The 56528-nt window shown below is 72.8% G+C and carries 53 protein-coding genes (1 of these 53 running past the window's edge); 33 read left to right on the top strand and 20 right to left on the bottom strand.

The window, feature by feature from the left end; translation table 11 throughout:
* Positions 1 to 686, top strand: the 3' portion of a protein-coding gene (locus ACFV0T_RS00265; RefSeq protein WP_385772740.1) for an ROK family protein. It extends 562 nt beyond the left edge of the window; the window shows 686 of its 1248 coding nt (coding positions 563-1248); its start codon lies beyond the left edge, outside the window; it ends in the stop codon at positions 684 to 686.
* Between the two features lie 97 nt (positions 687 to 783).
* Here the strand turns inward: ACFV0T_RS00265 and ACFV0T_RS00260 are convergent, their stop codons facing one another.
* Positions 784 to 1551, bottom strand: coding sequence for an SDR family NAD(P)-dependent oxidoreductase (locus tag ACFV0T_RS00260; protein WP_385772738.1), 768 nt, complete (start codon positions 1549 to 1551; stop codon positions 784 to 786).
* A gap of 47 nt (positions 1552 to 1598) precedes the next feature.
* A complete protein-coding gene (locus tag ACFV0T_RS00255; protein WP_385772736.1) occupies positions 1599 to 2183 on the bottom strand; it encodes a TetR/AcrR family transcriptional regulator in 585 nt (194 codons plus the stop codon).
* A gap of 193 nt (positions 2184 to 2376) precedes the next feature.
* On the opposite strand from ACFV0T_RS00255, the gene ACFV0T_RS00250 reads away from it, so the two are divergent.
* Positions 2377 to 3090: a tetratricopeptide repeat protein gene (locus ACFV0T_RS00250; RefSeq protein WP_385772734.1), complete on the top strand. Its 714-nt coding sequence runs from the start codon at positions 2377 to 2379 to the stop codon at positions 3088 to 3090.
* A 101-nt stretch (positions 3091 to 3191) separates the two neighbouring features.
* On the opposite strand, the gene ACFV0T_RS00245 is transcribed toward ACFV0T_RS00250, so the two are convergent.
* Positions 3192 to 4181 carry a hypothetical protein gene (locus ACFV0T_RS00245; RefSeq protein WP_385772732.1) on the bottom strand — a complete coding sequence of 330 codons (990 nt, stop codon included), beginning with the start codon at positions 4179 to 4181 and terminating at the stop codon, positions 3192 to 3194.
* A 435-nt stretch (positions 4182 to 4616) separates the two neighbouring features.
* Entirely contained in the window at positions 4617 to 5174 is a 558-nt protein-coding gene (locus tag ACFV0T_RS00240) for a TetR/AcrR family transcriptional regulator (RefSeq protein ID WP_385772730.1), read from the bottom strand.
* 305 nt (positions 5175 to 5479) lie between these two features.
* Here ACFV0T_RS00240 and ACFV0T_RS00235 point away from each other — a divergent pair, with 305 nt between their 5' ends.
* Genes ACFV0T_RS00235 through ACFV0T_RS00225 form a run of 3 tightly spaced genes read left to right on the top strand, consistent with a single transcriptional unit; the run spans position 5480 to position 9116 of the window.
* Positions 5480 to 5770, top strand: a complete 291-nt coding sequence (locus ACFV0T_RS00235; protein ID WP_385772728.1) for an SHOCT domain-containing protein — start codon at positions 5480 to 5482, stop codon at positions 5768 to 5770.
* A complete protein-coding gene (locus ACFV0T_RS00230; RefSeq protein ID WP_385772726.1) occupies positions 5767 to 6558 on the top strand; it encodes an ABC transporter ATP-binding protein in 792 nt (263 codons plus the stop codon). Before ACFV0T_RS00235 ends, ACFV0T_RS00230 begins: the two co-directional genes overlap by 4 nt.
* Positions 6555 to 9116, top strand: coding sequence for an ABC transporter permease (locus tag ACFV0T_RS00225; RefSeq protein ID WP_385772724.1), 2562 nt, complete (start codon positions 6555 to 6557; stop codon positions 9114 to 9116). The genes ACFV0T_RS00230 and ACFV0T_RS00225 overlap by 4 nt, the downstream gene beginning before the upstream one ends.
* 336 nt (positions 9117 to 9452) lie before the next feature.
* Here the strand turns inward: ACFV0T_RS00225 and ACFV0T_RS00220 are convergent, their stop codons facing one another.
* The gene (locus tag ACFV0T_RS00220) at positions 9453 to 9974 is read right to left on the bottom strand and encodes an ATP-binding protein (RefSeq protein ID WP_385772722.1); all 522 of its coding nucleotides are present in this window, start codon (positions 9972 to 9974) and stop codon (positions 9453 to 9455) included.
* A 178-nt stretch (positions 9975 to 10152) separates the two neighbouring features.
* Positions 10153 to 10476, bottom strand: coding sequence for a hypothetical protein (locus ACFV0T_RS00215; protein WP_385772720.1), 324 nt, complete (start codon positions 10474 to 10476; stop codon positions 10153 to 10155).
* A gap of 374 nt (positions 10477 to 10850) precedes the next feature.
* Between ACFV0T_RS00215 and ACFV0T_RS00210 the strand changes: the two genes are divergently transcribed.
* The gene (locus tag ACFV0T_RS00210; RefSeq protein ID WP_385772718.1) at positions 10851 to 11975 is read left to right on the top strand and encodes a PLP-dependent cysteine synthase family protein; all 1125 of its coding nucleotides are present in this window, start codon (positions 10851 to 10853) and stop codon (positions 11973 to 11975) included.
* Positions 11976 to 12089: 114 nt separating this feature from the next.
* On the opposite strand, the gene ACFV0T_RS00205 is transcribed toward ACFV0T_RS00210, so the two are convergent.
* Both ACFV0T_RS00205 and ACFV0T_RS00200 read right to left on the bottom strand, forming a co-directional pair.
* Positions 12090 to 12560 carry an SRPBCC family protein gene (locus ACFV0T_RS00205; protein WP_385772716.1) on the bottom strand — a complete coding sequence of 157 codons (471 nt, stop codon included), beginning with the start codon at positions 12558 to 12560 and terminating at the stop codon, positions 12090 to 12092.
* Positions 12561 to 12632: 72 nt separating this feature from the next.
* Positions 12633 to 13463 (bottom strand): DeoR/GlpR family DNA-binding transcription regulator, encoded by an 831-nt coding sequence (locus ACFV0T_RS00200; RefSeq protein WP_385772714.1) that lies wholly within the window; start codon positions 13461 to 13463, stop codon positions 12633 to 12635.
* 287 nt (positions 13464 to 13750) lie between these two features.
* Between ACFV0T_RS00200 and ACFV0T_RS00195 the strand changes: the two genes are divergently transcribed.
* The gene (locus tag ACFV0T_RS00195; protein ID WP_385772713.1) at positions 13751 to 16114 is read left to right on the top strand and encodes a hypothetical protein; all 2364 of its coding nucleotides are present in this window, start codon (positions 13751 to 13753) and stop codon (positions 16112 to 16114) included.
* Here the strand turns inward: ACFV0T_RS00195 and ACFV0T_RS00190 are convergent.
* Both ACFV0T_RS00190 and ACFV0T_RS00185 read right to left on the bottom strand, forming a co-directional pair.
* Positions 16084 to 18525 (bottom strand): right-handed parallel beta-helix repeat-containing protein, encoded by a 2442-nt coding sequence (locus ACFV0T_RS00190; RefSeq protein WP_385772711.1) that lies wholly within the window; start codon positions 18523 to 18525, stop codon positions 16084 to 16086. The genes ACFV0T_RS00195 and ACFV0T_RS00190 overlap by 31 nt on opposite strands.
* A 125-nt stretch (positions 18526 to 18650) precedes the next feature.
* Positions 18651 to 19256, bottom strand: coding sequence for a hypothetical protein (locus ACFV0T_RS00185; protein ID WP_385772709.1), 606 nt, complete (start codon positions 19254 to 19256; stop codon positions 18651 to 18653).
* 194 nt (positions 19257 to 19450) lie between these two features.
* Here ACFV0T_RS00185 and ACFV0T_RS00180 point away from each other — a divergent pair, with 194 nt between their 5' ends.
* The gene (locus ACFV0T_RS00180) at positions 19451 to 20206 is read left to right on the top strand and encodes a nucleotidyltransferase (protein WP_385772707.1); all 756 of its coding nucleotides are present in this window, start codon (positions 19451 to 19453) and stop codon (positions 20204 to 20206) included.
* Between the two features lie 23 nt (positions 20207 to 20229).
* Here the strand turns inward: ACFV0T_RS00180 and ACFV0T_RS00175 are convergent, their stop codons facing one another.
* Complete coding sequence (locus tag ACFV0T_RS00175) at positions 20230 to 21051, bottom strand: MOSC domain-containing protein (protein ID WP_385772705.1); 822 nt, start codon at positions 21049 to 21051, stop codon at positions 20230 to 20232.
* A gap of 41 nt (positions 21052 to 21092) precedes the next feature.
* Positions 21093 to 21545: a DUF6643 family protein gene (locus tag ACFV0T_RS00170; RefSeq protein ID WP_385772703.1), complete on the bottom strand. Its 453-nt coding sequence runs from the start codon at positions 21543 to 21545 to the stop codon at positions 21093 to 21095.
* A gap of 293 nt (positions 21546 to 21838) precedes the next feature.
* Here ACFV0T_RS00170 and ACFV0T_RS00165 point away from each other — a divergent pair, with 293 nt between their 5' ends.
* Positions 21839 to 23164: a TerD family protein gene (locus ACFV0T_RS00165; RefSeq protein WP_385773405.1), complete on the top strand. Its 1326-nt coding sequence runs from the start codon at positions 21839 to 21841 to the stop codon at positions 23162 to 23164.
* 15 nt (positions 23165 to 23179) lie between these two features.
* On the opposite strand, the gene ACFV0T_RS00160 is transcribed toward ACFV0T_RS00165, so the two are convergent.
* Entirely contained in the window at positions 23180 to 24418 is a 1239-nt protein-coding gene (locus tag ACFV0T_RS00160) for a glycosyltransferase (protein ID WP_385772701.1), read from the bottom strand.
* 39 nt (positions 24419 to 24457) lie between these two features.
* Between ACFV0T_RS00160 and ACFV0T_RS00155 the strand changes: the two genes are divergently transcribed.
* Positions 24458 to 25243: a glutamate racemase gene (locus ACFV0T_RS00155; RefSeq protein ID WP_385773403.1), complete on the top strand. Its 786-nt coding sequence runs from the start codon at positions 24458 to 24460 to the stop codon at positions 25241 to 25243.
* 105 nt (positions 25244 to 25348) lie between these two features.
* Positions 25349 to 25894 (top strand): hypothetical protein, encoded by a 546-nt coding sequence (locus ACFV0T_RS00150; protein ID WP_385772699.1) that lies wholly within the window; start codon positions 25349 to 25351, stop codon positions 25892 to 25894.
* A gap of 17 nt (positions 25895 to 25911) precedes the next feature.
* Here the strand turns inward: ACFV0T_RS00150 and ACFV0T_RS00145 are convergent, their stop codons facing one another.
* Entirely contained in the window at positions 25912 to 26916 is a 1005-nt protein-coding gene (locus ACFV0T_RS00145) for an O-antigen ligase family protein (protein ID WP_385772697.1), read from the bottom strand.
* 349 nt (positions 26917 to 27265) lie between these two features.
* On the opposite strand from ACFV0T_RS00145, the gene lnt reads away from it, so the two are divergent.
* The 4 genes from lnt (at position 27266) to ACFV0T_RS00125 (ending at position 32343) form a co-directional block, all read left to right on the top strand.
* On the top strand, positions 27266 to 28876 hold the full coding sequence (gene lnt, locus ACFV0T_RS00140) for an apolipoprotein N-acyltransferase (RefSeq protein WP_385772695.1): 1611 nt from the start codon (positions 27266 to 27268) through the stop codon (positions 28874 to 28876).
* Between the two features lie 67 nt (positions 28877 to 28943).
* Positions 28944 to 29423 (top strand): NUDIX domain-containing protein, encoded by a 480-nt coding sequence (locus tag ACFV0T_RS00135; protein ID WP_385772693.1) that lies wholly within the window; start codon positions 28944 to 28946, stop codon positions 29421 to 29423.
* A 98-nt stretch (positions 29424 to 29521) separates the two neighbouring features.
* Positions 29522 to 30322: a 3-hydroxybutyrate dehydrogenase gene (locus ACFV0T_RS00130; RefSeq protein WP_385772691.1), complete on the top strand. Its 801-nt coding sequence runs from the start codon at positions 29522 to 29524 to the stop codon at positions 30320 to 30322.
* 77 nt (positions 30323 to 30399) lie between these two features.
* On the top strand, positions 30400 to 32343 hold the full coding sequence (locus ACFV0T_RS00125; protein ID WP_385772689.1) for a helix-turn-helix domain-containing protein: 1944 nt from the start codon (positions 30400 to 30402) through the stop codon (positions 32341 to 32343).
* A gap of 36 nt (positions 32344 to 32379) precedes the next feature.
* Here the strand turns inward: ACFV0T_RS00125 and ACFV0T_RS00120 are convergent, their stop codons facing one another.
* From ACFV0T_RS00120 to ACFV0T_RS00110, 3 genes are all read right to left on the bottom strand, one after another.
* Complete coding sequence (locus ACFV0T_RS00120; RefSeq protein WP_385772687.1) at positions 32380 to 33762, bottom strand: MFS transporter; 1383 nt, start codon at positions 33760 to 33762, stop codon at positions 32380 to 32382.
* A gap of 311 nt (positions 33763 to 34073) precedes the next feature.
* Complete coding sequence (locus ACFV0T_RS00115) at positions 34074 to 35003, bottom strand: NAD(P)H-binding protein (protein WP_385772685.1); 930 nt, start codon at positions 35001 to 35003, stop codon at positions 34074 to 34076.
* Positions 35004 to 35099: 96 nt separating this feature from the next.
* Positions 35100 to 36140, bottom strand: a complete 1041-nt coding sequence (locus ACFV0T_RS00110) for a hypothetical protein (RefSeq protein WP_385772683.1) — start codon at positions 36138 to 36140, stop codon at positions 35100 to 35102.
* Between the two features lie 177 nt (positions 36141 to 36317).
* On the opposite strand from ACFV0T_RS00110, the gene ACFV0T_RS00105 reads away from it, so the two are divergent.
* The gene (locus tag ACFV0T_RS00105) at positions 36318 to 36785 is read left to right on the top strand and encodes a MarR family winged helix-turn-helix transcriptional regulator (RefSeq protein WP_385772681.1); all 468 of its coding nucleotides are present in this window, start codon (positions 36318 to 36320) and stop codon (positions 36783 to 36785) included.
* A gap of 36 nt (positions 36786 to 36821) precedes the next feature.
* Here ACFV0T_RS00105 and ACFV0T_RS00100 read toward each other — a convergent pair whose 3' ends face one another.
* Positions 36822 to 38642 carry a glycoside hydrolase family 15 protein gene (locus ACFV0T_RS00100; protein ID WP_385772679.1) on the bottom strand — a complete coding sequence of 607 codons (1821 nt, stop codon included), beginning with the start codon at positions 38640 to 38642 and terminating at the stop codon, positions 36822 to 36824.
* Positions 38643 to 39226: 584 nt separating this feature from the next.
* Between ACFV0T_RS00100 and ACFV0T_RS00095 the strand changes: the two genes are divergently transcribed.
* Both ACFV0T_RS00095 and ACFV0T_RS00090 read left to right on the top strand, forming a co-directional pair.
* Complete coding sequence (locus ACFV0T_RS00095; RefSeq protein ID WP_385773401.1) at positions 39227 to 39652, top strand: DUF6325 family protein; 426 nt, start codon at positions 39227 to 39229, stop codon at positions 39650 to 39652.
* Between the two features lie 133 nt (positions 39653 to 39785).
* Positions 39786 to 40085 carry an SHOCT domain-containing protein gene (locus ACFV0T_RS00090; protein WP_385772677.1) on the top strand — a complete coding sequence of 100 codons (300 nt, stop codon included), beginning with the start codon at positions 39786 to 39788 and terminating at the stop codon, positions 40083 to 40085.
* A 101-nt stretch (positions 40086 to 40186) separates the two neighbouring features.
* Here the strand turns inward: ACFV0T_RS00090 and ACFV0T_RS00085 are convergent, their stop codons facing one another.
* Positions 40187 to 41089 carry a CAP domain-containing protein gene (locus ACFV0T_RS00085; protein WP_385772675.1) on the bottom strand — a complete coding sequence of 301 codons (903 nt, stop codon included), beginning with the start codon at positions 41087 to 41089 and terminating at the stop codon, positions 40187 to 40189.
* An 855-nt stretch (positions 41090 to 41944) separates the two neighbouring features.
* On the opposite strand from ACFV0T_RS00085, the gene ACFV0T_RS00080 reads away from it, so the two are divergent.
* The 14 genes from ACFV0T_RS00080 to hypE all read left to right on the top strand — a co-directional run bounded on the left by ACFV0T_RS00080 (position 41945) and on the right by hypE (position 55263).
* Complete coding sequence (locus tag ACFV0T_RS00080; protein WP_385772673.1) at positions 41945 to 43033, top strand: hydrogenase expression protein HypE; 1089 nt, start codon at positions 41945 to 41947, stop codon at positions 43031 to 43033.
* A gap of 73 nt (positions 43034 to 43106) precedes the next feature.
* Positions 43107 to 44891: a nickel-dependent hydrogenase large subunit gene (locus ACFV0T_RS00075; RefSeq protein ID WP_385772671.1), complete on the top strand. Its 1785-nt coding sequence runs from the start codon at positions 43107 to 43109 to the stop codon at positions 44889 to 44891.
* 26 nt (positions 44892 to 44917) lie between these two features.
* Positions 44918 to 45478 carry a hypothetical protein gene (locus ACFV0T_RS00070; RefSeq protein WP_385773399.1) on the top strand — a complete coding sequence of 187 codons (561 nt, stop codon included), beginning with the start codon at positions 44918 to 44920 and terminating at the stop codon, positions 45476 to 45478.
* Positions 45475 to 46149, top strand: a complete 675-nt coding sequence (locus tag ACFV0T_RS00065) for a DUF5947 family protein (protein WP_385772669.1) — start codon at positions 45475 to 45477, stop codon at positions 46147 to 46149. Before ACFV0T_RS00070 ends, ACFV0T_RS00065 begins: the two co-directional genes overlap by 4 nt.
* Complete coding sequence (locus ACFV0T_RS00060) at positions 46146 to 46865, top strand: DUF6084 family protein (protein WP_385772667.1); 720 nt, start codon at positions 46146 to 46148, stop codon at positions 46863 to 46865. Before ACFV0T_RS00065 ends, ACFV0T_RS00060 begins: the two co-directional genes overlap by 4 nt.
* Complete coding sequence (locus ACFV0T_RS00055; protein ID WP_385772665.1) at positions 46862 to 48301, top strand: hypothetical protein; 1440 nt, start codon at positions 46862 to 46864, stop codon at positions 48299 to 48301. Before ACFV0T_RS00060 ends, ACFV0T_RS00055 begins: the two co-directional genes overlap by 4 nt.
* Positions 48298 to 48861, top strand: a complete 564-nt coding sequence (locus ACFV0T_RS00050) for a hydrogenase maturation protease (RefSeq protein ID WP_385772663.1) — start codon at positions 48298 to 48300, stop codon at positions 48859 to 48861. The genes ACFV0T_RS00055 and ACFV0T_RS00050 overlap by 4 nt, the downstream gene beginning before the upstream one ends.
* A 14-nt stretch (positions 48862 to 48875) precedes the next feature.
* Positions 48876 to 48980 carry a DUF6893 family small protein gene (locus tag ACFV0T_RS00045; protein ID WP_385772661.1) on the top strand — a complete coding sequence of 35 codons (105 nt, stop codon included), beginning with the start codon at positions 48876 to 48878 and terminating at the stop codon, positions 48978 to 48980.
* Positions 48981 to 49152: 172 nt separating this feature from the next.
* Complete coding sequence (locus ACFV0T_RS00040; protein WP_385772659.1) at positions 49153 to 49548, top strand: hydrogenase maturation nickel metallochaperone HypA; 396 nt, start codon at positions 49153 to 49155, stop codon at positions 49546 to 49548.
* 4 nt (positions 49549 to 49552) lie between these two features.
* A complete protein-coding gene (hypB, locus tag ACFV0T_RS00035) occupies positions 49553 to 50311 on the top strand; it encodes a hydrogenase nickel incorporation protein HypB (protein ID WP_385772657.1) in 759 nt (252 codons plus the stop codon).
* Positions 50308 to 52734 (top strand): carbamoyltransferase HypF, encoded by a 2427-nt coding sequence (hypF, locus tag ACFV0T_RS00030; protein ID WP_385772655.1) that lies wholly within the window; start codon positions 50308 to 50310, stop codon positions 52732 to 52734. Before hypB ends, hypF begins: the two co-directional genes overlap by 4 nt.
* A gap of 39 nt (positions 52735 to 52773) precedes the next feature.
* Positions 52774 to 53088, top strand: a complete 315-nt coding sequence (locus tag ACFV0T_RS00025; RefSeq protein WP_385772653.1) for a HypC/HybG/HupF family hydrogenase formation chaperone — start codon at positions 52774 to 52776, stop codon at positions 53086 to 53088.
* Positions 53085 to 54209, top strand: coding sequence for a hydrogenase formation protein HypD (gene hypD, locus ACFV0T_RS00020; RefSeq protein WP_385772651.1), 1125 nt, complete (start codon positions 53085 to 53087; stop codon positions 54207 to 54209). Before ACFV0T_RS00025 ends, hypD begins: the two co-directional genes overlap by 4 nt.
* Complete coding sequence (gene hypE, locus ACFV0T_RS00015) at positions 54202 to 55263, top strand: hydrogenase expression/formation protein HypE (RefSeq protein ID WP_385772649.1); 1062 nt, start codon at positions 54202 to 54204, stop codon at positions 55261 to 55263. Before hypD ends, hypE begins: the two co-directional genes overlap by 8 nt.
* Before the next feature lie 91 nt (positions 55264 to 55354).
* Here hypE and ACFV0T_RS00010 read toward each other — a convergent pair whose 3' ends face one another.
* Positions 55355 to 56002 (bottom strand): DUF6629 family protein, encoded by a 648-nt coding sequence (locus tag ACFV0T_RS00010; RefSeq protein WP_385772646.1) that lies wholly within the window; start codon positions 56000 to 56002, stop codon positions 55355 to 55357.
* A 106-nt stretch (positions 56003 to 56108) separates the two neighbouring features.
* On the opposite strand from ACFV0T_RS00010, the gene ACFV0T_RS00005 reads away from it, so the two are divergent.
* Positions 56109 to 56435, top strand: coding sequence for a DUF4177 domain-containing protein (locus ACFV0T_RS00005; protein ID WP_385772644.1), 327 nt, complete (start codon positions 56109 to 56111; stop codon positions 56433 to 56435).
* Positions 56436 to 56528: the final 93 nt, after the last annotated feature.

The raw sequence follows: 56528 nt of genomic DNA, 5'->3' as shown, positions 1-56528 counted from the left end.
GGGAGATCTTCGCCGGGTGCGTGCGTGCCTCGGGCATCACCGGACCGGCCTTCGCGGGCAACGACATCAACCTCGCCGCGCTCGCCGAGCACCGGCACGGCGCCGGACGCGGGGCCCGCGACCTGCTGTGCGTGGCCACCGGGCATCGGGGCGTCGGCGGTGCGCTGGTGCTCGACGGGCGTCTGCACACCGGCAGTTCGGGCCTGGCGCTCGAAGTCGGCCACCTCACCGTCAACCCCGACGGCGGACACCCCTGCTACTGCGGCAGCCGCGGCTGCCTCGACGTCGAGACCGACCCGCTGGCCCTCCTCACCGCGGCGGGCCGGGCGCCGGGCCCCGAGGTGTCGCTGCTGAAGCAGGCCGACGACCTGATCCGCGACGAGTACGACGACCCGACGGTCCGCAGAGCCGTCGAAGCCCTGATCGACCGCCTCGGTCTGGGACTCGCCGGCCTGGTCAACATCCTCAACCCGGACCGGATCATCCTCGGCGGCCTGCACCGCACCCTCATCGACGCGGACCCGGACCGGCTGCGCGCGGTGGTCGCCGACCGCAGCCTGTGGGGGCGCAGCGGGGGCGTGCCCATCCTGGCCTGCTCGCTGGACCACAACAGCCTGGTCGGAGCGGCGGAGTTGGCGTGGCAGCCGGTGCTCGACGATCCGCTGGGAGCGCTGGCGGCACCGTGATCCGGTGTGCCGGTGGCTCTTCGTGAGGCGGGGTGCGGCCGGCTCTTCGTGAGGCGGGGTGCGGCCGGTGCTTCGTCGGGTGGTGTGCCGCCGGGGCCTACAGCGTCGCGCCGCCGTCGATCACCAGATCCGTGCCGACGACGGACGCGGCGGCGTCCGAGGCGAGGTACAGCACGGCCTGCGCCACCTCATCGGTCGACGAGATCCGGCCGAGTGGCGACACCTCCTTCATCCGCGTGGCACGGTCCGCCGACGACTCGCCGGGCCGCAACGACATGGCCGTGTCGGACGGGCCCGGGCTCACGGCGTTGATCCGCACGCCGTCCGCGATGTGGTCGAGGGCGGCCCCGCGGGTGAGGGCGGAGACGGCGGCCTTGGACGCGCCGTAGGCGGCGACCCCCCGCGCCTGCCGGTGGGGGCCCAGGTTCGACGAGACATTGACGATCGCGCCACCGCCCTGCTGGGCGCGCATCTGCCGGACCTCGGCGCGCAGGGCGAGGAAGACGCCCGTGACGTTGACGTCGAGCAGTGCCCGCCAGTCCTCCTCGGCCACGTCCGCGAGCGGCCCGCCACCACGGAAGACGCCGGCGTTGTTCACGGCGATGTCGAGCGAGCCGAACCGGTCCACCACCGTGCGGACCAGCGCGTCGACTTCCGCTGCGCTGCTCACGTCGGCGCCGACGGCGAGCGCGTCACCGCCGGTTTCCGTCACGAGGGCGACGGTCTCGTCGAGTGCCGCCCGCCCGCGCCCGGCCACGACGACCCGGGCCCCCTCGGCGGCGAACGCCAGGGCGACGGCCCGTCCGATGCCTGATCCGCCTCCGGTGACGAGGGCGGTGCGGCCGGTGAAGCGGGTACGGGGCATGGCGTGACGTTCCTTCCGGGAGGGAGTCGTGCGCTTGTCTATACCGATCATTCAAGAATGGCGAGCGCCTGTTCCGCCGCGTCCCGAACCCGTGTCGGGTCCGTCGAGACCTTGCCGACCACCCGCAGCCCCTGCATCAGCACCAGCAGCATGCGGGCCAGCGCCCGGGGTTCCCGGTCCGCGGGCAACTCGCCCTGCGCCTGCGCGCGTACGAGCGCCGAGTGCAGCAGGGTCTCCAGGTGTTCCCAACTGAGCTCCACCCGGCGGGCGGCCGCGTCGTCGTGCGGGGCCAGTTCGGCCGCCGTGTTGGTGACGAAGCAGCCGCGGGCGCGACCGTCGTCGTCGGCGGCCTCCGCGGCGAACCGCCGCACCACCGCGCGCACGGCCGGCAGCGCCGGACCGGGCTGGGACAACTCGCGCAGCAGACGGGGATCCCGCGACTCGCCGTATCGTTCCAGCGCCTTGAGGTAGAGGTCCCGCTTGTTGCCGTACGTGGCGTAGAGGCTCGCGCGGCCGATGCCGAGACGCTCCACCAGGTCGGCCATCGAGGTCGCCTCGTACCCGCGCCGCCAGAACAGTTCGAGGGCCGACTCCAGCGCCGCGTCCGGATCGAATTCCTTGCTCCTGGCCATGGCGTGACGCTAGAGCAATCAAGAATGATCGGTCAAGTATGGGTCCGGGTGCGCGCTTGCCGGGCCGCGAGGCAGCCGCAGGACCGCTCGCGCTGCGTTCGCCCGCTCCGTCCCCTCACCTGTGGCGCGGACTGCGGCACAATGACTCACGAACGTCCGCCGCGGTGGGCCGGACGAGGAAGGTGGCTGCGTAGTGCAGTGGCAGGGGACCAACTTCACTGTCGACGGACGCGAGCCGGCCGGCGCCGAGGACCACTACCGGATCGGCCTGCACTGCTGGAACAGCTCGCAGCACCGCGCCGCTGCCTCCTTCTTCCTGGAAGCCGCCGCGGCCACCGGCCACAGCGCCGCCGTAGAGCTCCTGGGGCACGTCGAGTACGTGCAGGGCCACTACGCGCGAGCGGTACCGCGGCTGCGGCAGAGCAACGGATCACCGCGGGCGGCCTACTATCTCGCCTCGCTGTACCACCAGGGCTGCCCCGAGGCGGGAATCACACAGTCGTACGACGAAGCGGCTCGCTGGTACCGTGCCGCGGCCGAACTGGGCGAGCCCGAGGCGATGCTCGCCCTGGGCGACCTGTACCTGGAGCGTCTGCTGCCCCTGACCCGCGCCCCCGCGGAGCACGCCCTGGAGCATTTTCTGGCGGCCGCCGCGCGCGACCACCCCTACGCCCAGTACCGTGCCGCCGAGCTCTACCGCACCCTGTACCGGGACACCGAGCGCGCCGCCGCGCTGTACCGGTCCTGTGTGGACAACCCGATGACGGGCCGCCACGCCCTGGGCTCGATGATGACCCTGCAGAGTCAGGCGCACCTGCGGGAGATGTCGGCGACTGGGACTGCTCGTCTGGAGCAGCAGCGGCGCGACGCCGTCAACCCCCCGCAGTTCCGCGGCGACTTCTACTGAGCCCCGCGGCCTCCGGGCGGTGGCCCTGGGAGAGGCCCGTCCGGCCGGTCCGGCGGGGCCGGGCCGGGTCCTTCGACCGTCGTCGTGACGTGCTCCCGGCGTCAGCTGCACGCCAGGATCCAGAGGAAGACGGCGGTTGCCCGCACCAGGTCTTCCGTCTCCTCGGTCTGGGCCCGCAGCGCCTCCGGTACGTGGTGCGGTTCCCAGGACGCCGGGTCCGCGGGCGGGCGCGGCTCGGCCGCCCACAGGCGCTCGATCTCGCCGGTGCTCGGCTGTAGCCAGGCGCAGGCGCGGGCCGTCGTGGTGAGGACCTCTGCCAGCGGGCCCGGGTTCCCGAGGCTGTCGCACGGCAGGGTGTCGGCGTCGCCGGACAGGGCCGCGGTCAGGTCGACCAGGTGCGATGCCCGGGCCAGCCAGCTCGGCGCCGGGTTCCCCGGGGTGGTGTGCCGGGCGGTCAGTTCCCGGTCCAGCCCGGTCCGCGTGCCGGTGGACCGTTCCCGCGCGGTGGGCTGCCATGTCCCCTGCTGCCGGAGGTCGTCCGCCCGCCGCGTGGCCTCGCGGACCAGGACGAGGGCCGTCGGCCAGTCGCCGCCCTCCCAGTCTGGCGTCGCCCGCAGTTCCCGGACGCGGTAGCCGAGTGTCGGCCGAACTCCGGCAGGGCGCGGCCGCGGAAGATCGGCCGTGATGTGGGCCTGCAGTACGGGCTTGACGCCGGCCATCGATTCGGCGCTGCCGATCCCGAGCCCGCTGGTGCGGGCGGCGTCGGGCACGGGACCGGACGCGAGCGGGTGGGTGCCGGGATCGTAGTAGCGCATGGTGTCGGCCAGGGGGACCTGGTCGACGAGGATCCCGGCATCGTGGGCGGCCCGCCACAGCAGCAGGCCCACGTTGTGCCGACGGCTTCCCCAGGGCCACTTGGCCCGTGGGGCGGGGTGCGCGGAGAACCGGCGGGGCGGCGGGGCGCCGAGGAGGAGGCCCTGCTCCTCGTGCCAGGCGACCAGAAGGCCTGCCTGGTGACAAGCCCGTTCCCACGCCCCGCAGCCGTACGCCGCCCAGTGCCTCGACTCCCACGCCTCTACGTTCACGTCCACGGGACGCACCGTATCGGGACCCCCACACCACCGCGCCGGGCGCCTGGTTCGGCTGACGCGCCGAGTCCTGACTCCGTCGGCCTCGAAGTCGCAGACGGTCGACGTCAGTTCGGCGACGAAGACGTCCGCGAGCCTGCCGCGCAGCACACGTCCAGCAGTCGTCGTCGTAGTGCATCGCCTGGTGCAGTCCCGTCGCGGCCACCGCCCGGACCCCGGTCTCCGGGCACAGCGGCGGCAGATCGGCGGCCCGGCGGCCCGGACCGTTACGGCGTCCCCTGCATGACGCTGTCCCCGCCCTGCGCCTGGAACACGGCCAGCTCCGCCCGATTCGCCCACGGCGACCGCCATGAACCCGGACAGCACACCTGGTGCCGTGGCAGGCGACGTTTGCCCGTGCCGGGCGTCGCGACGGGGCGAACGTTGCCTGCTGCGGCACTAGCGAGGTGAGAGCAGAGCGAGCAGGCTCCGGGCGGCCGTGTCGAAGGCGGCAGGTGAACCGGCGGCGCGGGCCAGGACGTAGCCGCCCTGGACGGTCGCGAGGATCGTCGCCGCGATCTCCTCGCCGTCGAGCCCGGGCGGGAACTGGCCCTGCTCCTTGCCCTCCTCGACGATCCCGGCGAGCCGCTCACGGATCAGGTCGAGCGTCTCGTCGACGGGGGCGCGCAGTTCGTCGCTGGCGATGATGTCCGGGTCCATCGTCAGCCGCCCGAGGGGACAGCCGCGCAGCACCTCGCGCTCGCGCTCGAGGTAGGCCCGGACGCGCTCGTGCGGGGTGCCCGGGCCGTCGAGGACGGACTCGGTGCTGGCCCGCAGTTCCTCGGCCGTCCGGCGGATCGCGGCCAGGGCGAGGTCCGGCTTGCCCTTGAAGTGGTGGTACATGCTGCCCTGCCCGGCGCCCGCGCGCTCCAGGATCGCCTTGGGGCTGGTGCCCACGTAGCCGCGCTCCCAGAGCAGGTCCCGGGTGGACTCGATGAGGCGCTCCGAGGTGTTCATGATCCAGCTGTACATACCAGTAGTTACAGCCGTCCAGGGATCCGGGGAGCAGTGGCGGGCGGCCCGCGTACTCCCGCTGGTGTACGCGCACTGCCGCTGGCCGTACGACGACCCGGCCCCCGTCCAGGGGCGAATCTCGAGACAACGCGGAAGCCCCGGAGAAGACCCGGCAGAAGACCCGGCAGAAGGCCGCGCAGATGGCCCCACCGCAGACCTTCCGCAGACCTCACCTCATCACCGACCTGACCTCATCAGCGACCTCACTACAGACCTCACTACAGACCTCACCGAGGAGATGCCCCGAGATGAACACCCTGGCCGACTGGGACGCCGGTCCCGGACCGTGGATCCTCTTCTTCCCGCTGATCTGGGCGGTCGTCGTGATCGGCGTCGTCACCGTCCTGCGCCGCACCGCCCCGCGTGGCCGCCGCGGTCCGTGGAGCGCGCTCGGCGAAGCCCGGCCGTCGGGCGACTCACCCGTCGCGGTCCTGGGCCGCCGTTTCGCCTCCGGCGAGATCGACGAGGACGAGTACTGGCGCCGACTCTCCGTCCTCGACGAGCAGTTCGGCCGCCCGGGCAAGGGCGGTGCGGCGTGACCCGGCCGACGCCGACGCCGACGCCGACGTCAACGGAAGCGTCCACCTCCACCGCGTCCCGGGCGGCCGCCCGTGTCGTCGACGCCGTGAAGGTCTACGGCGCCGGCGACACGGCGGTGCGGGCGCTTGACGGCGTGAACGTCACCTTCCCGGCCGGCCGCTTCACCGCGATCATGGGGCCCTCGGGCTCCGGCAAGTCCACGCTGATGCACTGCGCGGCCGGACTCGACACGCTCAGCTCGGGAGCCGCGTACCTCGGCGACACCGAGCTGGGCACGTTGGACGACCGCCGCCTGACCCTGCTGCGCCGCGACCGGATCGGCTTCGTGTTCCAGGCGTTCAACCTGGTCCCCACGCTGACCGTGGCCGAGAACATCACGCTGCCGCTGGACCTCGCGGGCGGCGGCCACGACGCGGAGTGGATCGACGAGCTCGTCGGCATCGTCGGCCTGCGCGACCGGCTGCACCACCGGCCGTCCGAACTCTCCGGCGGTCAGCAGCAACGTGTCGCCGTGGCACGGGCGTTCGCCGGCCGGCCGGACGTCGTCTTCGCCGACGAGCCGACCGGCAACCTCGACTCCCGATCCGGCGGAGAGGTGCTCGGACTCCTCGGTCACGCCGTGCGCCGGATGGACCGCACGGTCGTCATGGTCACCCACGACCCCGTCGCCGCCGCCCACGCGGACGAGGCGGTGTTCCTGGCCGACGGACGCCTGGTCGACCGTATGGACTCCCCGACCGCAGACAAGGTCCTGGACCGCATGAAAGCCTTCGAGGTGCCTTCGTGAACGCCTCCGTACGCCTGAGCCTGTCCTCCCTGCGCGCCCACCGGCGGCGCTTCGCCGGCACCTTCCTCGCGGTCTTCCTCGGTGTCGCCTTCCTCGCCGGGACGCTCGTCATGGGGGACACCCTGCGCGCGAGCTTCGACACGATGTTCGGCGAGGCCACGGCCGGTACGGACGCGGTCGTGCGCGGCGCCGACGCCATCACCACGCCCGGCGAGAGCCAGGGCGTGCGGCGGCCCGTCGCCACCTCCCTGGCCGCGACCGTCGAGCGGATCCCCGGCGTCGCGGCCGCCGCCCCCGAGATCCAGGGCGCGGGCCAACTCGTCGGCAGCGACGGCGAGCCCGTCGGCGGTCAGGGCCCGCCCACCCTCGCCGGCAACTGGATCACCGACGCGCGGCTCAACCCGTACCGTCTCGCCGAGGGCCGTGCCCCGGCCAGGTCCGGAGAGGTCGTGGTCAACCGCGGCGCCGCCGAGAAGGGCGGCCTGAAGATCGGCGACAGGACCGTCCTGCGCACCCCCGACCCGGTCGAGGTGACCGTCGTCGGCCTGGCGACCTTCGGCGGCGCGGACGGCATGGCACAGGTGACCTTCACCGGCATGACCCGCGCCGACGCCGAGAAGTACCTCACCGCCAGGCCCGGCCAGGCGTCGAGCATCCAGGTGCGGGCGGACCCCGGCGTCGACGAGAAGGAACTGGTCGCGCGGCTGACTCCGGTACTCCCCGGCGGAGTCGAGGCCATCACCGGTCAGGCGGCGGCGCAGGAGAACACCGACATGATCTCCAGCCAGTTCCTGACCGTCTTCACCACCCTGCTGCTGGTGTTCTCCGGCATCGCGCTGCTCGTCGCGACCTTCTCCATCCACAACACCTTCGCCATCGTCGTCGCCCAACGCGCCCGCGAGAACGCCCTGTTGCGTGCCCTGGGTGCGGCCCGCCGACAGGTGACCGAGGCGACGCTCGTGGAGGCGGCCGTCGTCGCCGTGACGGCGTCCGCCGCGGGCCTGGCGGGCGGCATCGGTATCGCCGCCGGGCTCCAGGCGCTGTTCCCGGCCATCGGATTCCCCTTCCCCGAGGGCGACCTGGTGATCAGCGGTCTGTCCCTGCTGCTGCCCCTCGTGGTCGGGATCGTGGTGTGTATCGGCTCCGCCGTCCTGCCCGCCGTACGCGCCGGCCGCACCGCGCCCCTGGCCGCACTGCGAGAGACGGCCGTCGACCGGTCCGGCTCCTCGCGCGCGCGGGCCGTCGTCGGCGCGGGGCTCACCGTCCTCGCGGTGGCCCTGACGCTCACCGGCGTCCTGGTCTCCCCGTCCCTGTGGTCGGCGGGACTCGGCGCGGTCCTCGCGCTGGTCGCCTTCGTGGTCCTCGGCCCGGTCGCCGCAGGCACGGCCGTACGTCTGCTCGGCGGCCCCCTGGACCGCCTGCGTGGTGTCACCGGCGCCCTCGCCCGGCGCAACGCCCTGCGCAGCCCGAGGCGTACGGCCGCCACCGCGAGCGCCCTGATGATCGGGGTTGCCGTCGTCGCGCTGTTCACCGTCTTCGGCGCCTCGCTCAAGGCGACCATGGACCGGACCGTGTCGCGGTCCTTCGCGGGTGATGTGGCCGTGAGCACGCCGTCCTTCGGGGCGGGCGGCAGCGGGCTCAGTCCGCGGCTCGCCGCGGCCGTCGGCGCGCTGCCCGAGGTGGACACCGCGGTGGGACTCGGCCGCGGCGTCGCCGAAGTCGACGGCAGCGGACGGGCGTTGACCGTCACCGACCCGAACGCCCTGGCCCGGACCTTCGACCTCGGCTCGGTCCAGGGTTCCCTGCGCGACCTCGGCATCGACGGCATCGCCGTCACCCGCGAGGAAGCCGACGAGCGGGGTCTGGCGACGGGCGACACCACCCGCCTCACCTTCACCGACGGCGAGCGGCGGACGTTCACCGTGCGCGCCGTCTACGGCCGGTCCGAACTGGCCGGCGACTACGTCATCACCCGCGCCGCCTGGGCCCCGCACCGCACCCAGGACTCCGACACCCTCCTGGCCGTCTCCTTCAAGGACGGAGTGGGCACGGACGACGGCAAGGCGGCCGTGCAGCGGGTCGCGGCGCGGTACGGCAACCCGGAGGTGCAGACCCGGGCCGAGTACGCGCGCTCCTCGGCGGGCGGCATCGACATGATGCTCACCCTGGTCTACGCGCTGCTCGCCCTCGCGGTGCTCATCGCGCTGCTCGGCATCGCCAACACGCTGACGCTGGCGGTCCACGAACGCACCCGCGAACTGGGCCTGTTGCGTGCTGTCGGACAGACCCGCTCGCAGTTGCGCGCCATGGTCCGCTGGGAGTCGATCCTGGTCGCCGCTTTCGGTACCGCGGGCGGGCTCGGCCTCGGCGCCTTCCTCGGCTGGGTGCTGGTGAAGGCCTCGGACGGCGCGAGCGACAGCGCCTTCGCCTTCGCGATACCGCCCGTGCGGCTCGCGGTGGTGGCGCTGGTCGGCCTCGCGGCCGGAGCCCTCGCCGGCGTGCGTCCGGCCCGGCGGGCGGCACGACTGGACGTGCTGCGGGCGATCGCCACCGAGTGACGCACCGTGTCCCGTACGACGGGACACGCGTCGGTCAGCGAGGTGGCGCAACGCAGGTCATCGGCCGGGTTCACCGAGGCCGGCGCACGCGGGTCATCGGCCGGGTTCACCGAGGCCGGCGCACGCGGGTCATGGCCCGGTCCACCGAGGTGGGCGCACGCGGGTCGTGGCCCGGTTCACCGAGGTGGGCACACGCGGGTCGTGGCCCGTCCACCGACGTGGGAGCAGGCCGGTCACCGGCGTGAGGGGCCAGCCGGACGTGGCTCGCGCACCGACGCGGGCGGACGCCTACCCCCGCCCGGTCACGGACGGCAGCACGCGCCGGTCACCGCCCGGTCAGCCGGCAACGGCAGACCGGGCGGGAGCGTGGGCCGGCCTGAGGTCGTCGGTCGTGACCTCGACCTCCGTGAACCGGTGCGCGGGCTTGTCCGCGACCGTACGGCGCACCGGGCGCGCGGGAGGAGGAGACGTCGGGAGCGTGAACCAGACGACCTTGCCGGACTCACCGTCCGGCCGGACGCCCCAGCTCTCGCTCACGGCGGCCACCAGGGCGAGCCCGCGTCCGCAGGTGGCCAGGGGTTCCGCCTCGTCGACCACGGGGAGGCGCGGGTCGTGGTCGTACACCGAGACCGTGAGCCGGTCGACCACCAGCTCCATCTCGACGGTGCACGTCTTGTCGGGCTGGGCATGGCGGTGGACGTTCGTCAGCAGCTCGGTCACGCCGAGCGCGGCGCGGTCTATGAGGGGGTCCATATGCCAGTAGCGCAACTGCGCAGATACGATTCTGCGGACCTGGCCGATCCGCGACGGCAGGGCTTGGAGCTCCACCGTGCAGTGCCTGCTTGGGTGACTGATCACGGCTGCGACTCCCCGACGTGAGGTCCGGAAGAACACGGATTCGGATCCAGCAGGTCTGCGCCAAACGGCCGCCTGCTGTCATGTCCGGCGGGCTGGTTCGCAGCGTTATCGCCGGTAAACCCAGAGTGACGTGAGACCAGCGTGGCCCAGGGGGTCCGCCGCCGCAACTCGCGGTGACTCAGCCGCCACGCCCCGCGGCCCTGCGCACGGCCTCGATGAACCGGCGTGCCGCGGGCGGTCCCGGCTCGCCGGGAGCGGGGTCGTGGTCACCCAGGGTCAGCGAGTACCGCGTGCCGTTGACGTCCGCCGAGGCGCGGTCCCCCGGCGCGAACCAGGGTTTCGACGCCCGCACCGCCTGCACCGGCGCGCTGTCGATCTCGCTGCCGTAACTCGTGAGCAACTCCAGCCTGCCGTCGCTGATCCGGACCTGTCCGGCCCGGGTGAGCGAGCGCAGTCTCTTCCCGATCCGCACGCCCGTCGCCGTGAACTCCGGCTCCGCCATGCCGTTCCGCCCCCTTGTGCGCGTGGGTCCGGTGGACCGCGCTCCTGTGTGGGTGATCCAACCCGTGGCGTGATCCAGCCCGATTCCGTGATCCGGTGTGTGCCCCGTCCGGGGCCTTCGTCCCGCCCGCTGAAGTCTGCCCGCGTACCGCGGTGAGCACCAGTACGCACCGCGTCCGAGCGGCGGTCACCCGGAGCACTCGCGCGAATGCGCCCCCCGGTGTCCGCCCCCCACGCCCGTACGCCCGTTCCCCAGGTGTCCTTTGGGTGGCCCAAAGTTGTGTTTATGCAGGTGAGATGCGGTGCGGAAGGTGCTTATGATCGAGAGGTCGGCCGCGCGACGCGCCGTCGGCGTGGAGCGTAAGGAGCACCGCCGTGAGCGCCACCCAGCAGACCCGGACCGGCGAAACCCTCGACGTCGACCGCAGCGACGCCACTTACCGTGACTGGCTGAAAGAGGCCGTCCGCAAGGTCCAGGCGGACGCCAACCGCTCGGCCGACACCCATCTGCTGCGTTTTCCGTTGCCGGAGCGCTGGGGGATCGACCTGTATCTCAAGGACGAGTCGACCCACCCCACCGGAAGCCTCAAGCACCGCCTGGCCCGCTCGCTCTTCCTCTACGGTCTGTGCAATGGCTGGATCAGGCCGGGCCGCCCGGTGATCGAGGCGTCCAGCGGCTCGACGGCCGTCTCCGAGGCCTACTTCGCGAAGCTGATCGGCGTGCCGTTCATCGCCGTGATGCCGCGCACGACGAGCGCGGAGAAGTGCCGCCTGATCGAGTTCCATGGCGGCCAGTGTCATTTCGTCGACGACTCGCGCCGGATGTACGAGGAGTCCGCACGCCTCGCGACGGAGACCGGTGGCCACTACATGGACCAGTTCACCTACGCCGAGCGGGCCACGGACTGGCGCGGCAACAACAACATCGCCGAATCGATCTTCCGGCAGCTGGAGTTGGAACGGTTCCCGGAACCCGCGTGGATCGTCGCCACGGCCGGCACCGGCGGCACCTCGGCGACCCTCGCGCGTTACGTCCACTACATGCAGTACGACACCCGTATCTGCGTCGCCGACCCGGAGAACTCCTGTTTCTTCGAGGGCTGGACCACCGGCGATCCGGACGTCACCTGCGACTGCGGTTCGCGCATCGAGGGCATCGGCCGGCCGCGGATGGAACCGAGCTTCGTGCCCGGCGCCGTCGACCGCATGATGAAGGTCCCCGACGCGGCGAGCGTGGCCGCCGTGCGGGCCCTGGAGCGGGCCATCGGCCGCAAGGCGGGCGGCTCGACGGGCACCGGGCTGTGGAGCGCCCTGAAGATCGTCGCCGAGATGGTGGCGCAGGGGCGCCGGGGGAGCGTGGTGACGCTGCTGTGCGACCACGGGGACCGGTACCTCGACAAGTACTACGCGGACGCGTGGCTGGCCGAACAAGGCCTGGACATCGAGCCGTACACGGCGGCGATCGACTCGCTGCTGGCGACGGGCGTGTGGCCGCACTGACCGGCCACCGCGCCATCGCCGGTCCCGGTGCGACGCCCCACCGGGCCAACCGCGTGACAGGGCTGGCCCGCACCACGCCGAGCCAGGGCGCCATGCCCGGCCGGGGGCCGATCCCTACCGGGCCAACCGCCCGTCCAGCGACGTGACCGCGTCCCGGAAGGCCCGCCCCAGTCCCGGCCGGGCGAGCCGCAGGGCGCACCGGAACGTCGCCGTACCGTCGGCGGCGAAGGTCCACCGCACGCGGGTGCCGGATTCCGTCGGCGTCAGTCGCCACTCCTCGACCAGCGCCCGGGCGCCCGGCGCGTTGGTCGCGTCCACCCGGTAGGCGTAGACCTCGGGGCCCTTCGCCGCGAGGACGGTCTCCTCGAAGCGAGTGCCGCCCCTGAGCCGGATCTCGCGTCCCGCGCCGTCGTCGGTCGGCCGGGCGAGCGTCACCGCGGAGAACCACGCGACCCAGCCGGGCACGTCCTCGGCGAGCGCCCGGAAGACCGGACCGGGAGCGGCGGCGACATCCCGCGCGAAGACCATACGGATCGGCGCGGTCTCGACGAAGTCGAGCCCCACCGGGCGCAGACGGCGAGCCATCGACGAGCCCTTCATGTCAACGGGCAGCGGGCAGCAGCTGGTTGAATCGACAGCACCCTAGCTGACGTCTTGTCAGATGTCTGTACCCTCGTCGGGCTCGCCCGCCACCACCAGGCGCCGTACGTGCTCCGAGATGTCGGTGCGGACCCGGGCCGGCAGTCCGGCGTCGGTCACCCAGGTGTCCACCTGCTCCAGCGCCGCGAACGAACTCAGGCCCACCGTGCCCCACTTGGTGTGGTCGGCGACCACGACGACCCGTCGCGCCGACTGCACCAGACGCCGGTTGGTCTCGGCCTCCGCCAGGTTCGGGGTCGACAGGCCCGCCTCGATCGATATCCCGTGCACACCGAGGAACAGCACGTCGAAGTGGAGCGCCGCGATCGCCTGATCGGCCACCGGCCCCACGAGCGAGTCCGACGGCGTGCGCACCCCGCCGGTCAGCACCACCGTCGCCGCGCCCTGCCGCTGTCCCGAGGTCCGCTGCGCCACGTGGAAGACGTCCGCCACCCGCACCGAGTTGGTGACCACCGTCAGGTCCGGCACGTCCACCAGCTGGTGCGCCAGCGCGTACGTCGTCGTACCACCCGAGAGCGCGATCGCCGAACCGGGCGCCACCAGCTCGGCCGCCGCCCGCGCGATGTCCTCCTTGGCGCTCAGCTCCAGCGCCGACTTGGCCTCGAAGCCCGGCTCGTGCGTGCTCGCCTCGACCACCGGGACCGCGCCGCCGTGCACCTTCTCCACGACGCCCTGCCGGGCGAGCGCGTCCAGGTCGCGGCGCACCGTCATGTCCGACACGCCGAGCTTGCGCGTCAGCTCGTTGACCCGGACTCCGCCACGGCGCCGGACCTCGTCCAGGATCAGGGCGCGCCGCTGCTCCGCGAGGAGGTTCTGATTCTCACTCACGTACGCTCCGGTCCTTTCGCCTCGGCCGTCCTTCAGCCCCGCGCACCTGCTCCGACGAGGACATTCTTTCCGTCCGGGGTGCGCGGGCGTCCCATCCTCGCACGGGGTGACCCCCGTCGCGCCACCGCCCGTCCCGACGCGGGCATGCCATTCCGGTGGGGGGACCGGCGTGTTGTCGCACGTATCGGGGAGATTCCGTGACGGGAGGTGTACGCCACGCCCGGAACGGAGATCCTTGTGCCCGCACGCAGAGCAGCCGACGGTGTGTCACGGGGGAAGTGCGAACAGTGGAACGCGCGCAGGAACGTGCCTCCGCCGGCGGGGCGACCACCCCCGCCCGGCGGCCCGCGGAGACGGGCGCCGCCTTGGAACTCCTGGTCCACGGCGTGGGCGGCGCCACGCCCGAGAAGATGCTGAACGACCCGCGCACGGTGCGCGTCACCGGCGACGACACGGCGGCCGTGTACCGGCGCGCCGACGACGTCGACGCGGAGAGCGGCCCCGGCGATCACCGGGTCGGACCGGTGCCCGAGGCCTACGTCTGGTCCAACCTCACCTCGGGCAACGGCGCCCGCGCGCTGTGGCTGTTGCTGCTGCCGTTCATGGTGGTCAACCTCGCCCACTGGATGCGCCCCGGCGTGCGCGGCCGTACCCGCACGGTGCGTCTGTACGGACTGCTGGTGCGGCTCGCCGGACTGACCCTGACCGTGCTGCTGGTCGCGGCCGCCTGCGAGGTCGCTCTCGACCTCGCGGCCTGGCAGTGCGCGGGCACACCCGCGTGCGCCGCGCGGCACTCCTGGCTGGGCTTCCTGGCGCCCACCGTCTCGGACGGCGGCTGGTGGAGCCGTCCCGGCCGCAGACTCGCCCTCGCCTCCGTGCTGCCCGCCGCCGTCACCGGCCTGCTGTGGTACCTCTCCCACCGCACCTGGAGCGAGTACGAATCCCAGCAGCCCCTCTTCCACCCGGCCGAACCCGAGGAGGAGACCGGCCGCACCGCGCTGGGTCGGCCCGGCTTCTGGTACGGACGCCGACTGGTGGCCCGGCTGCGCGCCGCGCACACCGCCGCCGGACTGCTCACGGTCGCCGCGGCGGTCGGCTCCCCGGCCGTCCGCTTCGACCGCGCGCCGGGCGGACCGGCCGCCCTGGACGTGGCCGGGTGGCTCCTGTCCGGGGCGCTGGTCGCCGGGGCGGGCGCCGTGGTGTGGGTGGTCTGCCGTCGGGGCCGCAGCGAGCACCGCCTCGACCGGGAACTCGACGGGCACCTCGTGCACCGTCTGCCGCTGGCCGCCCTCACCCTGCTCGCCCTCACCCTCGTGTACGCCGGTTGGGAGCGCCCGCACTGGCGCTCGCACGGGCGGCTGCCCGGCGACGCGACCTTCGGCGGCCTCGCCCTGGTCCAGGGCCTGCTCGTGATCGCGCTGGCCGTGGTCGCCCACCTCCTGCACCGCACCCGACCCGAACCGAGGGCCGCGATGCGCGGCCTCGGCGGACCCGCCGTCGCGATGCTGGCCTGCGCCCTCGGCGGCGTGATGTCCGGCGGAGTGTCCCAGCGGGTCGCCGACTGGCTCGACGGCACCAGAGCCTCGATCGCCGGTCCACCGGTCCTGCTGACCTGGCAGGCGTCCGCCATCCCTCCGTTGCTCGTCGTCCTGCTCGTGCTCTGCGGCCGTCTGGGATGGCGCACCGTGCGGCTGCGCCACGCCGGACTGGACGAGGTCGGCCGCGACTACCCCGGTGAGACCAACGACACGGCACGCACCCGCCGCATCGCCGGCGCCCGCGCGATGGCCTCCCTCACCGACCGCGGCCCGCTCGTCCTCGCCGTCACCTCCGCCACGACGCTGCTCCTGGGCACCGCGGCCCTCGTCGGCGCCCTGACCACCGGGAAGACCCCGGCCGGCGCCGCCCAGGGCGCTCCCCCCTTCGTGCACGGCGCCGCCGACGCCGCGCAGGCACTCGGCTCCTGGCTGATCGGCCTCGGCTTCATACTCTTCGTCACCTGGGGCCGGCGCGCCTACAAGGACGCCTCCGCCCGGCGCACCATCGGCATCCTGTGGGACGTCGGCACGTTCTGGCCGCGTGCCGCCCACCCCTTCGCCCCGCCCTGCTACGCCGAGCGCGCCGTGCCCGACTTGACCTGGCGGATGGCCACCTGGACCCGCGACACCGGCGGCCGCCTGGTCATCTCCGGACACTCCCAGGGCAGCGTGCTCGCCGCCGCCGCGGTATGGCAGCTGAAGCCCGCCGAGCGCGGGCGGGTCGCCCTGCTGACCTACGGCTCCCCGCTGGAGCGCCTCTACGGCCGCTGGTTCCCGGCCCACTTCGGACCGGCCGCGCTCGGCTCCCTGCACCGGGAGGTCGCGTGCTGGCGCAATCTCCACCGCCTCACCGACCCCATCGGCGGCCCGGTCCTGCTGTCCGGCGACTGCGGCCCCGCCGTGGACCTCGAACCCCTCAAGGACCCGATGGCGTACGGCCGCACCGACCGGCATCCGCTACCGGCCCCGATCCTCGGGCACTCCGACTACCAGGCGGACCCGGTGTTCGCGGTGGAACGGGAGCGGCTGCTGGCCCGGTTGCGGCCGGACCTGCCGGGCCCGCGCCACACCAACGGGGCGACTCAGGACAGTTCGGGCAGGTCCTCGGCGTAGAGGAGGGTCAGGTCGTCCGTGCTCGGTTCCGTGACCTGGGCGACCCGGCCGGCGTGCCGCTCCACCATCGCCTCGAAGGTCTGGCGGGCGGTACGGCCGTTGCCGAACGCGGGTCCCTTCGGAAGGTCCGTGAAGTACATCAGCAGGGACTCCGCCGTGCCCGACGCCAGCCGGTACTCGTGCTCCTCGGCCTGCTGCTCCACGATCCGCAGCAGTTCCTCGGGGCCGTAGTCGCTGAAGGTGATGGTCCGAGAGAAGCGGGACGCGACGCCCGGGTTGACGGACAGGAACCGCTCCATCTCGGCCGTGTAGCCCGCGACGATCACCACCACCGCGTCCCGGTGGTCCTCCATCAGCTTCACCAGCGTGTCGATGGCCTCCTTGCCGAAGTCACGGCCGGAGTCCTCCGGGGACAGCGCATAGGCCTCGTCGATGAACAGCACGCCACCGCGGGCCCGTTCGAAGGCTTCCTGGGTACGGATCGCCGTGGAACCGATGTGTTCGCCGACCAGGTCGACGCGGGACACCTCGACCAGGTGGCCCTTCTCCAGCACACCGAGGGAGGCGAGGATCTCGCCGTAGAGGCGGGCGACCGTGGTCTTGCCGGTGCCGGGGGAGCCCGTGAAGACCAGGTGGCGCTTGACCGAGGCCGCCTTCAGCCCCGCCTCCCGGCGGCGCCGGCCCACCTCGATCATGTCGGTCAGGGCGCGCACCTCGCGCTTGACGCTGTCCAGGCCCACCAGCGCGTCGAGTTCACCGAGGACGGCCGTCGACGTGCGGGTCTCCTTGTCCGGCTCCGCGACGGAAACCGACGGCTCCTGTTCGGTGACGCGCTGCCCCGGGATCGCGCCGAGCAGCCCCGGGGTCTGGGCCGCCGTCTGGACGACCGGCTCCGGCGCCGCCGTCGGGGTCCGCAGGCTCGCGCTCTCGTCGCTCGTGCAGTCCTCGACCACGGGTCCCGTTCCGGACGCGGAGTCCGGGCCGCCCTCCGCGAACTCGTAACCTCCGCGCGCGCAGCGCTCCGTACGGCACTTCTTCAGCGTCGTACGGCAGCCGTCGAGGACATGGAAGCCATAGCCGGCGCTGCCCGTGACCCGGCAGCCGAGGAAGCTGCCGCGGCCGCCCGCCGAGACGTAGAAGCCGGCCTCCGCCGGGGAGTCGACGGTGCACCGCTCGATGGTGGGGTCGGCGCCCTTGGTGACGATCACGCCGGTCTGCGTGCCGTCCAGCGTGCAGTTGCTGAGGGTGCCGCCGCTGCCGTGGTCACGGAACCAGGCCCCGGTCGCGGCGTCCCGGATGCGGCAGTCGTCGAGCTGCGCGGTGGCCCCGTCGCTCACCGACACGGCCGTGTTGCGGACCTGGGAGAGGTCGCTGTCCACGACGTCCGCCCGTGAGCCCCGGTCGAGGACGAACAGGGCGTCCGGCACGTCGTGCACCCGGCAGGAGTCGAGGACGACGGTGGCGCCGTCACTGACCCACACGGCCGGGTAGTCGCCGGTGCTGTCGAAGATCTCGCACTGGTTGGCGTCCACCCGCGTGCCCGGGTCCCACACCGACAGCCCGTTGCGGCCGAACTGCCGCACCGTCGTCCGGGTCAGCGTCAGCACGGAGCGGGAGCGCAGGTCGACCGCGTTCTCGGGGATGTCGTGGATCCGGCAGTCGGCGAGGGTCAGCACCGCGTCGGTGTCGAGGGTGACGCCGTCGGCGGTGGTGCGGTGCACGTCGCAGTCCGTGAGGTGGGCGGTGGCCCGCGCGGTGATCTGCACGCCGCTGCCCCGCACCTCGTAGATCTCGCACCCCACCGCCTCCAGGGCGGAGTTGTCGCCGGTGGCGGCCAGGCCCGCGCCCGAGGTGTGGTGGATCCGGCAGCGCTCCAGACGGGGATGGCCGCCCCCGCGCACCGCCACGCCCGACTGGCCGGCCGCCACGACCTCGCAGTCCTCGAACACCCCGCCGCCGCCGTCGACCACGGCGATGCCGATGCCGGCCGGGTTGTCGACGGTGCAGCGCCGCACGGTGGGCCGGGCGTCCCCGCGCACCTCGATGCCGGCCGCGGACCGGGTGACGACCCGGACGTCCCTCAGCTCCGGCGTGCCCTCCTCGACCAGCAGGGCCGGCGCCGCCGCGTCCTGGCCCTCCACGTGCAGGTCCTGGATCACCGCGGAGGCGCGCACGGTCAGCGGCACTCCGTCCAGGGGCGCGATCCGCACCGAGCCCGCGGAGCCCTCGGGGCCGCGCAGGGTCACCGCCCGCTGGACGACGAGGTTCTCCCGGTAGGTGCCCGGAGCGATGGTCAGGACGTCCCCCTCGGCCGCGGCCTCCAGAGCGGCGGCGAGCGACGCGTACTCACCCGTGCGGCGCCGCCACCTCGATGTGCCGGTGTGCGTCACCTGGACCGTGCCCTGTGCCATGGCGTTGCTGTGCCCCCACCTCGTCGTACGCGGGTTGTTGCCGAAGACCCGGCCGGTCCACCGTAGCGTGCGCGCGGGCGGTGGGTTGACCAGAGACGGAAGGCGGTCGGCCGGACGAAGCGCCGTCAGCTGCCGGTTCCGGTCCGCCCCCAGTCCGGGCCCGCGCGCTCCCAGGCCCGGTCCCAACGCGCGTACCGGCGGCGGACCATGCGCCAGACGACCAGCCGTCGGCCGGCCTCGACGAGCGCCGCGGTGAGCATGGCCGCGCCGAACCCGGCGAGGACGGCGTGCGTGGTCGCCGTCGCGGAGTCCAGCGGGCGGGCCACGACGCCGCCGTGCGCGTCCGTCCATATCGTGAAGTGGTCGCCGCCGTGCGGGGTGTCGACGCTCGCCAGGACCCGGCCGCGGTGCGCGGTGCCGTCCGGTGCCCGCCAGTCGGCGAGCACGCGACTGCGGGCGTCGCGCGCGGTGGAGGTCTCCGGGTCGGCCTTGAGCGTCGAGCGGTTCAGCCCGCGGACCACGGTGGCCGTCACCTGGTGCCGGGCCGCGCGCTGGTCGCGGACCGCCTGTCGCAGGGCGTCCTGGGCGACGCCGCCGACCAGGGCGCCGGTCACGGGCGCGACGACCAGGATGAACAACAAGGCCACCAGGGCCACCCAGGCCTCGACCAGGTCGGTCGCGCGGCGCAGCGGATTGTGCCGCCACCGCCAGAGTCCGCCGATTGCTCCCACCGGCCCGCACCCCCTTCCCGCTCCGTGATAACCCCGTGCGGAGCCGTTCACGCGTGAGCCCGGACAAAGAGAGAGCGAAATCACCTGCGACCGGGACGTCTCGTCAACTCCGCACGAAATCCCAACGAGCGGGTTCCCGCGGAGGGTTCCCGAAACGTTCTCGGTGCTCCGCCGCGGGGCGGCACACTGGCGGTGTGACAGATGCGTCGACCCGTCAACTGCTCGGCCTGTTCCTCGATGCGGTCGTGCCCGTGCCCTCGCTGGTCTGCGTCTGGGCACACGGCTCCCTGGCCGGGGGCGACTACCAGCCGGGGCGCAGCGACCTGGACCTCGTCGCGGTCGTCGAGCGCCGGTGTCCGCCCGCGCTGGAGGAACGGCTCGTCGCGGCGCACGAGAAGCTGGCGGCGACCCACCCCCTGGCGGCGAAGCTGCACTGCAGTTATGTCGCGGCCGACGAGTGGGGCGACCTCGCCGCCGCACACCTCACCTGGGCGCACGAGGAGTTGATGCACCGTCCCGTGACCCCGGTGACCCGCCGGGAGTTGCACGACTTCGGCGAGGTGCTGCACGGGCCGCCCCCGGCGGACCTCCTGCCGCCGGTCACCGACCGGGAGCTCTCGGACTTCGTCGCCGAGGACCTGGCGCACTTCTGGCGGCCGGCCCTGGACCACCCGGAGCGGTGGCTGCGCGAGGTCTGGGTCGATCTCGGGCTCCTCACGCTCGCCCGGGCCGACGTGACGCTGCGGACCGGCAGGCTGATCAGCAAGGCGCAGGCCCTCGACGTACTCACCGCACTGGGCGCACCCGCGGACGTGGTGCACGACATCCGACGACGCCGCTACGGCGGCCCGCGGTCCGCGTCCGACCAGTGGCCGGCCCGCCGGGCCGAACTGACCCGGGCCTTCCTCGCTCCCGCGATCGAGCGCGTGCTGGCGGCCGCCCGCCCCTGACCGAGCCGGGCACCGCAGTGGCCCTAGCCGAGGATCGTGACCGGATCGCCGACCCGGATCGTGCCCGGGGACTGGGGCACCAGGTTCTGGCCGAAGACCAGTCTGCCGTCGATGCGGCGGTGGCGGCCGAGCGTGTGCAGAGGCTCCTTGCCGCGCCCGGCGGTGGTCTGGTCGGTGGTGGTCACGACACACCGGCCGCACATCTTGGCGACCCGGAAGGTGACCTCGCCGATGGCCACGCGCGACCAGTCGTCCTCGGCCCACGGGGTGGACCCCGACACCACGGCGTTCGGCCGGAAGCGGTTCATGGGCAGCGGACCCTCGGCCGCGTGGCCGTCCCGCGCGATCAGTGCGTTCAGGGCGTCCAACGAGGCGGTCGTGGTGACCAGCAGGGGGAAGCCGTCGGCGAAGGAGACGGTCTCCCCGGGCAGCGCGAAGTCGGGGTCGACCGGGCGGCGTGTGCCGGGATCGTCCATGTGGACGAGGCGTACGTCGGCGCCGAGGAAGGCGCTGCACCAGGCGTGGGCGGTGGCGTCGGCGAGGACGCCCTCCACCTTGCCGCCGAAGATCTCGACGGTCACCGTGCCGATCGGCTCCGGGACCGGGACGGTCAGCGGGCCGAGACCGGGTGCGGACAGCCTGACGCCGCCGGGCACGAGCTCGGCGGCGGCCAGCGCGAGGCGCGGTTGCTGGCGTTGCGTGACGACCTTTCCCCCGTCGTCGATCAGCGCCCAGCGTCGATCACCGGCCAGCCCCCAGGGCTCCACGACGGCCTCCCGGAGTGACAGAGCCCGGAACGCCTTGACCGGATGAACGTGGATCGACTGCAGCTCCGTATTGCCCATGAGTCCATCGTGCCAGGCAATACGGACAGACCCGGGACGGCTCAGTAGCCGCCGCGGTACTGCTGCTGGTTGTTGTACGGGTCCTGGTACGGAGCCGGGGCGGGCCGGGGAGCCGCGGGGCGCATCGCCTCGTAGCCCATGCCGGGCTGGGCCGGCCGAGGCTGCTGTGCCTGGGGACCGGGGTAGCCGCGCGGCGCCGCCGCCTGCTGCGGGATGTACGCCGTGGGCGCCTGCTGCAACGGGGCGGGCTGCTGCGCCTGCGGGTATCCGTAGGAGTGGTGGGACGGCGCGGCCGGGAGGGCGGGCAGCGCCGAGGGGAGCGCGGGCAGATGACTGCCCATGGGGAGATGACTGCCCATGTCGTACGCGGCGGGCACCCGGATCGGGGCGATCTGCGGGGTGCCCCGCTCGGCCACGAGCGAGTCGTAGATCGGGGTGTCCGGGAAGGAGGCGGAGTAGTAGCCGCCGCCATAGGTGGAGCGGGGGGAGGTCATGGCCATAAGTTAAGCCCACGATGTGCTGGTTGGGGAGACCGATAAGAGGGTTGTTTTCCGTGTCCGCAGTGACCCGGTATCCCCAATGCGAGCGAACTTGGGAAAAAGGGGCGCCAAGCAGGGTTCAGATCCCGTAAAGGCCAAGTGCCCGGCGGGTTACCAGCGGTTGACCTCGCCTGTTCCTGCGCTGTTCGTGGGACTTCGCCGCCCCTCGGAATAGGTTGACCCTGTAGGCAGCCAATGGAGTGCCGGGAGGCCCGGCACGGCGACACGTGATGGGGGCGGACATGTCAATGCCGAAAGGATCGAATGCGCCGGTGCCGACCACGGCGCTGCGCGTCGAATTGGGCTGGCGGTCCGGCCCCGGCGTGCCCGACGCGGACGCGTCGGCACTGCTGCTCGTGGGCGGGAAAGTCCGTTCCGACGCGGACTTCGTCTTCTACAACCAGCCCGCGCACTCGTCGGGCGCGGTCCGGCACGAGGGCAAGCGGGACGGTGGCGGCCAGGTGACCGACACGCTGCTCGTGGACCTCGCGCGCGTGGAGCCCGCCGTCGAGACGGTGGTCCTCGCCGCCTCCTCGGACGGTGGCACGTTCGGACGGGTCCAGGACCTGTACATCGAGGTCCGGGAGGCGGCGCAGGGGACGGTCGTGGCCCGCTTCGACAGCACCGGCGCGACCGTCGAGACGGCGTTCGTGCTGGGGGAGTTCTACCGCCGCCAGGGCGCCTGGAAGTTCCGTGCCGTCGGACAGGGCTACGACAGGGGACTGGAGGGCCTGGCGACGGACTTCGGTATCACCGTGGACGAGCCGCAGCACACGGCACCGGCACCGAGCCCGGTCGCCCCTCCGCCACCGGTGGCTCCGCCGGTGACGGTCCCGCCGCCGGTCCCCCACGCGCCGCCGCCGCCCCAGGGTCCGCCGGTCCACCACGCCCCTGCGCCGCTCCCGCCGCAGCACCCGGCGCCGCCCGTCCAGCCGGTCCGGCTGACCAAGGTCACGCTCACGAAGGCCGCCCCGTCGGTCTCGCTGACCAAGCAGGGCGGCACCTCGGGTGCCATGCGCGTGAACCTCAACTGGGACGTGCGCAAGCAGTTCTCGGGGTGGGGCAGCAAGCGCGGCCGGGCCGTCGCGATGCACGCGGACCTCGACCTCGACCTGTGCGCCCTCTTCGAGCTGGCCGACGGCCGCAAGGGTGTCGTCCAGGCCCTCGGCAACGCGTTCGGAGCCCTGCAGCGGCCGCCGTACATCCATCTCGACGGCGACGACCGCACCGGGGCGTCGGCGAGCGGCGAGAACATGACGATCAATCTCGACCACACCCGGGACTTCCGGCGGATCCTCGTCTTCGTGACGATCTACGAGGGGGCTCGCTCCTTCGCGGATCTGCACGCGACGGTCACCCTCACCCCTCAGTTCGGAGCCCCGATCGACTTCTCGCTCGACGAGTGCACCGTCCCCTCCACGGTGTGCGCGCTCGCCCTCATCACCAACAACGGAGGTGACCTCGTCGTCCAGCGCGAGGCCCGCTACCTGGTGCCCCAGCGCGGGGTGAGTCCGCAGCGGACCGTCGACCACGCCTACGGGTGGGGCATGGACTGGACCCCCGGCCGGAAATAGGCGGGGGCGGCGGGCTCAGCCCTCGTCGGGGACGGCGTCCGGACGTGTGTAGGTGCGGCCCTTCCAGGCGGCACCTCGCCCCCGGTAGTGCTGCACCGCGGAATCGACCGTCATCAGGAGGTACAGGAACGCGGTGAACGGCAGCAGGGGAGCGAGCCACAACGGCTGCCGGTAGTAACGGAGCATCGGTACGTACGTTCCCGCCATGACCAGCCAGGCCGCGCCGCCCGCGACGGCGGCCGCCGTGTCGCCCGCGGCCGCACCCGCGAACAGCGCCACGGGCGGCACCAGGTACACCAGCGCCAGCCCGGCGACCGTGCCGGCCAGCAGCAGGGGGTTGTGACGCAGCTGTGCGTACGCGCTGCGCGACACCATCCGCCACAGGTCGTGCAGGCGCGGGTAGGGACGCACGCTGTCCACGCCGTCGGCCAGCCCGAGCCAGACCCGGCCGCCGGTCCGCTTGACGGCCCGCGCGAGCGCCACGTCGTCGATGACGGCGTGGCGGATGGCGTCCGGGACGCGGGCCCGCTCCGCCGCCTCGGCGCGCAGCAGGACGCAACCGCCCGCCGCGGCCGCCGTGCGGGTCCCCTTCTTCTTTTTCGTTGTCCCCCCTTGCTGCCCGGTCTCCTTGGTCTCCTTGCCGATCCGGCGGAACGGATACAGCTGAGCGAAGAAGTAGACGAACGCGGGCACGACGAGCCGCTCCCACAGGCTCTCGACCCGCAGCCGGGCCATCTGCGAGACGACGTCGAAGCCTCCGGTGTCCGCGGCGGCCACCAGCCGCCGCAGACTGTCCGGGGCATGGGCGATGTCGGCGTCCGTCAGGAGCAGGTAGGCGGGGTCACGCGTGCGTGCCAGGCCGATACCGTGACGCACCGCCCAGAGCTTGCCGGTCCAGCCGGCCGGCGGCTCGCCCGGCGAGCCCACGGTGAGCGGCAGGCCGCCGTGCCGCGCCGCCAGCTCGCGCGCCAGCTCACCGGTGCCGTCGGAGCTGCCGTCGTCGACGAGGAAGACCTCGGCCCGGCCCGGATAGTCCTGGGCGAGCAGCGACGGCAGGCTCGCCGGAAGCACCGCGGCCTCGTCGCGCGCCGGTACGACGACACAGACGGACGGCCACACCCGCGGCTCCCGGCGCGGCGGCAGCCTGACGTCCGTGCGCCAGAAGAACCCCTGGAAGAGCAGCAGCCACAGCCAGGCGGCGAGGGAGGCGGCGGCGGTCCACACGATGGCGCTCACCCGCGCAGTCTGCCCCACGCCACCGGCGTGCAGGAGCCCATCGTCTATCGTGGCCGGGTGAAGATCGCGCTCATGGACTCCGGAATCGGCCTGCTGGCGGCCACCGCCGCGGTACGGCGCCTGCGACCCGACGCGGATCTGGTCCTGTCCCTGGACCCCGACGGCATGCCCTGGGGGCCGCGCACTCCGCAGGACCTCACCGCGCGCGCCGTGGCCGTCGCGGACGCCGCCGTCGCCCATCGGCCGGACGCCCTCATCATCGGCTGCAACACCGCCAGCGTGCACGCCCTGGACGCGCTGCGTGCCCGCCTCGAACCGGGTGTCCCGGTCGTCGGAACGGTCCCCGCGATCAAGCCGGCCGCGGCCGGCGGCGGCCCCGTCGCGATCTGGGCCACGCCCGCCACCACCGGCAGCCCGTACCAGCGGGGACTCATCCGGGACTTCGCCGACGGTGTGGCCGTCACCGAGGTGCCGTGCTGGGGACTCGCCGAGGCCGTCGAACACGCGGACGAGGCGGCCATCGACGCCGCCGTCACCGCGGCCGCCGCGCTGACCCCCGCGGACGTGACGACCGTGGTCCTGGGCTGCACCCACTACGAGCTGGTCGCCGACCGCATCCGCGCCGCCGTGCAGCGCCCCGAGCGCCCACCGCTCGTCCTGCACGGCTCCGCCGGTGCCGTGGCCGCGCAGGCGCTGCGCCGCATCGGCGAGCTCCCCGACCCCGAGGCCCCGCCGGTCGGCTCCCTCGCCGTGTTGCTGAGCGGGCGCGCGGGCACCCTGCCGGCGGCCGCGCTGGCGTACGCCGAAGGGCGGCTGCTGCCGGCGGTCAGCCCCGCCTCGTGAGTCCGGTCGCCGACCGGACGCCTTCCCTTCGCGGGACCCCCGAGTGGCGGAGTCACCCCGTGCGACGAGGTACCCGCGCAGCGAAACCTGAGTAACCTCATAGCCATGAGGGACCACCCCCACGACGAGAAGGTCCCGCACCCGGACATCTGGACCGGGCGCGCGACCAACCGCTTCCAGTGGCTACTGGCGCTCGGCGGCGCCGCCTGCCTGGCGCTCGGCATCCAGCTGGCCGTCGACTCCGCATGGGCGTCCGGCTCGGCCGCGCTCGTCATGGCCGTGGTCGGATGCATCGCGGCCGGGCTGCTCGTCCTCTTCGGCACCCTCGCCTTCGTGCACGTCGACCTGAAGCTAGACAAGGAGTCCCTCGAAGTTCGCTGCGGTCACATCGGCGTGCCGCGCCGCCGCATCCCGCTGTCGCATGTGGCGGGCGCCGACTTCGCCCCCCTCGTCACCCCGCGACACTGGGGCGGCTGGGGCTATCGCTGGCTGCCGGAGAAGGGCACCGCGGTCGTCGTGCGCCGTGGTGAGGGCGTGGTGCTGCGCCTGTGGGACGGGCACACGTTCACCATCACCGTGGACGACGCCGAGGCGGCCGTACGGGTCATCCGGGACCGGCTGCGCCCCAACGCGCACGGCCCGCTGCACTGAGGGTCACGCGGCTGCCGTCACCCACCTGACCGCTCACCACGCGCGCGTACGTCCGTCCCGCTCGGCACGGGCTCCCTGAACAGCGGCCGTGCCGTGGCGAGGCCCGCCAGCAGGCCCGCGCCCACGGACACCGTGGTGAAGCTCAGCGCGTCGCCCACCGCCGCGATGGCCGCCAGCGCCGTCAGGGCCGCGCCCGCGGTCAGCGCGACGGGCGTGGGGCGCGGCGAGCGCCACAGCGCGAAGAGCAGCCAGCCGAAGGCGGCCGCCAGCAGGGCCACGCCGACCACACCCTGCTCGGCCGCCTGCTGCAACGGCGCCGAGTGCGGCTTCCCGTCGGCGGGCGTCGACTGGGCCGCCGTCGTACTGAGGTCCCCGAAGCGGCCCGGGCCCACGCCCAGCGTGGTGTCCTGGTGCGCCAGGTGCAGGGCGTCGTGCCACAGCGCGACCCGGTGCGAGGTGAGCTGACCCTCCAGGGACGCGGCGAGTCCGTCCGGCAGTGCGTTTCCGGCGACCGCCCAGGTCAGGCCGGTCACCAGGGCGGCGGCCATGGCCAGTCCCGCGATGCCCCGGCCGCGGTGGCGCATCCGGCCCGCGGCGAGCGAGCACAGCAGCACCGCGGTACAGGTGACGACGCCGGTGACCGAGCCGAGGACCGCCGCGGTCACGGCGATCGCGGCGGCCGCGAGGCGCAGTACCAGCCGTGTCGTGGGGGTCGGTGCGGCCCAGGCGGCGCAGCACGCCGCGCCGGCCGAGAGGGTCAGCAGCGCGGCGGTGGCCCCGGCGTGCCCGAGCGGGGTGGCGAGCTGCGGCGCCGGGGCGAACTGCGGCAGGGTCACCGCCAGGCCCACCCCGGCCAGCGCGCCGACGATGGGCGCGGCCACCGGCAGCAGTGCCCCGAAGATCCGTCCCGCGGCGAAGCCGGCGGCCACGGCGAGCACGGCCAGCAGCATTCCCTCCGGGCGGCCGTCGCGCGCGGTCGCCGTGATCAGCGACCAGGCGGCGCAGGCCCCGAGCACCGCCATACCTGCCGTGTCGGAAACGTTTCGTCTTTCGCCGTCCGTGGCCGGACCGGCCGTAGACGTCCTCCCCGTGGACCCCACTCCGTCCCCCCGAACCCGGTCGCCCCCGGCCTGTGCCGGACCCCGCCGTCCGGCCCCCCGTCCGGGCCGTGAGCGGCCCTGCGACTGAGGCTTCGGCACACCGTAACGGCTGATGGCCGGTTTGTGGATGAGTTGCGCCGAGATGCGCAGGAACGTTGCGGCAGGGGTGCCCGCAGTGGCCGGCGCGACCCCGCGGGGCGGGTTGCAGGGCGCGGGGTGGCCCCACGGGCCGAGCTGTCGGGGTCAAGGTCACCCGCCGTACACTCCCGGAGTGACCGTCACCGCAACTTCCGTGGGCCAGTCGGACCAGCTGGAGCCCCCGATCGTGCCCGCCTCGCGCGGCGCGCGGCTCGTGCGCTTCGTCCCGGCCATCGCCGCGGCGCTCTCCGGAGTGCTGCTCTACGTCAGCTTCCCGCCGCGCACCCTGTGGTGGCTGGCCCTGCCGGCCTTCGCCGTCTTCGGCTGGGTGCTGCGCGGCCGCAGCTGGAAGGCGGGCCTCGGTCTCGGTTACCTCTTCGGTCTCGGTTTCCTGCTGCCGCTGCTGGTGTGGACCGGTGTGGAGGTCGGCCCCGGCCCCTGGATCGCCCTGGTCGTCATCGAGGCGATCTTCGTCGCGCTGGTCGGCGCGGGCGTCGCCGCGGTGTCCCGGCTCCCCGCCTGGCCGCTGTGGGCGGCGGCGGTGTGGATCGCCGGTGAGGCGGCACGCGCGCGTGTGCCGTTCCGCGGCTTCCCCTGGGGCAAGATCGCGTTCGGGCAGGCGGACGGCGTCTTCCTGCCGCTCGCGGCGGTCGGCGGCACACCCGTGCTCGGCTTCGCGGTCGTCCTGTGCGGATTCGGCCTGTACGAGGTCGTGCGACTGGCCCTCGAGGCGCGCGGTACGCGTACCGTGCGGCGGTCCGCCGCGGCCGTGGCCCTGCTGAGCGTGGCCGTGCCGGTGGTGGCCGCCGTCGCCGCCCGCCCGCTGGTCAGTGACGAGGCCGAGGACGGCACGGCGACCGTCGCCGTCATCCAGGGCAACGTTCCGCGCCTGGGTCTGGAGTTCAACGCGCAGCGGCGGGCCGTGCTCGACCACCACGCGCGCGAGACGGAACGCCTGGCGGCCGAGGTCAGGGCGGGCAAGGTGCCCCGGCCCGACTTCGTGCTGTGGCCGGAGAACTCCTCCGACATCGACCCCTTCGCCAACCCCGACGCGGCCGCCGTCATCGACCAGGCGGCCAAGGCGATCGGCGCGCCCATCTCGGTCGGCGGTGTCGTCGAGCGGGACGGCAAGCTCTTCAACGAGCAGATCCTCTGGGACCCGAGCAAGGGCGCCGTCGACACCTACGACAAGCGGCAGATCCAGCCGTTCGGCGAGTACCTTCCGCTGCGCTCGCTCCTCGGCGCGATCAACGAGGACTGGACGACGATGGTCCGCCAGGACTTCAGCCGGGGCAGCAAGCCGGGCGTGTTCGACATGAACGGCACCAAGGTCGGCCTCGCGACCTGCTACGAAGCCGCCTTCGACTGGGCCGTGCGCGACAACGTCACCCACGGCGCCCAGCTGATCTCCGTGCCGAGCAACAACGCCACCTTCGACCGCAGCGAGATGACCTACCAGCAGCTCGCCATGTCCCGGGTGCGCGCCGTCGAGCACAGCCGGACCGTCACCGTCCCGGTGACCAGCGGCGTCAGCGCGATCATCATGCCGGACGGGACGATCACCCAGAAGACCGGCATGTTCGTGGCCGACTCCCTCGTGCAGAAGGTGCCGTTGCGCTCCTCCGAGACGCCCGCGACGCGGCTGGGCATCCTGCCGGAGATCGCCCTCGTGCTCGTCGCCGTCGGCGGACTCGGCTGGGCCGTCGCCGCCGGGGTGCGCGGGCGGCGCGCCGGTGGCGTGTAGCCGTACATCCGCCGTACGCCGCTGCGGTCCACCTGGGGTGACAGGGCCGACCCGCTAGGGTCGGCCCATGGCTACTCCTGACTTCATCCGCACGCTCCGGGCCTCCGCCGGCCACCAGCTGCTCTGGCTGCCCGGGGTCACCGCCATCGTCTTCGACGACGCGGGCCGAGTGCTGCTGGGCCGCCGCTCCGACACCCGCAAGTGGTCCGTCATCGGCGGTATCCCGGAACCGGGGGAGCAGCCGGCGGCGTGCGCCGTACGGGAGGTCGAGGAGGAGACCGCGGTGCGGTGCGTCGTCGAGCGGGTCGTCCTCGTCCAGGCGCTGGAGCCGGTCACGTACGCCAACGGGGACAACTGTCAGTACATGGACATCACCTTCCGCTGCCGCGCCGTCGGCGGGGAGGCACGGGTGAACGACGACGAGTCGATCGAGGTGGGCTGGTTCGAGGTGGACGCCCTGCCGGAGCTGAACGCGTTCGGGCAGTTCCGGATCAAGCAGGCGTTGTCGGACGCGGCCACCTGGTTCGACCCCACGAGTCCCGTCTGAGACGGCGGGGCAGCATGGCTGGCGCGCCCATGAGATCACTCCGAAGTATGGGCGATGCGCACATGGGGTGGCGCGGGTCGGCTGCCTAGGGTCGAACCATGACCGCGCCCACTGCCCTCCCCGCCCCCCACGCTCTCCCCCTCGACCTCGGCGGTCGCACCGCCCTGGTCACCGGTGCCGCCGGCGGTATCGGCAGCGCCTGCGTCCTGCGGCTGGCCGCCGCCGGGGCCGAGGTGAGAGCGGTCGACCGGGACGCCGGGGGCCTGGAGGCGCTCGCCGAGCAGGCGACGGAACTGCCGGGCGGTGTCGAGCCGCACGTCCTCGACCTCACCGACCTGGACACCGCCGAGATCGCCGCCGCGGGCACCGACATCCTGGTCAACAACGCCGGCCTCCAGCTGGTGTGCCCCATCGAGGAGTTCCCGCCGGACGTCTTCCACACGGTGCTCACCGTGATGCTGGAAGCGCCGTTCCGGCTGATCCGCGGCGCCCTGCCGCACATGTACGGGCAGGGGTGGGGCCGCATCGTGAACGTGTCCTCGGTGCACGGGTTGCGCGCCTCGGCCTACAAGTCCGCCTACGTGGCCGCCAAGCACGGCCTGGAAGGACTGTCCAAGACGGCCGCCCTGGAAGGCGCCGCGCACGGCGTCACCTCGAACTGCGTCAACCCCGCCTATGTGCGGACCGCCCTGGTCGAGAAGCAGCTCACCGACCAGGCGCGGGCACACGGGATCCCCGAGGACCGCGTGCTGTCCGAGGTGCTCCTCCAGGACACCGCGGTCAAACGCCTGATCGAACCGTCGGAGGTCGCGGAGGCCGTGGCGTATCTGTGCAGCCCGCAGGCGTCGTTCGTGACCGGTACCTCGCTGGTCCTGGACGGCGGCTGGACCGCGCACTGAACCGGTCCGCGCCCCTCGGGCGTCCGAGTTGTCCACAGGCCTGACGGCGCGGCCGCGTGATGAGGAATCCTGTGAACATGTCCCGCGATCACCTGTCGGCCGAGCGCCCCGCCAGCGGTGCCGAGCCGTCGGCCCACGGCGCCGACGCGCCGTTCCTGGAGCTGCTGGCCCGCGGCGCGGCCGTCGACGCCTACGAACGGCCGGTGCTGCTCGCCCGCGCCGCCGGGGCGCCGGCCGAGCGGATCGCCGAACTCGAACACGCCAAGCTGCTCGCCCTGCGGGTGCGCTCGGAGCTGGAAGGACGGCGCAGGCGCGAGGCCGAGCTGTCCGCGCTCTTCGAGACCGCGCACGACCTGGCCGGGCTGCGGGACCTCGACGCCGTCCTCCCGGCGATCGTCCAGCGCGCCCGGTCGCTGCTCGGCACCGACGTCGCCTACCTCAGCCTGAACGACCCGGCCAGGGGCGACACGTACATGCGCGTGACCGAGGGCTCGGTCGCGGCCCGCTTCCAGCAGTTGCGCCTCGGGATGGGCGAAGGCCTCGGCGGCCTGGTCGCCCAGACCGCCCGCCCCTACGTCACCGACGACTACTTCCGCGACGGCCGCTTCCAGCACACGTCCGCCATCGACGCGGGCGTACGGGACGAGGGCCTGGTCGCCATCCTCGGCGTGCCCCTGATGCTGGGACCGCACGTCATCGGCGTCCTGTTCGCCGCGGACCGCCGGGCCCGTGTCTTCGAGCGGGAACAGATCGCGCTGCTCGGCTCGTTCGCCGCCCTCGCCGCGGCCGCCATCGACACCGCCAACCTGCTCACCGAGACCCGCTCCGCCCTCGCCGACCTGGAACGGGCCAACGAGATCATCCAGGACCGCAGCGGGGTCATCGAGCGCGCCTCCGACGTCCACGACCGGCTCGCCGAACTCGTCCTGCGCGGCGGCGGCGTGCACGACGTGGCCGCCGCGGTCTCCCAGGTCCTGGACGGCACGGTCGAGTTCACCGAGTCCGCCGACACCCCGGCCCGGGCGCTGGAGGCGTCCCGCGCCGAAGGGCACGCGGTACGCCACGGGACGGACTGGATCGCCGCCGTGACCGCCGGCGGCGAACTGCTCGGCGCGCTCGTGCTGCATGGCCACCCGGGCCTCGACCCGGTCGACCAGCGCACCCTGGAACGGGCGGCGATGGTCACCTCGCTGCTGCTCCTCGCCCGGCGCTCGGCCGCCGAGGCCGAACAGCGTGTGCGCGGCGAACTCCTCGACGACCTGCTGGACGCCCGCGACCGCGACCCCCGTCTGCTGCGTGACCGCGCGTCCCGGCTGCACGCCGACCTCGACGCCACCCACGTCGTGCTCGCCGCCCGTCTCGACGGCACCACGGCCGACGCCGACCAGGAGGCGGCCGCCCGTCGGCGCCTGTGGTCGGCGGCATCCCACCTCGCCGCCACCCGCCAGGGCCTGGCCGCGGCCCGCGACGGCGGCACCGTCTTGCTGCTGCCCCTCGCCTCGGGGGACACCGTCACGGACCTCGCCCGCCGCACCGCACGGCAGCTGGGTACGGCCGTCCACGAAGCCGTCACCGTCGGCGCCTCCGCACCGGTGGACGACCTCGCCGCGCACCCGGACGCCGTGGCCGCGGCGTACGCGGAGGGCCGGCGCTGCCTCGACGCCCTCCGCCTCCTCGGCCGCAGCGGCGACGGCGCGGCCGCCGACGACTTCGGCTTCCTCGGGCTGCTCCTGGCCGGCGACCGGGACATAGCCGGCTTCGTCGACCGCACCGTCGGCCAGGTGGTCGACTACGACGAGCGGCGCGGCACCGAACTGCTGCACACCCTCGACGCGTACTTCGCCTGCGGCATGAGCCCGGCCCGTACCAAGGACGCACTGCACGTCCACGTCAACACGGTCGCCCAGCGACTGGAGCGGGTCGGTCGGCTGCTCGGCGACGACTGGCAGGGTTCGGCCCGTGCCCTGGAGATCCAACTCGCCCTGCGCCTGCACCGGTTGTCGGGCGCGGGCCGCCCCTGACCCCGAGGGGCCAGGGGCGTACGGCGGTCCGGTACGTCAGACGCTGTGCGCGTCCGCCGGAGCGGTCGAGGGCTCGGTCCCGGCGGCGGACTCGACCGCCGAGAGGTCGCGCAGGCGGGTCTCCTTGGCCACCGCCACGGCGACCACCGTCAGGACGACCGCGGCGATCACGTACAGGGCGATCGGAGTCGAGCTGTCGTAGTCGGCCAGCAGCGCGGTGGCGATCAGCGGCGCCGGCGCGCCCGCGGCGACGGAGGCGAACTGGGCACCGATGGAGGCACCGGAGTAGCGCATCCGGGTCGCGAACATCTCGGAGAAGAAGGCGGCCTGGGGCGCGTACATCGCCCCGTGCAGCACGAGGCCCACCGTCACCGCGAGGACGAGGCTGCCGAAGTCGCCGGTGTCGACGAGCGAGAAGAAGGGGAACATCCACAGCCCGACACCGACCGCGCCCAGCAGGTACACGGGCCGACGGCCCACGCGGTCCGACAGCGCGCCCCACGCCGGAATGACCGCGAAGTGGACGGCCGAGGCGATCAGCACCGAGTTGAGCGCGGTCTGCTTGGAGACGCCGGCCGAGGTGGTGGCGTAGACGAGGATGAAGGCGGTGATGACGTAGTAGCTGATGTTCTCGGCCATGCGCGCACCCATCGCCACCAGGATGTCGCGCCAGTGGTACCGCAGCACGGACACGAGCGGCAGCCGCTCCACTTCGTCGGTGTGCGTGGCCTTGCGGACCTCTGCCTGTGCCAACGCCTGCTGGAAGACGGGCGATTCATCGACAGACAGACGAATCCACAAACCGACGACGACGAGAACACCGGACAGCAGGAACGGGATCCGCCAGCCCCAGCTGCCGAAGGCGTCGTCCGAGAGCACGGCGGTCAGCAGGGAGAGCACGCCGGTCGCCAGGAGCTGCCCGGCGGGCGCTCCGGTCTGCGGCCACGAGGCCCAGAACCCGCGCCGCCGCGCGTCCCCGTGCTCGGACACCAGCAGCACGGCGCCGCCCCACTCACCGCCGAGCGCGAACCCCTGCACCAGGCGCAACGCGGTCAGCAGCACCGGGGCGGCCGCCCCGACGGTCGCGTGCGTCGGCAGCAGCCCGATCGCGAAGGTGGCCCCGCCCATCAACAGCAGGCTCAGCACGAGCAGTTTCTTGCGTCCGAGCCGGTCGCCGTAGTGCCCGAACACCAGCGCGCCCAGCGGCCGGGCGGCGAACCCGACGGCGTACGTCAGGAACGACAGCAGCGTTCCCACCAGCGGGTCCGAGTCCGGGAAGAACAGCTTGTTGAAGACCAGCGCGGCGGCGGAGCCGTAGAGGAAGAAGTCGTACCACTCGATGGTGGTGCCGATGAGGCTGGCGGCGACGATGCGCTTGAGGTTGGAGGGTGTCGGGGGAGCGGATGCTGCTGAGGCCATGTGCGCCACTTCCTCGGTGCGGTGGGGACGGGTACGTGTCGGCACACCGTAGGAAGCCGCAGGTCTCGCGCACATGTGGTGGGACTACATAGTTCGGGGGAGAGGTGTACGTGATACGCCCATGCCTGCCTCGCGGGTCCAGAGGCGCGGGCGCAGCTGCGGGGAGCGGCAGACGCGGGCACAGCGCCTGCCGGGCGGCATCGACTGGCTCGGTATGGCACGACACGGCCGTCGCCGCCACAGAAGCCGTGCCGACGCGGTCCGGCGCATGCCGGCGGACCGGTGCGGCGCACCGGCGGGCCGTCATGGTGTCAGTGGCCGGCCTCCCGGGTGGGGCGGCCGAGGTAGAAGTCCTTGCGTGCGGCCACGAACGCCTCGGCCGACCGGGCCGGTACGCCGGTCACGCGTTCGACGTCGTCGGACGCACGGTCGTAGCGGTTCTCTCGGTGCAGCCGGGCCATGGTGGCGATGTGCTGTTCGGTGTGCGGTGGCAGCCCCGCCTTGGCGAGCACCTCGGCCCGCCACCGGTCCAGCGGCATGTCCACATAACTCACCGTCCGCCCCAACCCCCGGGAGAACTCCTCGGCCATCTCGATCATGTCGAGCGTGCGCGGCCCGGTCAGCTCGTAGACCCCGCCGACGTGCGGGGCCGGGTCGCGCAGCACGGTGGCGACCACCCGGGCGACGTCGTCGACGGCGACCGGCGAGGTGCGCCCGCTGCCGAAGGGCAGCACGATCGTGCCGTTGTCCTGGATCGACCGTGCCGCCAGCGTGGTGAACAGCGGGTTGTCCAGGAACGCTGTCGGCCTGATGTGCACCACCGGCAGACCCGACCAGTCCAGCACCTGCTCGGCCAGCCAGTGCAGCCGCTGCTGGTTCGACTCCGTGGTGCTGGTGGCGGTCATCTGCGACACCGTCATCTGGGACATGTCGACCAGGCCGTCCAGTTCCCCGTACTCGCGCGCCACGGAGGCCACCACGGTCGTCGCGAGGACGTGGTCCGGGGACACGGGCATCGCGAAATACATTCTCGCGACACCCCGCAGCGCCGCCGCGACGCTCTCGGGCCGGGTCAGATCGCCGATGACGACCTCCGCGCCGAGGGCGCGCAGCGCTGCCGCGCGGTCGTCGTCGCGGCGGACCATCGCGCGCACCGGCACGTCCCGCGCGCGCAGCTGTTCGAGGACGCCACGGCCGACGTCACCGGCGTTGCCGACGAGAACGAGGTTGCTGGTAGCCATCGGTCGAACTCCTTCTGAATCGGCTGAACGGCTGATCGGGGGTGCGATCAGGCTGATCGGGCGTGCGATCACCGGGTCGGAGCCGGCGGCGCGGCCTCAGGCCGGGGCCGCGGCGCGCTGCCGGGTCAGGCGCGAGCGCATGCCGAGCAGCAGCGCGGCGATGACGGCCCACAGTGCGAGTGTGAGCACAGGGACCGCCGCGTGCGCGCCGTCGAAGTAGCTCAGGTCGGTGACGGCGCGGACGGCGGCGCCCGGCGGCAGCAGCGCGGAGACGGTTCGGGCCGCGGCGGGCAGCAGGTCGGCGCCGATGGTGGCGCCGCTGGTGGCGTTGCCGACGGTGAGGAGCAGAAGGGTGGCGACGGGTACGCCGACGGGGCCGAGGTAGGTTCCCAGCAGCTTGGTGGTGAACGCGGCGGCGGCGGCCAGCAGCGCGAGGGTGAAGATCAGCGGCAGGACCGGGGCCGGGACCGCTCCCAGCACGGGGCCGGCGATGATCGAGGCGACCGAGCCGATCGCGACGGAGGCACCGGCCAGCAGCCAGAACCGGTGGCGCAGGAGCAGCAGACCGGCCAGGCCGAGAACGTTCGAGCCGAGGACGAAACCGGCCAGAGTCACCCCGAAGGCCATGTAGAAGCCGGCCAGTCCTCGTGCGTCGTAGTGGTCGAAGGGGACGACGTCCTCGGTGGTGACGCGCTCGCCCGCACCGTGGGCGTAGGCGCCGACGAGGGACTTCACCACCGTCGTCGTGGACGTGCCGTTGGCGCCCGCCACCTCCAGGCGCAGCTGGTGCGGGCCCTCGGCGCTGAGCGCGGCGACGACGTCGTGGCCCTCCAGCGCCTGGCGGGCCGCCTGGGCGTCGGCGACCGGGCGGACCTCGACGCTGTCGCCGAGGGCCTCGTGGATCGCGTCCGGCAGGCCGGGCCCGGCGACGGCGAGCGGGATCTGATGCGGCTGCGGGTTGCGCTGAAGGCCGACGTAGCAGCTGACGAAGGCCGTCGCGACGATCAAGGCGATCACGGCCGGCTGGAGCCAGGCCCGCACCGGCGGCCGGTGACGGGCGGCGTGACGCCGGTGCTGCGAGGCCGCAGCGGCGGAGGTCTGCTCGCGCTCGGGGGCGGATCCGACAGGGGTTTGCATACGGGGGCTTTCTGGGGAGGGGGGTGCGGCGCGGCACAGTTTCGGCCGGGGGCAGGCGTGACACGGGCCGCCCGGGTCACCATTAGGAGCATATGCTCCTAATGATGCGAGGGCAAACTCCGGCGGCAGATTAGGAGCATAGGCTCGTATCATGGACGGGCGACCCTGGAGGAGACCATGACCCCTGCGCCGACGACCCCCGCGCCCACGCGCTCCACCGAATTCTGCAACAACCTGGCACTGCGCAAGGCGGCTCGGTACCTCAGCGCGACCTACGACAAGGCCCTCGCCCCGGTCGGTCTTCGTGCCACGCAGTTCAGCATCCTGCAGAAGCTCAACGCGCACGGCGAGACGACGATCACCAGCCTCGCCGACATGATCGCCATGGACCGTACGACGATGGCGTCGAACCTCAAGCCGCTCGTGCGGGACGGCCTCGTCACCGTCGAGCCGTCGGCGGCCGACCGCCGTGCGCGGATCGTCACCATGACACCGGACGGCCACGCGCGGCTGAAGGCGGCGCTGCCGCTGTGGAGCGTGGTGCAGACCCGGTTCGAGGAGAGCTACGGCGCCGACGACGCGGCCCGGCTGCGTGCGGCGCTCGCGGCCGTCCTCGACACCGGCTTCCAGCCCTGGGCCGAGTGAAGCCCTGGCCCGCGGTGCCGGCGCCCTACCGAAGGCCTAGTCGCGACGGCGAGCGTCGAGGGCCTCGTCCAGTGTCGTCGCGGCCATGATGAGGGAGAGATGGGTGAAGGCCTGCGGGAAGTTGCCGAGTTGCTCGCCGCTCGGGCCGATCTCCTCGGCGAACAGGCCGACGTGGTTCGCGTACGTCTGCATCTTCTCGAAGGTGTAGCGGGCCTGGGAGAGGCGCCCCGCGCGGGCGAGGGCGTCGACGTACAGGAACGTGCACAGGCTGAACGTTCCCTCGGAGCCGCGCAACCCGTCGGGGGAGGCCTCGGGGTCGTAGCGGTAGACGAGGCTGTCGGACACGAGGACGCGGTCGATGGCGTCGAGGGTGCTGAGCCAGCCGGGGCTGCGGGGGGACAGGAATCCGACCCGGGGTGCCAGCAGCAGGGAGGCGTCGAGGACGTCACCGTCGTAGTGCTGGACGAGGGCCTCCTGCTTCGTGCTCCAGCCGCGCTCCATGACCTGTTCGAGGATCGTGTCCCGGGCCCGGGTCCACAGCGCGGTGTCGGCGGGTCTGCTGAACTCGGCCGCCAGCTTCAGACCGCGGTCGAAGGCGGCCCAGCACATCACCCGGCTGTAGGTGAAGTCCTTGCGGCCGCCCCGGGTCTCCCAGATGCCCTCGTCGGGACGGTCCCAGGAGTCCGCGAGCCAGTCCAGGGTCGCGGCCAGGCCCTTCCATCCGTGGTATCCCGACTGTTCGCCGACCGCCCGGCCCTCGGCCAGGGCGTAGAGGGCCTCGCCGTAGATGTCGAGCTGGAGCTGCTCGGTGGCCGCGTTGCCGGCCCGGACCGGGTACGAGCCGCGATAGCCCTCGAAGTGCTCCAGGATCTCCTCCGTCAGCAGCGGGTCGCCGTCGACCCGGTACATGATCTGGAGGGGTTCGTCGCCCGGCCCCTCGCGGTCGTGCAACCGGTCGCCGAGCCAGCGGGTGAAGTGCGTCGCCTCCTCCACGAAGCCGAGGTCGAGCAGTGCCCGCACCGACAGGGAGCCGTCCCGCACCCAGGTGTACCGGTAGTCCCAGTTGCGCTCACCGCCGACCCGCTCGGGCAGTCCCATCGTGGCGGCGGCCACCGGTGCGCCGGTGGGAGCGTAGGTGAGGAGCTTGAGGGTGATCGCGGAGCGGTGCACCGTCTCCGTCCAGCGGCCGCGGTAGCGCGAGGTGCGCACCCACTTCTGCCAGAAGTCGACGTTCTCCCAGAGCGCCTCGGTGATCCGTTCGGTGGTGGGAGGCGGCGGCGGCTCCGCGCCCGGAGCGCACGCGGTGAACACCACGGCGGCCGACTCGCCGTCGCTGAGGGTGACGGCGCCGCGTACGTCCTGCCCGTCCGGTTCGAGCGGGAAGGTGCTCTGGAGGTAGGCCATCGTCCCCGGAGCCCGGAACGTCGCCGTGCCGGGCGTCACCTCCAGCTCGTGGGCGGCCCGCGCGTAGTCGAACCGCGGCCGGCACTCGAGAACGAAGCGTACGCTGCCGCGCACCGCGCGGACGACACGCACCAGGCTGTGCCGGTCGTTCGGCGTCAGGCCCGTGTGGACCGGCATGTGGTCGATGATCTCGCCGACGCCGTCGGGTGACATGAAGCGGGTCACCACGACGGCGGTGTCCGGGTAATAGAGCTGCTTCCAGGTCCCTTCGGGGCTCTCGGGCGCGAGCAGGAAATATCCGCCGCCGTCGTGGTCGAGCAGGGCGGCGAAGATGCTCGGAGAGTCGAAGCGTGGGGCCGCGAACCAGTCGATCACCCCGTGCGACGACACCAGCGCGGCGGTCTGGAGGTCACCGACCAGCCCGTGGTCGGCGATGGGCGGATAGCGATCCATGCTTGCTCTCCTTGGCGGGCCGCCGCAGGCGACACACGGGTCGGCTGCGGGCCGCCCGACTTGGAACACGCCGACGCCGTCACCGTCGACTCGGCCCTCCCGCCGCCGCGTTCGGCCGACCGTCGAGAGACACCTTCAGCCGCGGCACCCGGCCGACGGCTCCCACGCGGTGAGCCCGCACCACGCGCGGTACGGCGACCCGGCCTCGGGAAGGGGTGACGGTCGCGCCGATCGGGAGGCGCGGAAGGGTGTGGCGTCGGAGGGGCCGAGCGGGTGCCGGTGTCCGGCGTCGCCGGGGGACCGGCGCTGCCGGGAGAAGAGGACGTCCGAGGCAACCACCAAGGTATCCCCGGGTGATGTCCCCGGCGAGTCGGCCTCGGAGCTCTCGGGTGTCGGCGATGCCTCGGAGCTCTCCGGTGACGGAATGCCCCGCAACTCGGGTGACGGCGATGACGACGCACAGTCCGACCGGCCGTGACGGACCGACATGCGGCGCCTGCGCTCCGATGCTGCAATGGACTGCGGGGCAGGGAGAACGCCGTGACCACCCAAGGGGTGACATCGTGGGCGAAGAATCTGTCGAAATGGGACCGATCGACTACGTCGTGGTCGAGTTTCCCGGCAACCGTATGACCGGCGAGGGTTTTCCCATCCTGGTCGATCTGGTGGACCGCGGCCTCATTCGGATTCTCGATCTGATTTTCGTCGGCAAGCGGTCGGACGGATCCGTGGTCGGTCTGGAGATCGCCGACCTCGCCGACGACGGAGCCCCGGAGCTGGCCGTCTTCGAGGGCGCGTCCTCCGGCATCCTGGGCCAGGACGACATCGAGGAGGCGGCCGCCGTGCTGGCACCCGGCAACTCCGCCGGAATCCTCGTCTACGAGAACCTCTGGGCGGCGCCCTTCGCCGCCGCCCTGCGCCGGGGCGGTGCGCAGATGATCGCCTCCGGACGGATCCCGGTGCCGGCCGTCCTGGCCGCGCTGGACGCGACGGACGCCGAACGCCGCTGAGGTGGGCGGCGGTCCCGCGAGGCTGAGGTGCGACGGTTTCCGCGCGGTGTTCCAATGGACGTGGATGTCTCACATGGACACGAATGCTCACGCGGCGGTGTTTCGTACGCCTCCTGGGAGAAGGGAAACCACCGTGCCAGGTCTTCTCCGCGGGGTCGCCCGCACAGCCGCGGTGGCCGGTACGGCCACTGCCGTGTCGAACCGTGTGTCGCGCCGCCAGCAGGGCCGCTGGGCTCGGCAGGAGGTCCAGCGCGGCGCGCCGCAGCAGCCCGCGCCCGCTGTCGCGCCCCCTCCCGTGGCATCCGATCCGCTCGATCCCGCCGACAGTATGAGCATCAAGATCGATCAGCTGAAGGAGCTGGGGGACCTCAAGGCGGAGGGCGCCCTCACCGAGGCCGAGTTCGCGGAGCAGAAGCGCAGGATCCTCGGCTGACCCGGCCGCCGGCTCCGCCGCACGACATCAGGCTCCCGACGACCTTCGCGCCACCGCGCGGTCGGTCGTCGGGAGCCTGATGTCCGCTGTCCTGTCGCCGCTTACCTGGCGGTGCCGAAGTCCTGGGTCCAGTAGCTGTCGGGCTCGGCGAGGCCGACGCCGATCTCCTTGAACGAGCAGTTGAGGATGTTGGCCTTGTGGCCGGGGCTGGCCATCCAGCCGGCCATGACCTGCTCGGGACCGGCGTAACCGTAGGCGACGTTCTCGCCGTAGGTGCTCCAGGTGTAACCGGCGGCGGTGATCCGCTCACCCGGGTCGGAACCGTCGGAGCCGGTGTGCGACATGTTCCGGTGGGAGGCCATGTCCGCACTGTGCGCCTGCGCGGCCTTGGTCAGGGTCGCGTTCAGGGTCAGGGCCGGGCAACCGACCTTGCCGCGCTCCGCGTTGACGAGCTGGACGACACGAGCGACGTCACCGGAGGCGCTGGCCGTGGGGGACGGGGTGCTCGTGGCCGTGGGCGCCGTGGAGGTGGGGGCCGCGGACGTGGGCGTGGAGGGGGCGGCGGGCGTGGAGGGGGTGGAGGGAGTCGTGGGGGTGGCGGTCTGCGGAGGGCGGGGGGCCTTGGTGGTCCAGGGCCTGGGGGCCGCGGTCGTCGTGGTGCCGGAAGGCGCGGCGTGCCAGTGCTTCGGCGCGGGGTGCCGGTGCTTCGGCGCAGTGGTCCGGTGCTGCGGCGCGGCGATCGTCGAAGGGCTCGCGGCGGCCGCCGTCCGCGGTGCCGCCGAAGCGGGCGCGTTGACGTCGACGCCGCTCCAGTCGTGGTCCCAGGCGGCCTCGCCCCGCCAGAACGTGGACGCGGGCCGCGCGGCGGCGGTGGAGATCTGCTCTCCTCCGCCGTTCGGCCAGTCGGTGCAGGCCATGGCGACGGACGGTACGCCCACGGTGCCCACGGCGATGACGGCGACGGCTATCCGTCGGAGGTGGTTGATCTTGCGATGGTTCCCCATGAGAGACCTCACTCGGTAGTCGCGGAGCGCCCCTTGTGCGGCGGCTGGCTCTGCGCAGACTCCGCTCCTGAGCTGCGAAGACGTCCTGAGGTTCGTCATTCTTAGGAAGTCCTCACATCGAGCGCAAAGGGTCTTCGTACTACCCCGCTTCGTAGGGACCCAAGACCCTTGCCAGGGGCGTGCGGGCGTGCTGTCACGGCCTGCGCGTACGCGGGGGAGGGCCTGTCGCCGCGTCAGAAACCGTTGTGAGGCCGAGCGAGGGTGAAATCGCCTGCTGTGGGGAATGTCGTCCCGTCCGGTGTGATAAGCGCCCAGGTCAAGCCGGACAAATCCCATATGTCGCCAGAGCGGCATCTACTATTCGGCACGCCTAGTGCGTGGAGCCGATATGAGGCATGTCACGGAACCGCAGCCTCCGGTTTTTGCTCGGCCTCGGTCTCGGCCGGCGCGATCGGTCGCCGGGGCCGGTCTCCGGGGCCGGTCTCCGGGGCCGGTCTCCGGGGTCGGCCGCACGGGGTCGGTCGCGCGAGTCGATCACTCGGGTCGGCCGCACGGGGTCGGTCGCGCGAGTCGATCACTCGGGTCGGCCGCACGGGCCGGTTGCGAGGGTCGGTCAGGCGAGGCCGCCGCCGGAGCCCGTCCCGGTCCGTGGCGGCGCGTGCTTTCAGGTGACCTCACAGCCTGCCTCCGCGGCCGATCGGCCCGGCGTGACCGACGATCGGACCCGATCGCTCCCCGGGGTGTGTCACTGGAACGGCCCATTCAGACGTCCCGCCGGATCCGGATCGCTGGTAGCAAGAAGACTGAGGGTCGATATGTAGGACTTTGTTCCTTATGCCGCGAGGAGGCGGTCCCATGACTGCAGCAACGCCGAACCCGGTCGACGCTGCGGACGGCGGAAATGCGCCCGCAGACGAGGCACCCACGATCCACATTCTCTGGATCAACGCAGGTCTGAGCTGTGACGGCGACTCGGTCGCACTGACGGCGGCGATGCAGCCGAGCATCGAGGAGATCGTGCTCGGCGTGCTGCCCGGCCTGCCGAAGATCGCTGTGCACTGGCCGTTGATCGACTTCGAGTGCGGCCCGGTCGGCGGCGCGGACACGTTCATCGAGTGGTTCTTCAAGGGTGAGCGGGGCGAGATCGACCCGTTCGTGCTGGTCGTCGAGGGGTCCATCCCCAATGAGGCGATCAAGCCCGAGGGCTACTGGTGCGGCTTCGGCGACAACCCGGAGACCGGCCAGCCGATCACGACCAGCGAGTGGATCGACCGCCTCGCCCCGAAGGCGCTCGCCGTCGTCGCCATCGGCACCTGCGCCACCTACGGCGGCATCCACGCGATGGCCGGCAATCCGACCGGTGCCATGGGTGTGCCCGACTACCTCGGCTGGGACTGGACCTCGCAGGCCGGCATCCCCATCGTGTGCGTCCCGGGCTGTCCGATCCAGCCCGACAACTTCTCCGAGACGCTCACGTACCTGCTGTACCAGGCGGCCGGTGCCGCCCCGATGATCCCGCTCGACGACAAGCTGCGCCCGACCTGGCTGTTCGGTGCCACCGTGCACGAGGGCTGCGACCGCGCCGGGTACTACGAGCAGGGCCAGTTCGCCGAGACGTACGACTCGCCGAAGTGCCTGGTCAAGCTCGGCTGCTGGGGTCCGGTCGTCAAGTGCAACGTGCCCAAGCGCGGCTGGATGAACGGCATCGGCGGCTGCCCGAACGTGGGCGGCATCTGCATCGCGTGCACCATGCCCGGCTTCCCCGACAAGTTCATGCCCTTCATGGACGAACCGCCCGGGGCCAAGGTGTCCAGCACCGCGAGCGGTGCCTATGGCGCCGTGATCCGCAAGCTGCGGTCCGTGACGGCCCGGACCCTGGACAAGGAGCCCAAGTGGCGCCACACCGGGGAACGCATCACCACCGGATACCGGCCCCCGTGGTGAGCCCCCGCGGTACGTGAGCCCCTGACCCGACTCACCCCCCACTCGCGCGCAACGAAGGGCACGGCACACAGAGATGGCACCGACGACAAAGGCGGCCGGCGACGGCAGCGGCCTGGTGGAGATGGCCTGGGACCCGATCACCCGGATCGTGGGCAGCCTGGGCATCCACACCAAGATTGACTTCAAGCAGAAGCGGGTCGCGGAGTGCTACAGCACTTCGTCGGTCTTCCGCGGCTACAGCGTCTTCATGCGCGGCAAGGACCCGCGGGACGCGCACTTCATCACCAGCCGCATCTGCGGCATCTGCGGTGACAACCACGCCACCTGCTCGGTGTACGCGCAGAACATGGCGTACGGCGTGAAGCCCCCGCACCTCGGCGAGTGGATCATCAACCTCGGCGAGTCCGCGGAGTACATGTTCGACCACAACATCTTCCAGGAGAACCTGGTCGGGGTCGACTACTGCGAGAAGATGGTCAAGGAGACCAACCCCGGCGTCCTCGAACTGGCCGAGCGCACCGAGGCACCCCACGCGGCGGACCACGGCTACCGCACGATCGCCGACATCATGCGCTCGCTGAACCCCATCGAGGGCGAGTTCTACCGCGAGGCCCTCCAGGTCAGCCGCTACACCCGGGAGATGTTCTGCCTGATGGAGGGGCGCCATGTGCACCCCTCCACGCTCTACCCGGGCGGCGTCGGCACGATCGCCTCCGTGCAGCTCTTCACGGACTACCTCAGCCGCCTCATGCGGTACGTGGAGTTCATGAAGCGCGTGGTGCCGCTGCACGACGACCTCTTCGACTTCTTCTACGAGGCGCTGCCCGGGTACGAGGAGGTCGGCCGCCGGCGCGTCCTGCTCGGCTGCTGGGGCGCGCTCAACGACCCCGAGTACTGCGACTTCACGTACGCCAACATGACGGACTGGGGCCGGCGGATGTTCGTCACGCCCGGTGTCGTCGTGGACGGCAAGCTGGTCACCAACGACCTCACCGAGATCAACCTCGGCATCCGCATCCTGCTCGGCAGCTCCTACTACGAGGACTGGCAGGGGCAGGAGCAGTTCGTCACCCACGATCCGCTCGGCAACCCGGTCGACCCGCGCCACCCGTGGAACCAGCACACCATCCCCGCCCCGCAGAAGCGGAACTTCGACGACAAGTACAGCTGGGTCATGTCGCCCCGCTGGTTCGACGGCAAGGACCACCTCGCGCTGGACACCGGCGGCGGTCCCATCGCCCGCCTGTGGTCCACCGCCCTGTCCGGGCTCGTCGACATCGGCTACGTGAAGGCCACGGGCCAGAGCGTGGTCATCAACCTGCCGCGCACCATGACCAAGCCGGAGACCACTTTCGAGTGGAAGATCCCGAAGTGGTCCAACGCGCTGGAACGCAACCGCGCGCGCACCTACTTCCAGGCGTACGCCGCCGCAGTCGCCCTGCACTGCGCGGAGCAGGGGCTGGCCGAGGTCCGCGCCGGACGCACCCAGACCTGGGAGAAGTTCGAGGTCCCGGACGAGAGCATCGGCTGCGGGTTCACCGAGGCCGTCCGAGGCGTCCTCTCCCACCACATGGTGATCCGGGACGGCAAGATCGCCAACTACCACCCGTACCCGCCCACCCCCTGGAACGCCAGCGTGCGCGACTCCTACGGCACCCCGGGCCCGTACGAGGACGCCGTGCAGAACACCCCGATCTTCGAGGAGAACACCCCGGAGAACTTCAAGGGCATCGACATCATGCGCGCCGTCCGCAGCTTCGACCCCTGTCTGCCGTGCGGCGTCCACATGTACGTCGGCGGCGGCAAGACCGTACAGAAGATGCACGTACCCACCGGGCTGAGCGGACTGGGCGGTTGAGCGCGGTGGAGGCGAGGAACGAGGCGGTGCACGCGGTGAGCGCGGAACAGACCGGACGCCGGGTCGAGGAGGTGCTGGACCGGCTGGCGGCCACCGGGGACGGGGCCGCCGCCGCGGCGGCGGAGGAACTCGTCCGGTCCCTCATGGACTTCTACGGCTCCGGCCTGTCCCGCGTCGTCGAGCTGCTGTCGGCGACCGGTGACCGGCGCCCCGCGGGCGACCCGCTGGCCGCCCTGCTCGGCGATGAACTGGTGGCGAGCCTGCTCGTCCTGCACGACCTCCATCCCGAGGACCTGGACGCGCGGATCGCCCGGGCCCTGGGCGCCGTACGGGACCAGGACCTGGAAGTCGTGGACTTCGACGAGCCCAGCGGGACCCTGCGGCTGCGGGCCGCCGCGGCGGGCTCGGGATGCGGCTGCGCCGCCGCCACCGCACCGCCCGCCCGGCAGGCCGTCGAGAACGCCCTCGCCTGCTTCGCCCCGGAGGTGACGGCGGTCGACATCCAGGCCGCCGCCCCCGCCGGACCGGCGCTGCTCCAGATCGGCGACCGCCCCAAGAGCGCCCCCATGGCGGCGAAGACACCATGAGCGCATCCCCGACACCCCTCGTCCGGCCCCCCGGACCGGCTTCGCGCGCCGCGGGCGGCCTGCGCAGGTTCCTGACCGAGCGGCCGCCCCGGCCGGAGCGCTGCGAGCTGTGCGCGGCGCCGGTGCCCGAGGCGGACCACCGGCACCTGGTCGACATCGAGCAGCGGGCCCTCGTCTGCGCCTGTACCGCGTGCGCCCTGCTGATGGAACAGCCGGGCGCCGCCGCGGGCCGTTTCCGCGCGGTCCCGGACCGGTATCTCACCGACCCGGAGCACCGCCTCGACGACAGCGCGTGGGACTCGCTCCAGATCCCGGTCGGCGTCGCCTTCTTCTTCCGCAACGCGGCCCTCGACCGGCTCGTCGCCCTCTACCCGAGCCCCGCCGGGGCCACCGAGAGCGAACTCGAACCGGCGGTCTGGACGGCGGTCCTCGGCGACAGCCGCCTCGCCGCACTGCTCGAACCCGACGTGGAGGCCCTGCTGCTGCGGCGCACCGAGGGCCGCTGCGAGTGCTACCTCGTACCCGTGGACATCTGTTACGAACTGGTGGGCCGTATGCGGCTGTTGTGGCAGGGCTTCGACGGCGGGGCCGAGGCCCGGTCCGCCCTCGACGCGTTCTTCGCGCACGTCGCGAAGCGGGCGCGAGCGGTCGGCGAGGCGGGCCGGTCGTGACGGAGTTCTCCTTCGCGTGCACCGGAGTGCGCGCCGACCGGTACGCCGCCGGACCGACCCTCGTCTTCCGGCTGCGCGTCACCGCCGCCGACGACGCCCGTGTGCACGCCCTCGCGCTGCGCTGCCAGATCCGCATCGAGCCGGCCCGGCGCGGCTACGAGCCCGCCGAGGCCGACGGACTGAAGGACCTGTTCGGTGAGCGCTCACGCTGGGGCAGCACCCTCCAGCCGGTGCAGTTCGCGCAGGTCTCGGTGATGGTGCCCAGCTTCACCGGCGAGACCGAGACCGACCTCGTCGTGCCCTGCACGTACGACATGGACGTCGCCGCGACCCGTTACCTGGACGCCCTCGACGGCGGCGAGGTCCCGCTGCTGATGCTCTTCTCCGGTACGGCGTTCACCGGGGCCGCCGGGTTCCGGGTCGAGCCGGTGCCGTGGGACCGGGAGACCTCCTTCAGGATGCCGGTCACGGCATGGCGGGAGATGGTCGAACAGCACTTCCCCGGCTGCGGCTGGATCCGGCTGCCCCGCGACACCATGGACGCCCTCCTCGCCTACCGCTCACGGCGGGCACTGCCCTCCTGGGAGGCCACCCTGCTGGCGCTCCTCGACGAAAGCGGCACCGCCGACCGCACGGCCGGCCATGCCCGGCCGGACGCGCCGCGTACGGACCCGTTCGCGGCGCTGACGCGCGGCACCGGAAGGACGGCCCCGTGACCGTGACCGCGTTCACCCCGGCCGTCGAGGAACGGTTCGCCCTGGCCCGCAAGGTCGCCGACGCCGTTCTCTTCGAGGGCTATGTGCTCTACCCGTACCGGGCCTCGGCGGCCAAGAACCGGCTGCGCTGGCAGTTCGGGGTGCTCGTCCCGCCCGCCTGGGGCGCCGAGTGCGAGGAGCACGAATTCCAGCACACCGAGTGCCTGATGGAGCCGAAGGCGGGCGCGGCCCTGGCGGTCGAACTGCGCTTCCTGCACGCCCGGCGGCGCGTCGTGCAGCGGATCCGCCCGGACGGCGGCTTCGACACGGTGCCCGAACTGCGCCTGGACGACAGGGTCCTGGTCCCCTGGGACGAGGGGAGCGAGGAGCACGTCGAGGTCGTCGCGCCGGTGGAGGACCTCCTCGGCGACGGCGTCACGGTGCCCTTCACCCGCCCCGCCCGGGAGGAGACCGAGCCCGTCCTCGACCCGTCGGGTGAGACCGTCGGCCGCCTGGTCCGCCGCTGCGAGGAGATCCGCGGCACCGTCCGGCTGTCGGCCCGCGAACTCGACGGCCCCTACCGGGCGATGCGGCTGACCGCCGTCGTCGAGAACACCAACCCCTGGACGCCCCCGGAGGGCCGGACCGCCGACCGGGACGCGGCGCTCCCGCACTGTCTGGTCGCCGCACACCTCCTCATGGGCCTGAGCGCCGGGTCGTTCCTGTCCATGACGGATCCGCCGGAGTGGGCGAAGGGCGCCGTCGCGTCCTGCCGCAACCTGCACACCTGGCCCGTGCTCGCCGGTGAACCCGGCCGCGGGGACCTGGTGCTGTCCTCGCCGATCATCCTGGACGACCATCCCGCGATCGCCCCGGAAAGCCCGGGAGCGCTCTACGACGCCACCGAGATCGACGAGATCCTGGCGCTGCGCACCGCGGCCCTCACCGACGAGGAGAAGCGCGAGGCCCGCGGGACCGACGAACGGGCCGCCGCGGTGATCGACCTGGCGGACTCGATGCCCCCCGAGGTCCTGGAACGCCTGCACGGGGCGGTACGGGGCCTGCGCGAGGTGACCGGGCCCGGCCCGGCGAACCCGGTCGGCGCCGCGGGCCCGGGGTTCCCCGACGAACACGGCGTGCAGCGCCAGGACACCCCGTGGTGGGACCCGGCGAGCGACGCCGGCTTCGACCCGGCGCGGGACCGCGTCGTCGTGGACGGCCGATCGTTGGGCGCGGGCAGCCGCGTACTGCTCCGCCCGGGCCTGCGCCGCACCGACGCGCAGGACCTCTTCCTGCACGGCCGCAGCGCGACGGTCGAGGCGGTGCTGCACGACGTGGACGGCGGGGTGCACCTGGCCGTCACGGTCGAGGGCGATCCGGGCGCCGACATCCGCCGTGAACAGGGCCGGTTCCTGTACTTCCAGCCCGACGAGGTCGCACCGCTGGAGGACGCGTGACCACCTCCCCACCGCCGGCTGCGAAGACCCTGGTCGCGGGCATCGGGAACATCTTCCTCGGCGACGACGGCTTCGGCGTGGAGACCGCGCGCCGGCTCACCGAGCGGCACCTGCCCGCGCACATCGAGGTCGCCGACATCGGCGTACGCGGAGTGCACCTCGCCTACCAGCTCCTGGACGGCTACGACACCCTCGTCCTCGTGGACGCCACGGCACGCGGCGAGGCACCCGGCACGCTGTACGTGATCGAGCACGACGGCAGCGCGGCGCACGACCCCGCCGGGACCCCCGCGCTCGACGGCCACCGGATGACCCCCGACACCGTCCTGGCGCTGCTGGGCACGCTCTGCGCCGGAACCGGCGGGCAGCCGCCCCGGCGCACCCTGATCGTCGGATGCGAACCCTCCTCGGTGGAGGAGGGCATCGGTCTCAGCGGCCCGGTCTCCGACGCCGTACCGCGGGCCGTCCGGCTGATCGAGGAGTTGCTGTCGGCCGACGGGCCGAGAGAGTCCGCGCCGCGGACCACGGCCGGCCAGGCCGCCGAACGAGTCGCCAAATGACAGGAGAGCACGGGATGAAGAAGGCCATCATGGGCGGAGCGGGTGCCGTCGTCGTCGCCGCCCTCGTCAAGCAGGTCCTTCCCGACATCATGCGCTACCTGCGGATCCGCAGGATGTGACCCGTCGGCGCGCGACGGACACGGCGCCCGGTCCGGTGCGCCGTGCCGTTACGTCGAACGGCGGACCCCGCCACTCCGTGACGGCGTGCCGGGCCCCCGGGCACCGGCCCCTCGCCTGTAATGAGGGCCGAGGGCCGAGCCACGGCACCGGCCCGCGGGAGAACGGGTACCGATGCACGAGATGTCCATCGCGCTGGCGGTGATCGACCAGGTCGAGCAGGCCGCACGGCAGGCCGGCGAGGTCACGGCGGTGCGATCGGTACGCCTCCAGGTCGGCGAACTGGCCGGTGTCGTACCCGACTCCCTCTCCTTCTCCTTCGAACTGGCCTGCGCCGGGACCCTCCTGGAGGGCGCCGAGCTCGTCACCGACGCGGTACCGGGCCGAGCCCGCTGCGCACCCTGCGCACACGAGTGGGCCGTCGGCATGCCGCCCCGGCTGAGCTGTCCGGAGTGCGGCGGGACCGACACCGATCTGCTGGCCGGCCGGGAACTGCAGATCGTCAGCGTGCACTGGGACGACGGCCGGTCGCACGCACAAGACCGCGAACCGATCCCCGAGGAGCGCTGAAACCATGTGCCGTGTGGTCGACCTGCAACAGGCCGTACTGGCCAGGAACGACGCGGGCGCGCAGAACCTGCGCGCGGAGATGACCGCGCGCGGGACCGCGGTCGTCAACATCCTCTCCAGCCCCGGCAGCGGCAAGACCGCGCTGCTGGAGAGCGAACTGCTGCTGGCACGCCGACGGTCGGTGCCCGTCGTGGCGCTGACCGCGGACCTCGCCACCGAGAACGACGCGACGCGGCTGGCGCGTTCGGGCGTCCCGGTCAAGCAGATCCTCACCGACGGTCTGTGCCACCTGGAGTCCGAGATGCTCGCCGGGCACCTTCGCGGATGGCTGCCCGACGACACCCGGCTGCTGTTCGTGGAGAACGTCGGCAACCTCGTCTGCCCCGCCACCTACGACCTCGGCGAGACACTGCGCGTCGTCCTCGCCTCGGTGACCGAGGGCGAGGACAAGCCGCTGAAGTACCCCACCGCCTTCGGTCTCGCCCACCTGGTACTGGTCACCAAGACCGACATCGCCGAGGCCGTCGAGTTCGACGAGGCGGCGTTCCGCGCGCACGTCGAGCAGGTCAACCCCGGAGTCGAGGTGGTGCTGACCTCCGCCCGGCGCGGCCGGGGAGTCGGCGCGCTGCTCGACCGGGCGCTGGCGGCGGCGGACGGCGCGCCCGTGCACCGACCCGTCATGGCTCGCACGGCGGACACTCACCACCACTCGCCCCCGCACTCCCACCCGCACACCGGCGCCGTGGCCCACACCCACCCGTGAGCACCGCGCCGTCCGCGCCCGCGGTGGCAGGCGACCCGCCGCAGCGCCGTCGCGTCACCGTCCGGGGCGTGGTCCAGGGCGTCGGCTTCCGGCCCTACCTCTACGGCCTCGCCACCGCCCTCGACCTGTCCGGCCATGTGACCAACACCCCGGAAGGCGTCGTCGCCGAGATCGAGGGAGCGCCCACGGCGGTGGCCCGGTTCTGCGAGCGGATCGCCGTCCAGGCGCCACCGCTGGCCCGGGTCGAGTCGGTCGAGCACCGGGAGGTACCGGTCGCGGGGGGCACCGCGTTCACCATCCTGGCCTCACACACCGGCGGCCCCGCCCGAACCCTGGTCTCGCCGGACACGGCCACCTGCGCCGACTGTCTGCGCGAACTGGCGGACCCGGCCGACCGCCGCCACCGCCACCCGTTCGTCAACTGCACCCACTGCGGACCACGCTTCACGATCGTCACGGGTGTGCCGTACGACCGGGCACACACCACCATGGCGGGCTTCGCGATGTGCTCCGACTGCGCCCGGGAGTACGCGGATCCGGCCGACCGCCGCTTCCACGCGCAGCCGGTCGCGTGTCCCGCCTGCGGTCCGCGGCTTCGGCTGTTCGTGCCGCGACCGGCTCCCGGCGGGCGGGCCGCGACCGTCGCCGGGACGGACCCGGTGGCCGACGCCCGCGCCCTGCTGGCGGAGGGCGCCGTCCTCGCGGTCAAGGGCCTGGGCGGCTACCACCTCGCCTGTGACGCCTCGAATCCCGACGCCGTCGCCCTGCTGCGCCGCCGCAAGGCCCGCGGCGACAAACCGTTCGCCGTCATGGCGAGGAGCGCGGACGACGTCCGGCACCTCGTCCGCATCGGTCCCGAGGAGCGGGCCCTGCTGGAGGGCGGCGCCCGGCCCGTCGTGCTGCTGCGCCGCCGCACCGACCCGGCACCGCAGCCGCAGGCTCCGTACCCGGCCGCGGCCGTCGCGCCCGGCAGCCCCGACCTCGGCGTGATGCTGCCGTACACGCCCGCGCACCACCTGCTGCTCGGTCTGCCCGGCGACCCCGAAGGACCCCGGCTGCTGGTCATGACCAGCGGCAACGTGGCCGGTGAGCCGATCGTGACCGACGACGGCGAGGCGCTGCAACGGCTGGCGCACCTGGCCGACGCCTGGCTCGCCCACGACCGGCCGATCCGCGTGCCGTGCGACGACTCCGTCGTACGGATCTGCGACCGAGAACCCCTCGTGATCCGGCGCGCCCGGGGCTACGCGCCGCTTCCCCTGTCGCTCCCGGTGCCGGTGCGCCCCGCGCTCGCCGTCGGCGGGGATCTGAAGAACGCGTTCTGCGTCGGGGAAGGACGCCGGGCATGGCTGTCCGCGCACATCGGCGACATGGACGAACTGAGCACCCAGCGGGCCTTCGAGCGCGCCGCGGCACACCTGGAGTCGATCACCGGGGTACGGCCGGGGCTGCTGGCGGCCGACCGGCATCCCGGCTACCGCTCCGCCGGGTGGGCCGACCGCAACGCGGCCGGACGGACCGTCGTACGCGTCCAGCACCACCACGCCCACATCGCCGCCGCCATGGCCGAACACGGGCTGGACGGCGGCCGTCCGGTGATCGGCGTCGCCTTCGACGGCACCGGCCACGGGGACGACGGCGCGGTGTGGGGCGGGGAGATCCTGCTCGCGGACTACGACGGTTTCACCCGGTTCGGGCAGCTCGCGTACGTCCCGCTGCCCGGTGGCGACACCGCCGTACGCCGGCCGTACCGCATGGCGCTCGCGCACCTGAGCGCGGCAGGTATCGACTGGTCCGACGACCTGGCCTGCGTCACCGCCTGCCCGGCGGACGAACGCCGGGTGCTGCGCACGCAGTTGGCGCGCGACCTCAACTGCGTCCCCACCTCCAGCATGGGACGGCTCTTCGACGCCGTGTCGTCGCTCGTGGGCGTGTGCCACCGGGCCGGATACGAGGCCCAGGCGGCCGTCGAGCTGGAGGCCGCCGCCCTGCGCGCACCCGCACAGGACACCGACACCACCGCCTACGCGTTCGGCCTGCGGCTTCCCGAGCCGGACGGCGACGGCCCCGTACGGGCCGACCCGGCGCCCGTCCTCGCGCAGATCGTCGAGGACCTGCGGGCGGGTACGGATCCGGCCCTCGTCGCCGCCCGCTTCCACCGGGCCGTCGGCGCTCTCGTCCACGCGATGTGTGTCCTGGCCCGCGAGCGGCACGGGCTGGACACGGTCGCCCTCAGCGGCGGGGTGTTCGCCAACACCCTGCTCTCCTCGGCCTGCGCCACGGCGCTGCGCGCGGACGGGTTCACGGTCCTGCGCCATCACCTGGTCCCGCCCAACGACGGCGGACTGGCCCTCGGCCAGCTGGTGGTGGCCGCCCGCGCCGGCGCCCTCCCGGAAGGCACCGACCGACAACTGCCCCGGTAGCACCGGGCGACGCACACGACCCACAGCGAGGAGAGGCCCATGTGCCTGGCGGTACCCGGCCGAGTGCTGGACATCGAGGAACGCGACGGTACCCGGATGGCCAACGTCGACTTCGGCGGCGTGGTCAAGGAGGTGTGCCTGGAGTACCTGCCCGACCTCCAGGTCGGTGAGTACGCCATCGTCCACGTCGGCTTCGCCCTGCAACGGCTGGACGAGGAGTCGGCGAAGCGGACGCTGGAACTCTTCGCCACGCTCGGCATGCTGCAGGAGGAGTTCGGCGACCCCTGGGAAGCCGCCGCGGGCGGAGCCACCCCGCCCATGCCCGGGCACGCCGTCGAGGAGGCGTCCAAGTGAAGTACATCGACGAGTTCCAGGACCCGGAACTGGCCCGCCGGCTCCTCGACGACATCCACTCCACGGTGACCAGGCCGTGGGCTCTGATGGAGGTGTGCGGCGGACAGACCCACACCATCATCCGCCATGGCATCGACCAACTCCTGCCGGACCAGGTCGAACTGATCCACGGCCCGGGCTGTCCCGTCTGCGTCACCCCGCTGGAGGTCATCGACAAGGCACTGGAGATCGCCTCCCGCCCCGGGGTGATCTTCTGCTCCTTCGGCGACATGCTGCGGGTGCCCGGAACCGGCCGGGACCTGTTCCAGGTACGCGGCGAGGGCGGCGACGTACGCGTCGTCTACTCGCCCCTCGACGCCCTGCGGATCGCCCAGCAGAACCCGGACCGCGAGGTGGTGTTCTTCGGCATCGGCTTCGAGACCACGGCGCCGCCCAACGCCATGACGGTGTACCAGGCCCGCAAGCTCGGCATCCGGAACTTCAGCCTGCTGGTGTCCCACGTCCGGGTGCCCCCCGCCATCGAGGCGATCATGACCTCCCCGAGCTGCCGGGTCCAGGGCTTCCTGGCGGCCGGTCATGTGTGCAGCGTGATGGGCGTGCGGGAGTATCCGGAACTGGCCGAACGCCACCGGGTGCCGATCGTCGTCACCGGATTCGAGCCGCTGGACATCCTGGAGGGCGTCCGCCGGACCGTCCGCCAGCTGGAACGCGGCGAGCACACCGTCGACAACGCCTACGCCCGCGCCGTCCGCCCGGAGGGCAACCCGGCCGCCCAGGCCATGCTGGAGGACGTCTTCGAGGTCACCGACCGCGCCTGGCGCGGCATCGGCGTCATCCCCGACAGCGGCTGGCGGCTGTCCCCGAAGTACCGGGCCTACGACGCCGAGCACCGCTTCTCCGTCACCGGCATCCGCACCCTCGAACCGAAGGAGTGCCGCAGCGGCGAGGTCCTGCAGGGCCTGCTGAAGCCGCACGAGTGCGAGGCGTTCGGCACCCTCTGCACACCCCGCACCCCGCTCGGCGCCACCATGGTCTCCAGCGAGGGCGCCTGCGCCGCGTACTACCTCTACCGGCGACTGGACATCCCCACCGCGCCCCGGGAGGCGAGCCCCGTTGTCTGAGATCACCCTCGACCCCGCAGCCTGGTCCTGCCCGGCTCCGCTGCGGGACCGGCCCCGGGTCGTCATGGGCCACGGCGGCGGCGGGGCACTCTCCGCCGAACTGGTGCGGGACATCTTCGCGCCCGCCTACGGGGGCGAGGTCCTCGCCGGGATGGGCGATGCCGCGGCCCTCACCCTGGGCGGCGTACGACTGGCTTTCTCCACCGACACCTTCGTGGTGCGACCGCTCTTCTTCCCCGGCGGCAGCATCGGCGATCTGGCCGTCAACGGCACCGTCAACGACCTCGCCATGAGCGGAGCCCGCGCGGCCTACCTGTCCTGCGGGTTCATCCTGGAGGAGGGCGTCGAACTGGACGTGGTCGACCGGGTGGCCCAGGCGCTCGGCGCCGCGGCGCGCGCCGCCCAGGTCGAGGTGGCGACCGGCGACACCAAGGTGGTGGAGGCCGGTCACGGCGACGGGATCTTCATCAACACCGCGGGGATCGGGCTCATCCCGCAGGGTGTCGACCTGCGGCCGCAGCGGGTCGTCCCCGGCGACGTCGTGATCGTCAGCGGGGCCATCGGCGTCCACGGCGTGGCGATCCTGAGCGTCCGTGAGGGCCTGGAGTTCGGGGTGGAGCTGGAGAGCGACTGCGCGGCGCTCGGCGGTCTCGTCGACGCCATGCTCGCGGTCACCCCGGATCTGCACGTGCTGCGCGATCCCACCCGCGGCGGTCTGGCGGCGTCGCTCAACGAGATCGCGGCGGCCTCCGGCGCGGGTGTCGTCGTCCGGGAGCGGGACCTGCCCGTCCCGCCGGCCGTGGCCAACGCGTGCGCCATCCTGGGCCTGGACCCCATGTACGTCGCCAACGAGGGCAAGTTGGTGGCCTTTGTGCCGCGTGAGCACGCCGACGCGGTCCTGGCGGCGATGCGCGCCCACCCGCTGGGCGCGGACGCCGTGATCATCGGCGAGGCCGTCGAGGAGCACCCGGGCATGGTGGTGGCCCGTACCGGGCTGGGCGGCACGCGCGTGGTCGACCTTCCGATCGGGGAGCAACTGCCCCGGATCTGCTGACGACGGACCGGGCCCTCGTGCGGGGGCCCGGGCGGCGTGCACCTCCGTCACCGCGGTCGGCGGAGGGCGGCCGGGGCGAGCCGGGGAGTGGTCAGACGCCCGCGAGCGGCCCAGGCAGTGGCGCCGGGGCGGCCCGGCGCGCACGCACCCAGCCGAACAGCACCACCGAGCACACGGCCGCGATCGCGCACCAGGTCGAGATGAACTCCATCCGCCACAAGGCCCAGCAGACCGCCGCGCCCACCGCGACCAGGATCCCCAGCACCAGCAGCCGTCGGTCACCGGACAGCAGCAGCGAGCCCACGGTGGCCAGCAGATAGCCCGTGACGAGCGGCGGCGCGTGGGAGAGGCCGAGGACGTAGCCGACCGTATGACCGCGGATCTCGGCCCTCACCGGGCCGGTGGCCACGGCGTGTGCCAGCACCGCGGAGGTCGCGGCTCCGGCGGCGAGCGGGAGGAGCAGTCGGCGGCGGGCGTGCGGCGGGGCGGCGCACATCACCCCCACCGGCACCCACACCGCCAGCAGGGGCAGGGCGATGACGGCCCAGACGACGGTGGCGGGCCCGCTGCCTCTGCCCGCGTCCCAGAGCAGCGACTCGGTGATCTGGTGGGCTCCGAGCAGCAACGGCAGGGCGGCCAGGGGCAGATCCCGGGGCCTGCGCACCTGCGCCGCACAGGCCGCGCCGACCGCCGTGACACCGGCGCCCGCGACGAGATCGGCCGTCGCACTCCAACACATCACGCCACCATGGGATTCACCGTCGGTTCCTTCCTCTCCGTCGCGGGCAACGCTACGTCCCTGCCCGCCCACGGTCCCGGTGACACGACAGCCGGATCACCGGTTGATGCCCTCCGTGGTGGGGCCGTCGGTGTCCGGCGCCGCCGAGGATGATTGGCTGGCCCCGGTCACCACACCACAACCCGGCCCGGCCGGACCGCAGGAGGACTTCGCCACCATGAGCAGCCCCTACACGTACGAGTACAAGGTCGTCACCTTCCGGGAGTCGCTGATCGGCGACGCGCTGGACAGCGACAAGCTGGAGAAGGTGCTGAACAAGCACGCCGAGGACGGCTGGGGCCTGAAGGCCATCACCTCCGCCGACGTCAAGGGCCGCATAGGTCCCGGAGCCGTCGAGGGGCTGCTGCTGACCTTCGAGCGTCCGCGCCGGTAGCCACCCCCGGAGGCCGAACCGCCGCCTCCGGCACCGGGCCCCCGGGGCGGGCCGGGTCCGCCGACTCGGCGGTCGCGGCCCCGCCCCGGGGCC

This window comes from Streptomyces sp. NPDC059582, from assembly GCF_042735715.1.
Classification (GTDB): Bacteria; Actinomycetota; Actinomycetes; order Streptomycetales; family Streptomycetaceae; genus Streptomyces.
Note: the sequence above shows the minus strand (reverse complement) of the source record. Positions and strands in the feature narration are given on the sequence as shown.

Coding starts and splice junctions, on each gene's coding strand:
- ACFV0T_RS00260 (WP_385772738.1), bottom strand. CDS start 1,551: ATGCCCCGTACCCGCTTCACCGGCCGCACCGCCCTCGTCACCGGAGGC.
- ACFV0T_RS00255 (WP_385772736.1), bottom strand. CDS start 2,183: ATGGCCAGGAGCAAGGAATTCGATCCGGACGCGGCGCTGGAGTCGGCC.
- ACFV0T_RS00240 (WP_385772730.1), bottom strand. CDS start 5,174: ATGAACACCTCGGAGCGCCTCATCGAGTCCACCCGGGACCTGCTCTGG.
- ACFV0T_RS00235 (WP_385772728.1), top strand. CDS start 5,480: ATGAACACCCTGGCCGACTGGGACGCCGGTCCCGGACCGTGGATCCTC.
- ACFV0T_RS00215 (WP_385772720.1), bottom strand. CDS start 10,476: ATGGCGGAGCCGGAGTTCACGGCGACGGGCGTGCGGATCGGGAAGAGA.
- ACFV0T_RS00205 (WP_385772716.1), bottom strand. CDS start 12,560: ATGGCTCGCCGTCTGCGCCCGGTGGGGCTCGACTTCGTCGAGACCGCG.
- ACFV0T_RS00190 (WP_385772711.1), bottom strand. CDS start 18,525: ATGGCACAGGGCACGGTCCAGGTGACGCACACCGGCACATCGAGGTGG.
- ACFV0T_RS00175 (WP_385772705.1), bottom strand. CDS start 21,051: ATGGGCAATACGGAGCTGCAGTCGATCCACGTTCATCCGGTCAAGGCG.
- ACFV0T_RS00170 (WP_385772703.1), bottom strand. CDS start 21,545: ATGACCTCCCCCCGCTCCACCTATGGCGGCGGCTACTACTCCGCCTCC.
- ACFV0T_RS00165 (WP_385773405.1), top strand. CDS start 21,839: ATGCCGAAAGGATCGAATGCGCCGGTGCCGACCACGGCGCTGCGCGTC.
- ACFV0T_RS00150 (WP_385772699.1), top strand. CDS start 25,349: ATGAGGGACCACCCCCACGACGAGAAGGTCCCGCACCCGGACATCTGG.
- ACFV0T_RS00145 (WP_385772697.1), bottom strand. CDS start 26,916: ATGGCGGTGCTCGGGGCCTGCGCCGCCTGGTCGCTGATCACGGCGACC.
- ACFV0T_RS00135 (WP_385772693.1), top strand. CDS start 28,944: ATGGCTACTCCTGACTTCATCCGCACGCTCCGGGCCTCCGCCGGCCAC.
- ACFV0T_RS00130 (WP_385772691.1), top strand. CDS start 29,522: ATGACCGCGCCCACTGCCCTCCCCGCCCCCCACGCTCTCCCCCTCGAC.
- ACFV0T_RS00125 (WP_385772689.1), top strand. CDS start 30,400: ATGTCCCGCGATCACCTGTCGGCCGAGCGCCCCGCCAGCGGTGCCGAG.
- ACFV0T_RS00120 (WP_385772687.1), bottom strand. CDS start 33,762: ATGGCCTCAGCAGCATCCGCTCCCCCGACACCCTCCAACCTCAAGCGC.
- ACFV0T_RS00115 (WP_385772685.1), bottom strand. CDS start 35,003: ATGGCTACCAGCAACCTCGTTCTCGTCGGCAACGCCGGTGACGTCGGC.
- ACFV0T_RS00110 (WP_385772683.1), bottom strand. CDS start 36,140: ATGCAAACCCCTGTCGGATCCGCCCCCGAGCGCGAGCAGACCTCCGCC.
- ACFV0T_RS00105 (WP_385772681.1), top strand. CDS start 36,318: ATGACCCCTGCGCCGACGACCCCCGCGCCCACGCGCTCCACCGAATTC.
- ACFV0T_RS00100 (WP_385772679.1), bottom strand. CDS start 38,642: ATGGATCGCTATCCGCCCATCGCCGACCACGGGCTGGTCGGTGACCTC.
- ACFV0T_RS00095 (WP_385773401.1), top strand. CDS start 39,227: ATGGGACCGATCGACTACGTCGTGGTCGAGTTTCCCGGCAACCGTATG.
- ACFV0T_RS00085 (WP_385772675.1), bottom strand. CDS start 41,089: ATGGGGAACCATCGCAAGATCAACCACCTCCGACGGATAGCCGTCGCC.
- ACFV0T_RS00080 (WP_385772673.1), top strand. CDS start 41,945: ATGACTGCAGCAACGCCGAACCCGGTCGACGCTGCGGACGGCGGAAAT.
- ACFV0T_RS00075 (WP_385772671.1), top strand. CDS start 43,107: ATGGCACCGACGACAAAGGCGGCCGGCGACGGCAGCGGCCTGGTGGAG.
- ACFV0T_RS00065 (WP_385772669.1), top strand. CDS start 45,475: ATGAGCGCATCCCCGACACCCCTCGTCCGGCCCCCCGGACCGGCTTCG.
- ACFV0T_RS00045 (WP_385772661.1), top strand. CDS start 48,876: ATGAAGAAGGCCATCATGGGCGGAGCGGGTGCCGTCGTCGTCGCCGCC.
- ACFV0T_RS00040 (WP_385772659.1), top strand. CDS start 49,153: ATGCACGAGATGTCCATCGCGCTGGCGGTGATCGACCAGGTCGAGCAG.
- hypB (WP_385772657.1), top strand. CDS start 49,553: ATGTGCCGTGTGGTCGACCTGCAACAGGCCGTACTGGCCAGGAACGAC.
- ACFV0T_RS00025 (WP_385772653.1), top strand. CDS start 52,774: ATGTGCCTGGCGGTACCCGGCCGAGTGCTGGACATCGAGGAACGCGAC.
- ACFV0T_RS00010 (WP_385772646.1), bottom strand. CDS start 56,002: ATGTGTTGGAGTGCGACGGCCGATCTCGTCGCGGGCGCCGGTGTCACG.
- ACFV0T_RS00005 (WP_385772644.1), top strand. CDS start 56,109: ATGCCCTCCGTGGTGGGGCCGTCGGTGTCCGGCGCCGCCGAGGATGAT.